The sequence below is a fragment of the Mycobacterium sp. E2479 genome (assembly GCF_001667925.1).
Lineage (GTDB): Bacteria > Actinomycetota > Actinomycetes > Mycobacteriales > Mycobacteriaceae > Mycobacterium.
In genome coordinates, this window is the sequence record NZ_LZJR01000014.1 from 1 (window position 1) to 49,835 (window position 49,835).

Here is a 49,835-nt window from a genome sequence, read left to right on the forward strand (position 1 = left end):
ACTGCACTGTCTCCATCGGAGATCATGTGTCGCATCAGCTCTGCATCATCGGCCATTAGTCGGTTTCGAGTGCGGTGTTCGAGGAGGATCTTTGCGTTCGTTTCGGCCATAGCGCCGAGTTTTTCAGCGAGCGTGGTCTTCTTTTCCATCGCCGCGGCGACCTCACGGTAAAAGCGTTGAGCTCCATGCTCGATCGCCGCCTCGATAAGCACGTCGCGATCGACGAAGTACCGATAGATGGTGCCCCGGGAGACCTTGGCCATCCGCGCTACGTCCTGCACGCTGGTGCGCTGGATGCCCAATTGTGTAAAACACTCATTGGCGGCGTCGAGAATCTGTTCGCGTCGATCGAGCTCGTCGGCGACCTCTGTTTCGGCAGTTGCTCGGTCAGTCGACATGTCGTTCCTCCGCGTGCGGTACCTATATTCCGAGCTCTTAATGCTACGTGACACGCGATGTCGGGCTGCTGAAGCGCGCCAATCGCGTTACGACACGCAGAGCAGGCAGACCGCATTGGACTCGCATTGGTCGCGGTCCACCTTGACTTCTATTCGCGTCCCTCCGCCTGCGGGTCTTCATACGCACTGACTACACAGCCGCTTGGACCAGCCCCACTAGGCACGGCGGCGAGGATCTGCAATTATTGAATAATAGAACGTCTGATGTTCCATTGTTACATGGCACAAGGAGTGGTGTTGTCTCGTTTGGAGGACAGATACGCGCTGGTCACCGGCGGAGCTCAGGGGCTGGGAGGAGCGGTTGCCGAGGAGTTGGCCGGTCTGGGCGCCCATGTCACTATCGTCGATTTGAATGCCGAGAAGGGCCAGGAGCGCGTAGAGCGGATTCGTTCAAACCACGGCCGGGCCTCCTTCATCAAGGCCAATGTGGCCCACCGGGAAGCGATTGAAGGCGCCGTGCATCAGGTGGCCGATACCGGGAACGGCCGGATCGATGTCTTGGTCAATGCGGCCCAGTTCTTCGCCATGCCCAAGGCGCTGGAACTTGTCACCGAAAAGGATTGGGAACTCTCAGAGGTCACTGGACCGAAAGCGACCTTCCGGTTCATGCAGCTCTGCTTTCCGTTCCTCCGTGAGTCCGGACGGGCGTCGGTGATCAACTTTGTGTCAGGGTCCGCTCTGGCCGGCATCGCCTACACCGCTCCCTACTCGGCGGCCAAAGGCGCGATAGCCGCGCTGACCAAGGTCGCCGCCAACGAGTGGGCTCGCCACCGCATCCGAGTCAATGCGGTGTGCCCGTTTGCCCTGACCGAGGCCCAGCAAAAGATGATCGGCACCGAATGGGACAACTACACGCGGACCGCAGCCGCCTCGCCGATGAAACGCGGCGCTGATCCAGTTGAGATTGCGCCGGCAGTGGCTTTTTTAGCGGGAGACGATGCGGCATTCGTGACGGGCACGATACTGCAAGTCGATGGTGGCATGACCGAGCTATCGACGGTGGACTACTCGCAATCGCCGGGAGTCTTTGGTTAACAGGCCAATTCACCGACGACGCATGATGCAGATGCCAGAATCTCACCGGCCCGCCCCTGCGCTCACCGCGCTGAATCGGCCCTTCTGGACCTCGGGTGCGGACGGAGTGCTGCGCATGCAACGCTGCACCTCCTGCGGGCGGCTCTGTCAGCCGCCCTCGCTGTTGTGCCCTCATGACCATGCGGCGACCGAATACGTCGAACTCAGCGGCAAGGGGTTTGTCGAATCCTGGACGGTGAATCGTCACGGATGGTTTCCTGGGTTCCCACCGCCATACCTGATCGCGTTCGTAAATCCGGTCGAGGACGAACGGGTGCGCCTACTGACCAACCTGGTAAACGTCGAACCTGACGACGTCACCCAGAACATGCCGGTGCGCGTCATCTTCGATCGATGTGTAGATGGCGACGACGAGGTATTCATTCCGTTGTTCGAACCGGAGCGCTGATGACTAAGGCGTTGACGGATCGGACCATCATCAGCGGCATCGGTCAGTCGGCAATCGGTCGTCGACTGGGGCGGGATCCGCTAGAGCTCACCGCCGAAGCATGTCTGGCCGCAGTTGCCGACGCCGGTCTGACGGTGGCCGACATAGATGGCCTCACAACGTATCCCGGTAGTTCCCAACCGGGCCTCGGGTTCTCTGGGGCGTCACTGCGTGACATTCATGACGCTTTGGGAATCGAGCCGAATTGGGTCGCAGGGGGAGTGGAGTCCCCGGGTCAGCTCGGGGCGGTGGTCGACGCCATGCTCGCTGTGGCCGGCGGGCTGGCCAACCACGTGCTGTGCTGGCGCAGCATCTGGGAGGGCACCGCGCAAGGCGCCGGCCGACGCAAAGGATACGGTTCCGGGGGTGGCCGTCCAGGCGGAATGCTGGCCTGGCAGATCCCTTTTGGTGCCACGGCGGCTAACTTGGCGGCTCTTCAGATTCGCGCACGGATGTTGCGATACGGGCTTACTCGCGAGCAGCTCGCGTCGATCGCCATCGCGCAACGGAGCCACGCCGCTCGCAACCCCTCGGCGATCTACCGCGATCCGCTCGACCTCGACACTTATCTCAGCGCGCGCATGGTCTCCGACCCGCTGTGCATGTTCGACTGCGACATCGCCTGCGACGGCGCCACCGCATTCGTTGTCTCCCGCGCCGAGCACGCCGCGGGGCTGGACCACCCGGCAGTGACCGTCGAGGCGGTCGACTGTGCTCACCACGACCGCTTCACTTGGGAAGGCGGTCAAGACATCACCCGGATCAGCTCACGATGGTCCACAATCTGGGAGCGGACCGACTTCACCGCCGCCGATGTCGACGTCGCCTCGTTGTATGACGGCTTCAGTGTCTTCGTGCTCTGCTGGCTCGAAGACTTTGGTTTTTGTCCGGTTGGAGAATCCGGGGAATGGGTTTCGGACCCTCATCGCATTTCGCTCGGCGGAGAATTGCCCCTTAACACTGCCGGAGGGCAGCTATCGGGAGGACGTTTGCACGGCTTTGGACATCTGCACGAAGCGTGTTTGCAAATTCGTGGCCAGGGTAAAGAGCGACAGGTCCACGATGCAAAGCTGGCTGCGGTAGGCGTAGGAGCAGCTAACAGCGGCACCACGGCGATGTTGCTGCGGCAGGTGTGAGAATGCAGATAACCAGACGGTCACCACGTCCAAGGAGGAATGTCGATGGCTGAGACTCAAGCACCCAAGTTGGGGTTCATCGGTCTGGGAAATTTGGGTGCGCCGATGGCCAAGCGACTCGTCGAGTGGCCCGGCGGCCTGATTGTTTTCGACGTAAGAACTAGCGCCACAATGCCGTTCGCCGAAGCCGGGGCCGAAGTGGCGCGGACCGCGAGCGACGTGGCGGTCGCCGACATCATCAGTGTCATGGTGCTCAACGACGAGCAAGTCCGCGGTGTGGTGGCCGATCTCACCGCTCACGCCGAACCGGGTACCGTCATCGCAATACATTCCACGATCGACCACAACACTGCGTCCGAATTGGCAACGGAGCTTCAAGCCAAGGGCATTCAGCTCATCGACGCGCCGGTCAGCGGTGGTGTGGAGGCGGTCAAGACGGGTGAACTCGCTGTCATGGTGGGCGCAGGCCGGGAAACCTACGAACGGGTCAAGCCGGCGTTCAAACAGTGGGCGTCGATGGTCGTCCATGCCGGCGAGCCGGGCGCCGGCACACGAATGAAACTGGCGCGCAACATGCTGACCTTCACTTCCTTCGCGGCCGCTTGTGAGGCGATGCAGCTGGCAGAACGTGCGGGCCTCGATGTCCAAGCGTTGGGCCGTATTGTGCGTCATACAGACGTGCAAAGCGGTGGCGCCGGCGCCATGATGTATCGCGATGACATGAGCCGACCACTCGACCCGGATCATTTCCTGTACCAGCCGTTCACCCACACGTGCGCGCTGGGAGAGAAGGATCTCAGCCTGGCGCTACGTCTTGGCAGGGAACTGGACGTCGATCTTCCCCTGGCCAAAATCGCCTTACAGAATCTGGCGGAAGGACTCGGAGTTCCACACTCGACTGTCGCGGATTCTGCCTGAACCGATGACGCGCTCAATACATTTGTCGCAGATAAGAATAACGAGCGGTGGCGCCTCGACTTCACTCCCGCGAAGCGACACCGTCGTCGGGAGAGCGGGCCGGCGCGGAACTGACGTAGCCTGCACTCTGCTCCGTCCGGATCACTTAAGGCCATCGGGTCAGCTCGTCGAGAGGCCACCCATCAACGTGTCTATTAGCCCGTCGTAACGTCCCATCGCCTCGCCTACGGTCGATGTGACGCTGAGCATGCGATATAGCGTGGCTCCAATCAATGCGTCAGCGGCAGCTTCGATGTCGGCGTCGGCGCGAATTTGACCCAACGAGATGCCGGTGTGCAACCGCTGCGTCACCGCAGCGTGGAAGCGGCTAGTGAGTTGCTGGTATAAGGTGTCGCGGTCTCGAAGGTCCTCAGCGGCGGCAGCGGCAAGAGCGCGGACGAGTGCGATGTTCTCGGGGGCGGCACTCAGCGCGGCGGACTCGTGCATCCAGGTCCTCAGATCTTCGACCGTGTCTCCCGTATCTGGAAGCGTGAAGTCGGCTTGCGCATAGGCCTGCATTACCGCCTCGGCCACCAAAGGAGCTTTCGACGGCCACCGTCTATAAACCGTTTGCGTTCCCACTCCGGCATTGGCGGCGACCTTGTCCATTGACACTCCGCTGTACCCGACTTCGATCAGAAGGGTGCGGGTGGCGTCGAGTATGGCCTCATGTACGGCCGCGCTACGCGGTCGCCCTCGGCGAGGTTGGCTCACGTCACGACCCTAAAGCAAATCTTGGGCGTCCTGTCTTCTATACGTCTGGGCGAGGCAGCCATATACATCGGAGCCACATTGTGCCACTATTTACGAGAAAATATGTCTCGTAAATAGTGGCGGACCCGATCAGCTAGGTGTCAGACCGCGATTGAGGGGGATAGGTTCGCCTCGAAATGAGACTTCCCGCCGAGCGGAAAGGTCGCGAATGCGCGGAACTGTGCATCATCACCGGAGGCGCGGGCCGGCATGCTCTGGCCCCGAGCTGGTCGACAATCAGTGGCATTCGGAACGGTTGGGCAACTTCAATGACCGACACAACTGCTCGTAGTTCGGAAAGAGGCCGCGAACAGCGCGTCGCGGTCATCGTCACCGTGATCGGTGTCGCGCACTTCCTTGTTCCACGGTTCTTCGACCCCATCAACCGCCTCGGCTTCCCCGAACACGCGCGCATGTTCACCTACATCAACGGTGCCGTCGAAACGACCATCGGGGTCATGATGGCGAATCCTCGAATGAGTCGGCAGTTGACCATCGTATCTGCTTGTTACGTCATTCATTTGACGGGCAACATCGTGCGCAATCAAGTCCGAATTCGGCACGGATGCGGTCAGTGAAGCCGGTGGCTCGGGTAAGGGGAGCGAAATGTCGATCAGTCAGACCGCCCAAGGGGTTGCCGAAGCCATTCGGCCTTTCAGTAATGCCGTCCGGATGAACCTGGCTGCCGCCGTGCGCACCCGCCGGCGCGGCTACGACGCTTGGACCGGCGCGGTGAACACGGACTACGACCCACAGAATCCGATCACTGCTGAACACCCATTCGACGCCTACCGCGCACTACACAGAAGTGGCCGCGTGCACTACAACCCCAGGCGAGCCACCTGGATCGTCAGCCGACTCGACGACGTGCGAGCTGCACTGCGCGACACCGATCAGGTCACCAGTACTCAAGGGGTCACCCGATTGAGAATGTCGGCACCGCTCGCGGTGCTGACCGACGGCGAAGAACACGCCCGACTCCGTAAGCAGATCCAGCCGGGATTCAGCAAGGGCGCCATGAGCGCCTGGCAGGGAATCGTCGAGAAGCTAGCCGCGGAACTCGTCTCTGACCTGTTGAACAACCCCGGCTGCGATGTCGTGCAGCACTTGGCGATACCAATGCCGATCCGCCTGATCGCTCAGATCCTCGGGGTACCGGAAGACGACGTCAACGACTTCCGTCGGTGGTCAGAAAACGCCGTGAAGGTCATGGATTTGACCCCGACACGCGCAGGTCTCGCAGAGGCAACCAGATCCATATCCGCAATGGTGGCGTTGCAGCGCTACTTCGTGAAGCAAATCGCACACGGCGCGCTTAAAGGATCGGGCACTGTGCTGGGGCGCCTCCTCGAACACAACACCGATGGCAGCCTCACCGATCGTCAGCTTTGGATCATCGCAATTCACCTGTTGATCGCCGGGAACGAAACAACCACGAACCTTCTCGGCGGAATGTTCGACACTCTCGCCCATTACCCCGATCAGTACGACTTGATACGCACCAACCCCGACCTCATCCCGATCGCAGTCGAGGAGCACCTCCGCATCACGACGCCGATACAGAACCTCTACCGCTACACCCGCGCCGACTATCAAATCGGAGGCATCACCATTCCCGCCGGGTCACGCGTCCTGCTCTCCTTCGGGGCGGCGAATCGCGACCCCGCAGCCTTCGACGAACCCGACGAGTACCGCGCCGACCGCAACCCGCGAAACCACGTCGCTTTCGGCTACGGCCCACACATGTGCATCGGCGCACCACTCGCTCGAATGGAAGCCCAAGCCGTACTTCGACACCTCGTGACCCACGTCAGTCGCCTAAACCCCAATGGCTCGACCATCTGGTCGACGCACAGTTCATTACGTGGCCCGACCCACCTACCGATCCACCTGACGCCAGCCTGACCAATCCGTCGGGGCGGAGTGGTGGCAGGAATGCAGGTCGGCTAAAACATTCCATCCACACTGAAGTGTTTCGGCCGATGCTTACATGGGTCTCGGTCGTGTTGACGCGCAAGTAAACCCAGTTAGGCGTCGACCATCGCGAAGAGGGTGTTGAGGCCTTCGGCCAAAAGCGGATGCGTGAAGATCGCATCCGCCAACGCGGTGTAAGTGAGCTTGCCCAACATGGCGACCTGGATCACGGTCATGATCTCGCCGCCCTCACTGCCCAGGACCGCGCAGCCCAGGATCTGTCCGCTGCCCGCGTCGACAACGGCCTTCATGAAACCGCGCGTTTCCCCGGTCTCGATCGCCCGGATGACAGCGCTCATCGGCAGCTTCGCCACCCGGATGTCGCGTCCTTGCGCCCTGGCCTCGCGCTCGGTCATGCCCACGCGGCCAAGCTGCGGGTCGATGAACACCGCATAGGGGACGATGCGATCGTGCGCGCTCTTCTTTTCGTGCGCTATCAGGTTGGCGTGCAGGATGCGGTAGTCGTCGTAGGAACTGTGGGTGAAGGCCGGCCCGCCCTTGACATCGCCCATCGCGTAGACGCCCGGGGCGCTGGTTTGCAGGTATTCGTCGACGTCGATGAACCCGCGGTCGTTGAGACGGATGCCGGCGGCCTCGAGGGTGAGGGCCTGCGTGTTAGGGACGCGGCCGGTGGCGGCCAGTAGGTGGGAGCCTTTGACCTGTCGCTCGCCGTCCTTGGTGCGCACGGTCAACCGGAGGCGGTTCCCGCCGGCCTGCTCAACCCGGACCGGCGTCGACGACGTCAGGACCGTGATTCCCTCGTCGCGCAAAATTGCGGCGACCTCGTCGGAGACATCTTCGTCCTCGATGGTCAGCAGGCGGGCGGCTCTCTGGATGATGGTGACCTGGCTGCCGAATCGTCGGAACATCTGCCCGAACTCGAGCCCGATGTAGCCCCCGCCAAGGACGACTAGGTGCTCCGGGAGGTCATTCAATTCCATGATCGATGTCGAATCGAGCACGGGAACATCGGCGACGCCAGGGATCTCCAGCGGCTTGGATCGGGTGCCGGTGTCGATCACGACCACCGCGGCGCTGATCTGCCGCGTCCCGCCATTTGTCAAGGCGATGTCGACGGTCCTCGGCCCCACGAAGTGGGCCTCGCCGTCGATCAGGTCAAGTCCGTCCTGCGCCAACCGGCTCGCGTAGTTTTGCCGCGCACCGGCGACCATGGCACGTTTGCGCTCGCGCACGTCGGCCAGGTCCACCGTTACGGGGCCAGTATCAACGCCGTACTCTGCGGCGCGGCGCGCCTGGTAGGCAAGGCGCGCACTGGCGACCATCGTCTTGGTCGGGGTGCACCCAGTGTTGACGCAGACGCCGCCGAGTTGGTCGCGCTCGATGAGCGCGACCTTCTGGCCCGCTTTCGCCAGCTCGACAGGAAGAAAGCGACCGCCCTGACTGGTCCCTATCACGATCGCGTCGTACTGCTCCTCGCTCATTGCGTCCTACCCTCTAGATCCAGATCGACAGTCATCAAGATTCTCCCAAGTTTGTGCGAACGGTCGACTCGCGGCGGCACGAACACCCTCCACCGAAAGACCACCCCAAAGCCCGATGTCGCCGGTGCGCGGGAAAGCGGAAGGTACGCGATGTCAGTTTGATAGCCCCGGCTATGACGATCACCGTTGTCCACGAAGGAGTTTGGCATCGGAAATTGGCTGGTCGGCCAATCAACACTTCTTGGCGATGGCTATCGGGACAGCCAATCGCGGTTATCGAAATTCGCACTGGCGACGCCGACATACCGACCGGCATCACGATGTTTCGAAGGTCAGCAGCATCGCGCGGCGATCCTACGAAGGAACCAAGCCCTGCAATCCGTTCTAGCCAGTCAATCGATCAGATTGGAACGAAAAGATGACAACCAAAGTCAGCGTATTTCTCAGGACGTCGGCCATCGAGACCGTCGCCGGCGCCCTTGGTCGATACGGTCTCGTGATCGTCATCGGCTGGATAGGCGCCCTCAAGTTCGCCAACTACGAGGCACACCAGATTCAGCCGCTGGTGGCCAACAGTCCCTGGCTGGGTTTGGTCTATCAAATTTTCCCGGTCTACACCTTCTCGGCGCTGTTAGGTGTCTTCGAGGTCGCTGCCGCGTTCCTCCTGGCGATCAAGCCGGTCGCGCCGCGATTGTCGGTAGTGGGAAGCCTGATGGCCATTGTCCTGTTTGTGTCCACGGTTGGCTTCCTCTTCACAACACCGGGGATCGGCGAGCCGGCTGGCGGCGGCTTCCCGGCCATCTCCCTCCTGGGTGAGTTTCTCCTCAAAGACATCCCGCTGCTCGGTTTATCGTTCTGGACACTTGCCGACTCCATCCGGGCCGTCCAACGGCACTCGACCAACGCTCGTTAACCGCGGCGCGAAGGTCGCCCCGGCGCGGACATTGTCCGGGACGGGGCTTCACCGTTGTGATCGCCGCCCTAGGCTGGACGAATGGAGCTGCGAGAGTTGACGGCATTCGTGGCGGTAGCTGAAGAAGGCGGAATGTCGGCCGCCTCACGCCGACTCAATATCAGCCAACCCGCTTTGTCACAGACCGTGAGCTCTTTGGAGCGCCAGCTCGGCGTCAAACTCTTGGAGCGCAGCAGCACCGGGGTACGGACAACGGCAGCGGGCGCCGCGCTGCTCACGGAGGCACGCGCAATCCTTGCCAGGCACGATCAGGCGCTGCGCCGGATGGCCGAGTTCACCACTGAAGGTGGCGGGGTGCTGCGGCTGGGGGTGCCGATGGAGCTACCGCCGGGCCTCCTGCAGGGCGCGCTCGAGCAGTTCGCAGCGAACTGTCCGGACACGCGGGTAATGCCCCGGCATTTGTCAACTGCTGCACAGATTTCCGGGCTGCGCAGTCGGGAGATCGACGTCGGCCTGCTCCGTGAGCGGCCCGCCCCGGAAGACTTCGACGCGATGCTGGTGGTGCGCGAAAATCTGGGCGTGTTGTTGGCGTCCGAACTCGCCGCCGGGCTCATCGGCTCGCACGGTATCCGGCTCGACGCGCTGACCGGACTGCAATGGCTTTGTTTCCCACGATCGAACAGCCCAGCCTGGCACGACGAAATCACAGCCATCTTGCGCAGTCATGGCGTCGACCTGGGCCCGCCGCCGCCGGAGGACCAGCAGCTCATCGCCGAGGTCAAGCTTGCTGCGGTCACCGCGGGTAGCTCATTCGCCCTGGCGCCCGCGAATTGGCCGCATCAGATTCCCGAATCCGTGACATGGAGTCCGCTCGTCGGTCACCCGTTGGTTCGGCGCACATGGGTGGTTTGGCCGGCAAATTCGCGCCGCCGAGACATCGGCCAGCTCGTAACGGCCTTCGATGTTCCGGTGGATTACTGATCACGGCGCGATCGCGGCCTGACCGCCGCTGGCCTGCAAAATCGCGCCGTTTATGTAGCTGGCCGCGGGTGAGGCAAGGAATGTGACGGCGTTTGCGATCTCGTCAGCGACCGCTGCCCGGCCGAGTGTGGTGACCTCGCCGAGCGCGTCAGTGACGCCGGGAGTAGCTGCGGTGCCAGGTGTTTCGGTCGGACCGGCCTGCACCGTATTGACTCGGACCCCGTCGCGGCCGAACTCGTCCGCCCATACGCGGGTCAGCAGTTCGAGGCCGGCCTTGCTCGCACCGTAGATTCCGGCTCCGCGCGCGGGTGTCCCAGCCGCGACCGTGCTCAGGTTAACGACCACACCTCTGCCGCGCTCGGCCATGCCGGGGGCAAGTTGCTGCATCAAGATATGCGGCGCGCGCAGGTTTACGTTGATGTGCTCGTCGAAAAAGGCATCGTCGCTCTCGGCGGTTGCGGCGAACCGGTAAACGCCCGCGTTGTTGATCAAGATGTCGACGTCGCCCGCGTCGGCGGCCAAGCGACGCACATCGTCGGCGTCCCCGAGATCGGCCGCGACGAAACGCGCTTTGCCGCCGGCATTTTCGATCTCGCGAATCAACTCGGCACCGCGTTCGGCGCTGCGGCCGTGCACCACAACCTCGGCGCCGAGGACAGCCAGCTGAAGAGCGATCGCGCGGCCGATGCCCGCCGTCGCCCCAGTCACCAATGCGGTCGAACCCTCGAGTGTGTTCGTCATGATCTATTCAAACTCCCCTCCGCAGTCCTGCGACAGTGGTTCCGTAGTCCTCATCGGCTTTCGTCTCGCCAGGCCAACATGTCTTTGAACTCCGAGAAGTCGTAACCGTCGTCGGTCGGGTGAACTTCCGTCGTGAACAGCGTGACGCCCTCTCCGAGGAAGGCGTCGGCGTTGTCTCGTCCAGTCCAATGGACCGCGCGCTCTATTTGGCGTTCGTCGCGCCCGGTCTCGGCGACCATGTCCTTGAGGATCGCGTTCTTGCGGCGATACTCCTGCACACTGGCGAACGTGTGCCAAATGTCGGCGTGTCTGGCGACTATCGGCAGCGTTCGCCGAACTCCGATTCCGCCGATCAGTATGGGGATCTCGTGCATCGGTTGCGGCACCAGGTGCTCGAGGCGGTTCTGGATGCGGGCAAGGCGCTGCTCGAACAAATCCATCCGAGAGGTGACGGTTCCGTACTCGTATCCGTAAACGCTGTAATCCTTTTCGTACCAACCTGCCCCGAGGCCCAGGATCAGCCGGCCGCCGCTGATGTGGTCGACCGTGCGGGCCATGTCGGCGAGTAGATCGGGATTGCGGTAACCGACGCCGGTCACCAGCAATCCAATCTCGGCGCGCCGAGTTATCTCGCCCCATGACGCCAAAGCTGTCCAGCCCTCGAAGTTGTTGACGTCAAGCTGGTCTGGTAACAGCTGGGGCATGCCATCCTGCGACGGAATGCTAAACACCTTGTGAAAGTGGTCGTAGCCAAAGATGGCATCGGCGCCCAGTTGCTCGGCTTGGATCACCGAGTCTCGCCAGGTCCGATAGTCGGGTGTTCCTCCCGGCCAGAGCTGGACGCCGACCCGAATGGATTTCGCCATAGTTTCCTTCCTTGCAGCACACTCTGTACTCGACACCCATAACGCACTTGAGCGAGCCGGCGATTTCTGCAGATCCATTCCTGCCACTAATGGCGGCCATAAGCTGGCCGCCGAGTACCAAATTTTCATCTCAGAGCGCTTACAGGAGTTAAGGCTCAGTCAGGCTCCACGGTGGCCTCGTACTCACGGTCGGTACCTATCGCCGCGACGCGGCCAGCCCATGCCGTCGTCATCACTGGACCGGCAGCTTGAGAATGCGGAAATGCAACCCATCGTCGACGTACACGTTGCCCGTGCTGTCGACTGTCACGCTGGAAGGGTCCTTGAGGTCGTTGAACGGCAACACGATTGGAACGCTCGCGCCACGATCCCACTCCAACACGCGGTTCGTATGCAGGTCGACGACGTACACACGGCCGCTGGTGTCCACCGACACTCGGGTGGGCAGTTTGAGGCCGGTGAAGGGCAGGACGGTCGGGGTGGTTGCGCCGGGCGCTAGCTCCAGCACTTGCTTGCCGCCCGAGTCGACGATGTATAGACCGTCGTTGAAGTCCACCGCCACACCGTTGGGGTCAATAGCGTTGAACGGCAACGCTGTCGGGCTTGCCGAGCCTCGCGCGAGCCGCAGCACTCGCTTCATCGTGGCGGTAAGGGCGATCAGGCGGGCGGTTTTTGACACTGCAACCATCCGCTCACTACCGCTGGCCCGGGTAGGGCACTGCGCTGACGACGCCTCCGCCGTTGACGGTCTGGCCGAGCAGCACCGACGAGGTTCCGGCCGAGGGGTTGTAGTCGATGAGTGACTGGCCGCTTCCACACCCGGCCCTGGCTTGCAGATCGAGGTTGCCCCCGTTGACGCCGACCACCACGACGCTGCGGCCTTTCACGCCGGGGACCGAGACCTGTGACGTTGTGCCGTCGTCGTTGAGCTTGGCGACGAACACGACGCCACATGCGCCGGTTGCCTGCAGGAAGGTCCCCGCCGGGAGCCGCCAGGCATTCAGGTCGCCGTAGTCAGGCCCCTTCCCGTCGTTGGGCGCTGTAAGAGCCGTCGGTGTCCTGCCGTCGATAGGCACCAACCACAGCTGCGACCCAGCGGAGATACCGCAGTGGGCGAGGGCAACGCCGGTGTCCCACCAGCGCACAGGTCTGCAGTCTTTTTGCCCCGCGATCGGCAGAGTAGCCCCGGCCACCCCGTCGTTGCCCATCAACGCCATGCCGGAGTGGGTGCCCAGCACCAGCTGGGCGCCGTCCGGTGTCGAGAGGTACCCCTCGACACCTTGGCCCAGCGGGTACGTCAGCTGGTGGTTACCCGCAACGTCGACGCGTTCGAGCGATCCGGTCCTCGATAGATCCGATCTGTCGAGCAGGATCGCTTTGCCGTCCGGCCGCGTGTAGCGAGGGGACGCGTGGCTGCCGTCGATGGTGAAGGATGTTTTCTCGCCCGTGTGCAGGTCGACCTGGATGATGGCGTTGTGGTCCTTCTGCTCGGTGACGAAGAGGGCGCGGGTCGCGTCGCCCGACCAATCGGCCAATCTCGGACTCGAACCCCGGCCCGGCGGCGGGAAGGTGGTGATCGGGTAGCGACCACCCGCAGGATCGACGAGGTAGAGCGTCGTGGTGGCCGTCTCCCAGGTTGGTGACCCGGGGGGTGGCACTTCACCGGGGTGCAACCCCGGAACCGGGCTCCACATCGCGAGCATCCAGCCCGGACCGACGTACGACCAGGGAACGCTCTCGAGAGGAGCCTCGACACCGTGGGCCGCCACCGCCGGCGCATTGTCGGGCTCGGCGTGTGCGGTCGGCGACGAGGCCATGCCCGCCGCGAGCATGGAGATTGCCAGCGCGAGCGTCGCCATCTCCATCCGTCGCCGGAACCGGGTGCGCGAATGTGTGTTACGACGGTTCCTGTCTCGCGGCGTGGGGGGTGCGTGATGCGTTGTCTTGAGCATCTTCGTGTCCTTGAAAATCTTGGCCGAATCTGGGCTCCGGCCTGGCTGGCTGTGAGCTGGCACGTAGAGGCTGCGCCGCTTGCCTTGCGTGTTTCTTGCGTCGGGCTTGTGCCGGCTCGGCGAGCCGCAGCCAAAGGCTTCCTCGGCAAATCGGTGCGTGAGCGGGCCGCGAGCGAGATACTTCGTCGGTACCCGAAGGAATCAAGGGGATGGCGGTGGACTCGCGCGTCGGTGAGGCGTTCGGCAAATACAACCTCACGCGCCTGCTCGGAAAGGGCGGGGGCGGGGCGGTATACGAGGCCTTCGATACCAGCAAACAGCGGACTGTCGCGGTGAAGATCCTGGCCGACGAGCTCTCAACTGATCCGACGTTCCGCACACGATTTCAGCGGGAGTCGCAGGCCGCCGCCATTCTGCAGGAGCCGCACGTCATTCCGATCCACGATTGGGGCGAGATCGACGGCAGTCTGTACATCGAAATGCGACTGGTGCAAGGGCAGACGCTTCTGGAATTGATCGCGGACGGCCCCCTGACGCCCGCACGCGCGGTGGCGATCATCAGTCAGATCGCCGCCGCGCTGGATGCCGCACACGTCGAGGGATTAGTCCATCGAGACGTCAAGCCGCAGAACATCATCGTCACCGGGGCCGACTTCGTGTATCTCGTCGACTTCGGAATAGCCGAGGGCCGAGGAGATCCGCGCCTGACTACGGTGGGAACTCAGATCGGGACCCTGAATTACATGGCGCCGGAACGATTTCGCAACGAAGCGGCCACTCCCGCGGTCGACGTCTACTCACTGGCGTGCGTGTTGTACGAGACTCTCACCGGAGACGCCCCGTTCGCCGGTGACAGCCTTGAGCATGTGGTGGCGGCCCACCTAGCCCTGCCACCGCCGCGACCCAGTCAGGTGAATCCGAGGATTCCGGTCGCGCTCGACAACGTCGTCGCCCGCGGCATGGCCAAACATCCCGACGACCGGTACGGATCGGCGGGCGCCCTGGCCCGCGCGGCCCAGCGCGCGTTGGGAAGCGGAGGCGACATCACCGACCCCATCGTCGACGGCACTCGATCGCTCGCCGCAGCAGTCCGACCGGGCTCCTTGGTCGCGGAGCCTCGCAGCCGAGGCAAGCGACGATGGGTGCTGCCAAGCGTGACCGCGATAACGGCGGTCTTGGTTCTGGCGGGCATCGGTTTGGACATCGGCCTTTTCGCCAATGGGCCGAGCGCGCAGCAGGAGACGCCGGCGCGTGCTGCGCTGCCCCCATTGGTGACCGGTCCCGACCTGAGCAGCCTGCACCAGTCCTGCGATCAGGGCTTTTCCTTGCCGAACGCCACCGGGTTCGGCAGCCACGCCGGCCGCGGGACCCCCGAAACGTCATGTCTTTTTGCCAACAGCGTCTTGAGCACCTACTGGGCGGAATACGGCAACGCCAGCCCGCTACCCCGGGCGGTCTCGGCGCCGGGCGCTGTCGACTGCAAGACCGTGCCCGGCGCGCTGTGCAACGGCTCCAATTTTCTCATGCGCTGCCAGCAGCAAGCGGGGGACAGCTGGATCACCTGTTCAGGTGGAAGCAGCGCGCGTGTGTACCTGTGGTGAGGGAAAGGCGAAGGATTTGCTGTCGCGATGACCCATAGCGCGTTGCGATTTGGGCTCTTGGGACCGCTGCAGATCAGTGCCGACGGTAACGACCTACCGTTGGGCGCGGCGAAACAACGAGCTGTGCTGGCCGTGCTGCTGATCAACCGCAACCGCACCGTTGCGGTGGATGCATTGATCGACGCTGCGTGGCAACGAAATCCGCCGCCGGAAGCTCGCGCGAGCCTGCACGCACACGTCTCCAGAATCCGCCGATTGATCAGCGGCGCTGGCGCCGATTCCGCCGCGATGCTAGTCAGCATCCAGCCGGGGTATCGGCTCCTACTTCACGAAAAGGATTGCGACGTAGGCCGTTTCTCGATCGAACACAAAGCAGGAATCGACGCGTCGGCCGTCGGCCGGTTCGAACAGGCCAGCGGTCACCTGTCGGCCGCACTGGCCGAGTGGCGTGGACCGGTGCTCGAGGATTTGCGTGACTTTCCATTCGTGGATGCCTTCGCCGCGGCGCTGACCGAGGACAAGCTAATGGCGCTCACCGCACGAGCGGAAGCCGAAATGGCGTGCGGTCGAACCCGTTCGATCATTGGTGAGCTCGAAGCCCTGGCGGCCGAGCATCCGTACCGAGAACCGCTGTGGGCACAACTGATCAGCGCCTACTATCTGACGGAACGCCAATACGACGCGCTCGACACCTACGCCCGACTCAAAACCACGCTCGCGGACGATTTGGGCATTGATCCCGGTCCCACATTGCAGCGCCTTCATCAGCGGATCCTTCGCCAAGAGTCACTGGACGTCGAGCACGTCGCGCGCGCGACAGCCAAACGTGCTGCGGCGACTCGTCGGCGGCCCGCCGAGCCTGCGCAAGAATCCGTCGTTGCCCACCTGCGCGATGCGCACGGAAGACGTTATCCGCTGCGAGGAACCGTCACCAGGATCGGCCGCCTCGCCGAGAATGACATCGTTCTCGAGGATGACACCGTCAGTCGCTCCCACGCGGTGATCGTTGATACCGGTAATGCTTTTGTCATCACCGATCTCCGGTCAGCCAACGGCGTCGATGTCGGGGAGCAGCGGATCCGGGCTAGCGCGACGCTGACCGACGGCGACCGCATTTGCATCTGCGGCCACGAATTCACTTTCGAGATCACGCGATAGACAACTATCCGGGCAACCCTGGCGACTCGCACAGCAGCGCTATTACAGTGGAACCAATGACCGATGCAGCGGGCGCAACGCCGAATGACGGCTTCGAGTTTGTCATCGCAGAACCGGGCGTCGAGCTCTCGGTGCAAAGGTCCGGCGAAGGCCCGACCGTGCTATTGATCGGCGGCCTCGGCATGCCGAGCATTACGTGGAACATCTGCGGACTACCCCAGTCGCTCGTCGATGCGGGATTTCAGGTCATCGCCTACAACGCGCGCGGAATGTCGCCATCCTGCGCACCGGCCGCGCCGTACTCGGTGGCAGAGCTAGCCGACGACGCCGCCGCCATCCTCGACCATTTCAAAGTCGACCAGGCCACCGTCGTCGGCTACTCGATGGGCTGCTACACCGCCCAGACGCTGCTGCGTAGCCGACCGGAGCTGGTTCGTGCGATGGTCTTGTTCGCCGGGCTGCAGCCCTCGCCGGTGGGTGCGATGGTGGGGGAGATGGAACTGGGCCTGATCGAGCGCTACGGCGAATTGCCGCGCGAAGTATTGGTTTTCGAGCAGTTGCTTACCACCCTTCACCTGCCGATGCTGCAAGATCCGGCGACCGTACGGGGCTGGCAGCAGGCGCTGTCGGCCGGCTACGAGAGCGGTTGGGCCGGACAGGAAGGCTTCAAAGGACAGCTGATGGCGTCGCAGCAGTGGATCACGTCCGGCGAGCCGACCCCGGAACATCTCGGCGCGATCGACGTGCCCACGCTGGTCCTGGCATTCGAACACGATCTGTTCTTTCCGCCGGCCCTCTGCGAGGCGACGGCACGATTGATCCCCGGCGCGGAGTTCGTACGGATCGACGGCGCAGGCCACGGCGGAATCTTCACCGCCCCCGGCAACAGCGTCGCCCGGATCACCAATTTCTGCCGCGCGCACCGCGATTCACAGCGGTAGGTCACCGCCGTCCCAGTCGTGGTCGTGCATGAACGCGTCCGGGATGTTCACCCGATAACGAGCGGCCTCGGCAAAAATGGTTGCTGCGACGAGTGGTAGCGCCAGCGTCGGCCTGAGATCGGCGAGGGTGAACACGGCGTCGTCGGTGCGGCGGAAATCGCGCAGAAATCCACGAAACGTGTTGCCCTGAAGCGACGATTTGCGCCACCCATACATCAACATCCCCGGGCCCAGCATCTTGCACGCACCGGGCTGGGGCGTGATGACCTCGTCGTTCACGCCGAAAAATGCACGGTCGACCCGCGTTTCCGGATCGAACAACAGGATTCCGCTGGTGGCCCGTGGATTGCATTCCACGGTGAAGAGACCTCGGCCGGGCACCTCGATGAAGTCCAACCCCATTTGTCCGGTGAAATTGAACGCCTTGACGCATTCGCGCGTCCATTCGGCGATGCCCTCGTGCTGGACGGACTCGAACATCAGGCACGACGTGCCGTCGATCGCATAACGCACCGGGTAAAGCGCGTGCGCTTTCACCTGACCCTCGTGGCACACGGAATACGAGCAATAGTTCGCGCCCTCGGCCCACTCCTGGGCGATCCACGGATTGTCTTCTTCGAAGCTCAGGCCGCGCGGCAGTTCACCCGGACGCACCTTGTGGACGTCCTGCGACCCGCGCGAGTAGACGCGCTTGAGGGCGAAGGGTTGGTCGAAGTCCAACGCTTCGAGCTCTTCCTGGCTGCGGACGAGTGCGAAGTCGAGGGTGGGTATGCCCAGCGTCTTGAGCGCGGCCTGGAACTCGTACTTGTTTTCCAGCCGGGCCTCGAGATCGAAACTGGACAAGAACAACTTCTGGGTGTCCGGGAACAGGTCGGGGTATCGCTTGATGGTGTTTGCCAGGATTTCGGTCCCCTCGTGGACCGTCACGACCATGTCTACGCCCTCCTCGCGGACTATGTGCGCGAGCGCTCGCGTCCACTCGACCGGTTCATACCTCGGCCGGGGCGCACGGAACGTCTTTCTGACCGCCGAGGAGAACCTGGTCACGGGAAACCGCACCGAGTCCGTGATCAGCACGTCGTGTCCCGCGGCGCCCATCAGGCGGGCCAGGTGAAGTGACAGGTATGACCGACCGAAGGTGATCAGCACGGTCTTTCGACCAAATCCGGACATCGGACCTCCCGTCGTGAACACCGCTGCCCGCTCGGCTGCCGTCGACCCGCGGTCGAAGAGTCGAGCCTTGGGCTCCAGGTCTGACGTCGGCCGGTCAGGTCTACGCCGCGTCCCGCATCGCACACTGTGGCGCGACGCCGAACCGTCCTTTCCGACGCTACCCGCGCGCGGGTAGGCGCGGCCTCACTCACTGCCGAAGGTGTACATCCGGTAAGACAAGTCTCCGTTGTGCAGTCCCTTGCGGCAGGCCTTCGCCCACACCGCGTCGACGAGGAAGGCCGGACTGTAGCCGTTCAGCTCCTTCAAGCGCGGCAAACTCTTTTCGAGTCCCAGCGCAACCTGTTCACTGATGACACTTTCCGATATGAGCCGCATGGGACAATCGCTCAGCTCCTTCTCCCACTGGGCGATACGGTCGCTGCGGCGGATATCGGCGTATAGGAAATGCCCCCCCGGTCGCAGCACGCGCGCCACTTCAGCGAGAAAACGGGGTAACGATGGATAGCAAAACCCGGCTTCAATATTCACGACTGCGTCAAAGGATTGCTCGGGAAACGGTAGGTCCTGAGCGTCGCCTTGCACAAAGTCCAGGCCGGGCAGGTCGTGGTTTTTGCGGCAGAAGTCGACGCCAACCGGGTTCAAGTCCAGTCCCGTGTAGGAGGCCGGAAACAGGGTGCGCATGAGGTAGGAGGCCCCGCCCCCATGTCCGCAACTGACCTCCAGCACACGCTGGCCGATGAGATCGACTTGGGTCGCCACGCAGTGATAGAGCTGGATGAAGAACCGATTGGGCTCGTCAGACGCCTCCAACGGCAAGTCCATCGGCGGATCTTCCTCGTAACCCGATCCAATGAAGACGAAATCATCGTTGCTGAAGTGGCTAAGGCAGCGAAACCAGTAATTCGCCAAGAAGCCAAAAGAGTTCCGGGATCGGGCGAATCCCGGACGTTCTTTGAGGCGCACGGGCAAAGTATGCCACCATGCGCCGGGCAATTCGGCAAGTCAGCCAAAGCACGTGCCAATCGGATCAAGCGGCCGCCAAGCCGGTCCGATTCAAGGCCACGGGACGACGATTAGGGCCCCTGTGCTCGGCGTAGTGATCGTGATATGTCGACCCGCTTTCTCATCGCCGCTTTCTCATCGCTTGTCACCTCGTTGAGGAAAACGGCGTGAGAGTTGCCAGCAAACCCGTAAACTCCGCGCATGCGCCTCGCCGCATCGTGGATCCTATGGCCGTTGCTCGTCGCCATCAGCTGTGCGATCACCGCCGCAGGCCTGCGCCACGGCGTCAACGGCTCCCTCATCCTCGCCGGCGTCTACTTCACCCTCGCGCTCGCATTGGGGAGCCTGGAGCGCGTGCTGCCGTTCGAGCGCCAATGGGTCCGCTCCGACGGCCAAGTCACCCACGACGTGGTCTTCACCCTGGTCGGCACCAGCCTGCCCGGCACGCTGGCCGACAGCTTCGTGCTGGCTTGCACGGTCGGCGTGGCGCAGTGGCTCGCTCGCCACGTCGGAGGCTCATTGTGGCCGCATGTCTGGCCAGCTGCGGCGCAGATCGCATTGGTGGTGCTGGTCGGCGACTTCGGCGCGTACTGGGGCCATCGCTCATTTCACAACGTTTCCTGGATGTGGCCGTATCACGCTGTGCACCACAGCGTGTCACGCCTGTGGTATCTCAATACCGGGCGCATCCATCCCGTCGACTCGGCGCTCATGATGGCGTTCTCGATGGCCCCGTTGTACTTACTCGGCGCTCCCGACGACATGGTGGTATGGCTGTTCTCGTTCACCACGTTCATCGGCATGCTGTCGCACTGCAATGTCAATATGCGTTGCGGCCCACTCGACTGGTTGTTTTGCACCCCCGGCGTTCACCGTTGGCATCATTCCCGCGTGCTCACCGAGAGCAACAACAACTACGGTGAGATCACGATGGTTTGGGATGTGCTGTTTCGTACCCACTATCGCCAGCAAAGGCGGCCGCCGTGTGACATCGGTACCAGCACACCGATACCGTCGGACATCCTCGGGCAGTTCGTGGCGCCGCTGCGGCTGAGTTGGCAAGCAGCAACGGACAGCCCGGCGCCATCCGCACGTGCACGAAAGATGCTGCGCTATGCGAATCTTCGTGATAATCCGTTGGTGCCGTTGCTGCCATCGCGGCAACAGCCGGTTAGCTGCGAAACCAGCTGTGGCCCATGGATTTCGGCTTTGCCATCGAATGCATTGTTCGCGAGTCGCGGACACCGGCCCCTGCTGACCATCAGCGGCGTTCCGGCTGAATCCGGGTCTTCTGCCGAATCATCGATCGCGCCTCATGCAGATGCTTGACGGCCCACCTGCGATACATTCGTTGGGCCCACGACATCCGCTCGTGCGAACGCTCCGTTTGCCGCACGAGTTCGAGTTCGACGTGGTCGAGCTCCTCCGCCCCGATCTCAACCCGGTCGCGACCGTGGATGAACTCCAAAAGCAGCGCATCGGGGTCCAGCAATTCGCGCTCCCAGGCCTCGTGGTCATCGACGTCTGCGATGCCCATGGCGTCGGCAGCGTCGCGCAGCACCTCGCCTAGTTCGCCGTCTAGCAGTTGACGAAACGCGTCGGCGCCCTGCCGCGGATTGGCGATCATCCACGAGTGGTACGCGTCGGGCACCCTGTACAGCGTGGCGTCGGACTCGTTGGCGATGTCCCATGCGTGCGGGAACGGCACGATCATGTCCTTCTCGGCGTGCACCACCATGGTGGGCATGCCCTCGTCGCGCATGGTGTGCAACAGCGAGGTGTAGTCACCGGACTCGACGATGGCCCTAATCGTCCGGACGGCTCCAATCGGATAACGCAGGTTTGGCACCGCCACCGCCGCCAGCACGCGAAAGTATCCGAGCTGCTCGGCGGCTGACAGCTGCGTCGGGTCACCCAGGGTGTCGCGGACCGCGGTGTAGGCGGCGCCCAGCGCCTTGGTGGGCGACTTCACCAGTTTGGGGATGGTCGTGTCGAACCGGGCTCCGGCCGCCGGGTCGAACAGCACGGCGGCGAGTACCCGCTCGGGCGCGCGTGCCGCCAGCTGGATCGTCATTCGCCCGCCCATCGAATGGCCGACGAACAACGCTTGCCCGATGCCGAGGGCGTCCAGCGTGCGCAACACCGAATCGGCGCGGTCTGTGAAGCCGCATGCGTCGCCGGGCAGTCGCCCGGTATCGCCATGACCGGCGGCATCGACGGCGACGACGAGAAATCCCATACCTGCGATCCGGCTGAGCATTCGCAGATAGGCCTTACGACTCAGCAGCAGCCCGTGCATGAACAACAACGGCACTCCCCGGCCGCCGACTGAAAGCCCGATCCGGCGCCCGTCATCGAGTTCCACTGCATGATGACTCAGGCGGATGCGACTTGGTGATGTCTGCGTCATGGCCACGGCGGAATTCCCGGCTGGTCAGCCGTTAAAACGGGGTTGCAGACCAAATCCCGCTCGTCGCTGCTAGGACAGACGATATCGATGGAGTTCGACAGCGTAGACGACAACGACCTGGGCGCCGGTCCCGATGTCGAGCAGCAAGCATCGCGCTTGCGCGGCCTGCGACGGGGGTACTCGGCCGAGCAAGATGAGGAAAATGTCCGATCCAACTACGGACGACATCGACCCTTGTGTGCGCGTTTACGGGGCGCGGGTCCACAATCTGCGGGGTGTCGATGTCGCGGCGCCGCGCGATGCGCTGGTTGCGTTCACCGGAATCTCCGGATCTGGAAAATCGTCATTGGCCTTCGGCACAATTTATGCGGAGGCCCAGCGCCGCTACTTCGAATCGGTTGCTCCATACGCCCGTCGCCTGCTATTGCCAACCGGCGCGCCAAAGGTGGATGACATCACCGGGCTACCGCCCGCCGTCGCACTGCAGCAACGCCGTGGTTCGGCGACGTCGCGGTCGACGGTGGGCACCGTGACCACCCTGTCGAACCTGCTGAGGATGCTGTTCTCCCGTGCCGGGACCTACCCGCGGGGGGCCACGGAACGACTGGATTCCGATGCGTTCTCACCGAACACCGCGGTTGGGGCGTGTCCGGAGTGCCACGGGCTGGGGCGAATCCACCGGGTGACCGAAGAGACCCTGGTACCAGACCCGACGCTGACCATCCGCGAAGGCGCCGTTGCCGCATGGCCGGGCGCGTGGCAGGGCCAAAATCTGCGCGACATCCTCGTTACGCTCGGGTACGACATCGACAAGCCATGGCGGAAACTGCCTAAGCGTCAACGTAATTGGATTCTTTTCACCGATGAGCAGCCGACAGTCGAAATTGATCCGAGTCAGCATCCCGTGCAGGCCGAGTATTACTACAACGGCACGTTCTCCAGCGCCGAACGCCACGTCCGCCACACATTGGCCAACTCGCATAGCGCGATGATGCGCCGCCGCGTGCTGCAATTCGTCGACAGCGTCGAGTGCCCAGTATGCGACGGTTCCGGGCTGCGCCCGGAGGCGCTGAAGGTGACCTTTGCCGGGCGCACCATCGCCGACTACACGGCGATGCCGTTGGCCGAGCTTGCTGATACGTTGCGCCCGACGGCTTCTCGGACCGATGCCGCCGCCGCGTACGAGTCAACGCAATCCGGTGAGCTTACGGAAGTGGCGACCAGGATCGCCGCCGACCTCGTCGCACGCCTGCAGGTACTCATGGATCTCGGGCTCGGTTATCTCACCCTCAGCCGCCGCACCCCGACGGTGTCACCCGGCGAACTGCAGCGGTTGCGGCTGGCCACGCAACTGCGCGCCGGCCTGTTCGGCGTGCTTTATGTGCTCGACGAGCCGTCGGCTGGACTGCACCCCGCCGACGCCGAGCCGCTTCTCGAGGTGCTCGATCGCTTGCGGCGCGCGGGGAATTCGCTATTCGTGGTCGAGCACGACATGGACGTGGTACGCCGTGCCGACTGGGTCGTCGACGTTGGGCCAGGGGCGGGGGAGCTTGGTGGGGACGTGCTCTACAGCGGGCCGGTGCCGGGTCTCGCCGACATCGAGGGGTCGGTCACTCGTAAGTACCTGTTCGAGGAGGCCGGGGGGCCGTCGCGTCAAGCCCGCACACAGTCCGGGTGGCTGCGGCTGCGCGGGATCCGCTTCCACAACTTGAGAGACCTCAAGGTGGACTTCCCACTTGGCGTGTACACCGCAGTCACGGGTGTATCCGGTTCGGGTAAGTCGACGCTCGTCGTCAAGGTTCTCGGCGATGTCGTGAACAGCCATCTCGGCACGGGACGAGCAGTCGAGCAAGCCGAACCCGACGACGACGAAGCCGACGGCGGGGTCATCGATCTCGATCACGACGCGAGTGTCGGCGTGACGGCACAGGGCGCCGAGAAGATCAACCGGCTGGTATCAGTCGACCAACGCCCCATCGGACGCACACCGCGCTCGACGCTGGCGACCTACACCGGCCTGTTCGACGCCGTCCGCCGCGAATTCGCCGCGACCCCCAAGGCGCGTCGCCGCGGTTGGACAGCGGGCAGGTTTTCCTTCAATGTGGCCGAAGGTCGCTGCCCCACCTGTCAGGGAGAGGGATTCGTCTCAGTCGAATTGTTGTTCCTGCCAGGCACATACGCGACATGTCCGGCATGTCAAGGAGCGCGTTACTCCGACGAGACGCTTGAGGTGCGTTATCGCGACCGTACGATCGCCGACGTGCTCGCGATGACCGTCGATGAGGCTGCGAAATTCTTTGCCGACGTCGCCAGCGCAGCGCGGAGCCTGACCACGCTGCAAGAGGTTGGACTGGGATACCTCCGGCTCGGACAGCCCGCGACCGAGCTGTCGGGCGGGGAAGCACAGCGGATCAAGCTCGCCTCCGAACTACAGAGACCCCGGCGAGGGCATACTGTCTACGTCCTCGACGAGCCGACCACTGGGCTGCACCCCGCCGATGTCGATCTGCTCGATCGTCAACTACACCAACTGGTCGACGCGGGCAACACCGTGGTGGTAGCCGAACACGACATGCGGATGGTCGCGGGCGCGGACTGGGTGATCGATTTGGGACCGGGAGCCGGCAGCGACGGCGGTCGGGTCGTGGCGGCCGGCCCGCCGCAGAAGGTGGCACGGGCGAAACACAGTCGCACGGGGCCGTATCTGGCGAAGCGATTGGCGCTGTCTGGTACGGGGTGAAGATTGCCCTACTAATTGTCAAGAAGCTCTGAGTCCGAGTCACATCCGCGAATACCGGGTCAGGGCGAAGCTGTACAGGCCGTAGGCGGCAAATCCACTTCCCGCCAGCAGGATCAGCCCTGTGCCGAACGGGGCTTCCCGCAACGTTTTCACCGCGCCGTCGAGACCCGTCGCCTTCGACGGGTCGGCGCGAATGGAGGCGACGACGACCAGCAGGCCGGCACCGGCCAAGACCGCACCTTCGGCGACGTACCCACAAAAACCCAACGCAGTGATCGCCCGCCCGGGTGACACGGTGAGATCATTGCAGAACTTCCGCGATGCTCCCTTGTAGGCGAAGTAGCTGCCGATTGCAACGATCACAAGGCCGACCGTGATGAGGACCAATTTGCCCTGCGTGGATTGCATCAACCGCGCGCTAAGCCCGGCGTTTTGCGCGGCGCTCGATTTGCGCCGGCCCAGCGCGAATTGCATCGCGGTGACGGCGACCGCTGCATACACGATGGCGAGGCCGAAAGCCTTGAGCCGGTTGACCGTTCGAAAATCTTGAGGATCACGCCGACGTTCTGCCGGGTGGAGCCCGACAACGGTTTCCGCAAGCCGCCAAAGCATCAGGGGAACCAGCGCCACCGCTACTGCCCAGAGAGCGAGGAAACCGCCGGTGGTGTCGGCGATAGTTCTCAACGCGCCGGTCTGATCAGCATCACCGTTGCCTCCGAAGGCTATGCGGATGACCAGGTAGGCGACCAACAGGTGCATCAGCCCACTGATGAGATACCCCACGCGCGCCGCGATCTGCGCGCCGCGCTCGGATGTAGCGCGCCGCACGGCATCCGTGGGACTGCTCGCCCCGGCCATTTGGCTGGCGCTCCCCGGCTATATCTGTCGATGTCGCCGGGGCCGGAAGGCGTCTTTGACTTTTTCGCCCGCGTCCCTCAGGTGGGTTGTCCGTTCATCTGCCCTGCCCTCGCCCTCTAGCGTCGGATCGTTGAACGCGCGGCCGATCGCCGCCTTGAACTTGCCCCCAACCCGGTTCAGCTTGTTCCGGGCTTTATCCGCGCCGCTCATCAGCGTGTCCTTCTTTTCGGTTGCAAGTAATGCGTCGAGTGGCGACTACCCGTTTTCCGGCTGAGCCATGCGCCGCGGAGACCTGCCGCAGCCGGTGTGGCCGGACAACCAACAATTTGACTCGCATCGTCCACTCCGGCCGGCACCTCTACGAGAACAGTCGATGTGGGTCGATCACGTCGACCGGCCGGTGCCATGACATGCTGAGCCGGGCCCGACTATCCCACCGCGCAAACCGTCCGTCGAAGCTCTGTGCAACCCATGTCCTGTCGTCACAGCTTGGTCAGTTCCGTGATGGTCTGAATCTCAGAGTTTTGGTACGGCCGCCCGTCGGGCTGGATCAGGTCTTGAAACCAGAGCCTCGGAGCCGTCGTATACGGATGCTCCCAGGAGTCCCACGGCAAGTAGGTTTGGGTCTTACCGGCGACCAGCCCCCAATTGATCGCACCGACGTTGTGCCGCTTGGCAACTGGTAGGACTCCGTCAACGGTGCTGCCCATCGTCCGCGCCAGGTATTCGGTGCAGATGATCGGACGCCCCAATGGGGAAAGTTCCGCGATCCGGGCCTCGAAACCCGCTGGTTTGTCGTAGCAGTGAAAAGTGACCACGTCGGACTTGTTCAGTTGCATGTCAGCGATGTCGCTACGCCTCGCGGAATCTCCCCATGCGCCGTCCCACACGCCACTGGTCAACGGTTGACTCGGATCAGCCGAACGTGCCCACCCGAACGCCAGCGAGAGCAGGTCGGCGACGCGGTCGAGCTTGTCTTTCCTTTCAACCTTGCGATATTCGCGCGAGGGATTGTCGGGCTCATTCCACAAGTCCCATCCCAAAACGCGATCGTCCGTGCGGAATTGCCTCAACACGCCCGTGACGTAGTCGCGCAGGGTGCGGCGGTAGTCGAGGTCATCGAGGTGTTCTGCGCCCGGGCCTTGCACCCAGCCGGAGTTGTGGACGCCAGGCTTCGGCGCCGGTTGCCGCCCCGGGTTGGGGAACGGATCCCAACACGAGTCGAAGAAGACAAACATTGGTTTGATGCGATGGCGGGCCGCAATGCTGACGAATGAGGCCAGACGTTTTTGGAAGCCTCCCGAGTCTTGCGCCCAGAGCCGATCGTGGAGGAAGACCCGCACCGTGTTGAGCCCGTGTAGCTGGGCCCAGCCGAGCTCGGTATCGATGCGCCGGGGGTCGAAGGTGTCGGCCTGAAACATCTCAAGCTGGTTGATCGCGTTCGAGGTGATGTAGTTGGCACCGACGAGCCATCCCTGCGCTTGATACCAGCGGGTGGCTCGGTCGGGCGACCAGGGGCTTTGCTCAGCTGCCGCGCGCGGCATGGGGGCCAGCGTGGTGCCGGCCGCGACTAGCAGCGGCAGCTTCAGCACCGTTCGACGCCTCATGCACTGACGATAGGTCCTCGCGAAGCACGATGGATGGCAGTTACTCCAGCTGATCCATTCGGCTGAGTTCGTTGAACCGGGCCAGCGCCATGTCGCGCTGGTCGGGATCGAAGAACTCGACCCGGGTGACGCGGTCACGGTCGAGAAGGCCGAGCTGGATGAGGGGGATTTCGATTGCGACGCCCTCGGTCGAGGTGCCCCTCACGACCACATCGGCCAGTACCCCCAAGCCCGAATGGGCAAGGATCTGGGCATACTCGGCCCGGTAATCGGGTACCAGCGACGCCAACGTCCGGATCGAGGACATGTAGTCATCGATCGTCTCAGCGCGTGCGTGGGCGAGCTGCCGGTGGCTGACGTACGCAGCGCCATCGAGGCTGGCGGCGATCGCATCCCAGTCATGGCGGTTGGAGATTTCGTTGAGCCGCTGCACCGCCTCGATCACCTCCGGGTGGGCGACCTCGCCAGATGCGATCCACCGAGCGGTGAGCTCATCGAACGCGTCGTTGATGTTGTCCGGATCGAATGTCACCTGCTCGCGCATCAGATCGTCTTCGCCGACCTCCATCACGGACAAGACCTCCCAGGTGATCGGCTGGTCGGCAGCACCGATGTCGCGGATGCAATGGCGAGTCAGTGAAAGATGAGACCCTCTGATTGCGATGGCTTGCATGCTCAGTCGCCAACTGGTTGGCGCCTGGAACAGTTCTTGGACGTTTTTCCACACTGCTAGCCCGGTTAGTCTGGCGCGCAGACCCTTTCGTCGGTCGTCCAATTGAATGTCCTCAGTCATCATGGCGAGGAAAGCACTCATATCCCGGCGGTTGTAAGCATCGACCAGGCGCGACCAGGTCCGGGTCGAAGCATTCTCAAGGCGGGGGACCGGCCGGTCGAGCTCGTCGAATCTGGCGAGGGCGGCATCGAGGTCTGTCTCGTCGAAGAGCTCGCAGTACTGGATCAGATCGCCTTCGACGATTGGAACTTGGATCATTCGCCACTCGGCTTCGAAGCCTTCTTGGGAGGTCCCACGCCCCTTCCACGTGACGACAGCGCCGAGGTTGCTTAGCCGATGCGCGGCCTCGATGTAGATGTTGAGGTCTGGCGTCAGGTCCCAAATCGCGCCGATGGACGCATAGACGTTGGTGTCGCTCCCGCGTCTGAGCGCGAACGGTGTGCCTCGCCGGTGGTCAATGACAACCCAGTCCGCAGAGGGCAATTCGTGCCGGTTGAGCGCCGTGGTGACGCCCGCGATTACCGACCACGTGTGCGCGTGGGCGGCCGCCTCACCGGCGACATATCGGGCATCGAGCTCCTCGAAGGCGGCGTCGAGGTCGTCGGAGTCGAAAATCACCGAGTTGCGGACTAGTCCATCGGCATCGAGTTCGGTGAGCATCAAGTGCTCGTTAGTGATTGGCCGGTCGAATTCGTTGATGTCGCGGTACGTGTCGCGAGTCAACGCGAGGCGGGATCCCCTGACCGCGAGCGGCGCGACTTCCAACCGCCATCCCTTCGGTGCCTCGAAAATCCCGCGCACAAGTTCGGGCCGGGCCGCCAAGCCCTCATCACGCAGGCCCCGTCGCCGGTCGTCATATCGCGCGTCGGCAGTGTTCAGCGCTAGAAGGCCTTCCACGTCACGAAGATTGAAAGCATCGGCGACGCATACACGGGCGCGTGTCGCGACGTTCTCAAGCAGCGGTGCCGAGCGATGGACCTCGTCGAATCTGGCGAGGGCGGCATCGAGATCTGCCTCGTCGAACATCTCGAACCGGCTCACCATGTCGCCGTCGAATGTGAAAATGGCGATCTCGCGCAACTCGAAATCGAAGCCCTCGTGTGACGTCCCGGTAACTACCTCTGTGATGACCGCGCCAAGGCTGCTCAGCCGGTGCACGGATTCTATGTGACCCTTGACGTTTGGGGCCATGTCATAGGTGGCACGTATGTAAGGGATCATGTCGCCGGGCGCGAACGCTCGACCTCGCCGGTGATCGATGTTGATCCAGTCCTGCGTCGTCGGCATTACTTCGTGTCGGTTGTAGGCGGCCTGGGCCTCCGTCACGTTCGTCCACGTTTGCGCGTGGTCGGCGGCTTCGCCGGCGAGGTAGCGGGCGTCGAGTTCAGCGAAGGCGGCGTCGATGTCGTCCGGATCGAACGTGACGATTGCAGCGATCCGCTCGGCGGCGTCGAGCTCGACGATGCCGAGCGCTTCAGTGTGGAACCCCCCAGCCGACTCGTCGTTGGCGGACCATCGGACACGACTGAGGAGGAGGTGCTCCCCGCGGGTCGCGATGTCCTGTGACGTTATGACCTCGACGCCGAGGTCGACGGTCGTCTGCATTTCCGCGATATTGGATTCGCGACCGCGCCGGAGCCCAGCTCCCACCGCACGACGGCGGTCATCGTTGTAGTAGCCATCGTTCAGGACCTCGGTTATCGCGTCCCAGTCGCGGGCGGCGAAGTGTGCCAGGAACCGCTCGACGACTTGACTTGCTCTGTTTCGTGGCCGTCGCGTCTGTGCGTGCAGTTCATCGAAGCGGGCGAGTGCGGTATCGAGATCCGCGTCGTCGAAGATTTCGACACGGCTGAAAAGGCCGCCCTCGATTGTGAATATGCCGATCGTCCGCACCTCTGTGTCGAGGCCTTCTTGCGAGGTCCCGTTTACGACCTGGGTGACGACGGTTCCGAGTGCGTCTAACCGATGCACTGCCTCGGCGTACACGCTGAAGGCCGAAGTGATGTCCCACAGTGCACGAAGAGACGCGGCCAGATCGACGCCTTCGATCGATACGATCGGTCGACGATCGATGTAAATCGCATCCGGAGTCGTCGCTGGAAGTTCGCGCCGGTTGACCGCGGCGTAGGTACGTGCAACAAGCGACCACGCCTGCGCCTGTGTGGCGGCCTCGCCCGCGAGGTAGCGGGCATCAAGCTCGGCGAACGCGGCGTCGATGTCGTCGGGGTCGAACTGGACCGCCGCCGCGATCCGATTGTCGGCGTTGGTCTCGACGATGTTGAGCATTTCGACGCTGAACGCCTCAGGCCCCTGGGCACCACCCGATACGCGGGTACGAGTGAGCGCGAGGCGCTCCCCGCGGGTCGCGATGACAACCGCCTCGATGTTGTTGACCCCTAGGTCAACAACGGCCTGCATATTTGCGATCTGCGCATTTCGGCCGCGTTGGACGCCGCCGCCCACCACCCGGCGACGGTCGTCCGTGGAAACATTGTCGGCGAGCAGCTCCGCGATCGCGTCCCAATCGCGAGCCGCGAGGTAGGCGTTGGAGCGGGCGTACAGTCGGCTTGCCGCATTCTCCAGCCCCGGCGCCTGCGGCTGCAATTCGTCGAATCGTGCAAGGGCCACATCGAGATCGGCCTCGTCGAAAACTTCGGCACGGCTCAGCAGGCCACCTTCGACTGTCTGAACTTCGATCATCCGCAACTCGGCGTCAACACCGTCGTGCGAGGTTCCTGTGTGCACCTGGGTGTAGACGGCGCCGAGTTCTTCCAGCCGATGCACCTCCTCGACGTAGACGTCGTAAGTGGAAAAGATGTCGAACACTGCGCGAATAGATGAGGCCAGATCAGGCCCTTCGATGGATACCAGCGGGCGATGATCGATGTAACCCGGATTGGTCGTCATCGCGGGAAGCTCGCGCCGATTGACCGCGGCCTGGACACCCGCGATCACCGACCACGTATCCGCGTAGGTGGCGGCTTCGCCGGCAACGTAGCGATCGTCAAGCTCAGCGATGGCCGCATCGAAGTCCTCGAGGTCCAATGCGATGCGTGTCACGATCCGTTCGTCGGCGTCGATCTCAACGATGCCGAGGACCTCGGCAACAACCGCCTCGGACTGCTCGTCTCGGACCGAGATGCGATCGCGGCTCAGAGCAAGGAGCTCCCCACGCGTCGCGATAACCGTTGAGGCCCAGGACGTAAGCCCGAGGTCGGCTGAGGCCCGCATGCTCGCGATCGTGGCGTCTCGACCGCGGCGGACGCCTGCGCTCACCACTCGGCGGCGATCGTCGTTGAAAATGTCTTCTGCCAGCATCTCCGAAACCACGTCCCAGTCGCGGGCAACGTAGTGCGTCAGAAAGCGTTCGAATACTTGGCTTGCCGCATTTTCGAGCCGCCTCGCCTGAAAGTGCAGTTCGTTGAACCGGGCGAGCGCGGTGTCGAGGTCTGCCTCGTCGAAGCATTCGACGCGGCTAATGAGGTCGCCTTCGAATGTGACCATCTCGATGTACCGCAGTTCGGCGTCGCCCTCACGCATGGTCGCGTTCACCACCTGGGTGACGACGGTTCCGAGTTCATCCAGCCGATGCACCGCATCGACGTAGGCGCTGAAAGCCGAAGTGATGTCCCACAATGCATGTAGGGACGCGGCGAGATCAACGCCCTCGATCGACACCAGCGGTCGATGATCGATGTAGACCGAATCCGGTGTGGTTGCGGGCACTTCCTGCCGATTTACCTCGGCGGTGATCCGCGCAACAAGCGACCAGATTTCCGCGTGGGTGCTTGCTTCACCGGCTGCATAGCGAGCGTCGAGCTCAGCGATGGCTGCTTCGAAGTCGTCGGGATCGAATATCACGCGCGACACGACCTGGTTTTGCGCGTTGATCTCAACGACGGCTAGTGCCTTCGACGTCCCGGGCCCAGACCAGTGGTCCCAGACGCAGTGACGGCTGAGGACGAGGCGCTGCCCACGGGTCGCAATCGTCATTGCGGTCATATTTGTGACACCGACACCGGCGAGTGCTCGCAGGCTTGCGATCTCCGCATCTCGACCGAGATAAGCACCAGCGTTCACGACGCGACGACGATCATCGACGCGGATGTCGTCGGCGATCAGACCCGCCATGGCGTCCCAATCGCGGACCACGAAGGAGGCCAAGATGCTTTGCTCGACTCGGCTTGCCGCGTTCTCGACTTGCCGCGGCTCCGTTTGGAGTTCCTCGAAGCGGGCGAGGGCAGCATCGAGGTCGACTTCGTCGAAAAGCTCGCAGCCGCCGATGTGGTCACCTTGGAGGGTCAAGACCTGGATCATTCGCCATTCGGCGTCGAAACCGTCTGGTGAGGTCCCATGCGCAATGTGCGTGACGACCGCTCCTACAGCGCTGATCCGATGCACCGCCTCGATGCGGATGCTGAGGTCTGGCGTCTGTTCCCAAGAGGCGCGGACCGAGGCAACCATGTTGCTGGAAGCGAACAGTGCAACCCGACGATGGTCGACGACGGCCCAGTCGGCCTTGGTGAGATCGTGCCGGTTGAAAGCGGCATAGGTATCAGTGATGACTGACCACGTGCGCGCGTGGGCGGCAGCCTCGTCGGCAACGTACCGCGCGTCAAGCTCAGCGAAAGCCGCGTCGATGTCGTCGAGGTCGAATATGACGGCCGCTGCGACCCGTTCGTCTGTGTCGAACTCAAGGACCTGCAGCACATCGAATTGAACCGCGTCGGGGTCGGGTCCTGAGGCGCGCCAATGCGTGAGAATACGGCGCTCGCCCCGGCTCGCAATAATGTCCACGATGGCGGTTGTCGTCAATCCGATGTCGGTAGCCACCCGCAGGTCTTTGATTGCGGCATCTCGACCGCGATAGATTCCGGCGTTGATGACCCGGCGGCGATCGTCGAAGTGATAGTTCTCGGCAAAGTCCTGCGCCATGGCGTCCCAGTCGCGAGTCGCGAAGTGCGTCAGGAAGCGGTCCGCCACAGCGCTTTTCAGTCGGGGGGAGCGCGGCTGAAGTTCTTCGAAGCGGGTGAGCGCCGCGTCGAGGTCCGTTGCGTCGAAGATTTCGCAGCGGCTGATCAGACCACGGTCGACAGCCATGACTTCTATTCCCCGCCACTCGGCTTCAAAGCCGTCTTGTGAAATCCCCTGTGCCACATGACTGCAGACTGCCCCGAGGTTATTCAATCGATGCACTGCTTCTACCCGGAAGCTGACGTCCGGTGCGAGTTTCCACAGCGATTCCAGGAACTCGTTGAGGCGGCCCTCCACGATAATCGTTGGTCGTCGGTGGTCGATGTTCACCCAATCCGGCGTCGTCGGGAAAAGCTCATGCCGGTTCATCGCGGCGTAGGCGCTCGAGATGACCGACCACGTTCGCGCGTACGGTGCCGCTTCGCCGGCCAGGAAGCGGGCGTCAAGCTCCTCGATGGCGGCGTCGATGTCGTCGAGGCCAAATAGCAGGCGGGCAGCGACGCGGTGGTCGGCGTTGACTTCGACCAGGCAGAGCGCTTCGGTGCGGAACGACTCGGACCCTTGATCTTCAACCGCCAAAAGGACATGACAAAGGGCCAGGTGCGCAGCGCGGGTTGCCATCGCGGTAATCGTGGCGTACTTGGCCCCGACGTCCGCGATGGCTCGCATGTCCGCGACTTCGGCATCTCGACCGTGACGAATGCCGGCGTTCACCACTGGACGGCGATCCTCGGAGCAAATGTCTTCGGCCACTAATTCCGCCAGCGCGTTCCAGTCGCGCGCAGCGAAGTAGGTGAAGACCCGTTCAAGGACTTGACTTGCCGCGTTTTCCAGCTGGGGAACATTCGGATGCAGTTCCTCAAAGCGGGCCAGCGCGGCGTCGAGGTCAGTTTCGTCGAAGATTTCGCAACGGTCGATTCGGTCGTCGTCGACCCTTAAGAATTGGATCTGTCGCCACTCGACGTCAAAGCCTTCTGATGACGTTCCTCGCTGCACATGGGTGATCACTGCTCCGAGCTTGCTGAGCTGATGCACCGCCTCGACGTGGATGTTGAGGTCCGGGGTGAGATCCCAGATGGCACGGATGGACGCGAGGATCGTGCCGGGCGCGAAGGGCGTGGCTCGCCGGTGGTCGATGGTGACCCAGTCGGTCGCAGGCAGTTCGTGCCGGTTGAACGCCGCGTAGATACCTGTGATGACCGACCACGTGTGGGCATAAGGGGCCGCTTCGCCGGCGAGATAGCGGGCGTCGAGTTCGGCAATAGCGGCGTCGAAGTTGTCGAGGTCAAACGATATCGACGCGACGATCCGTTCTTCGGCGTCGATCTCGACGATATTTAGGGCATCGTTTTGAATCGTCCCGGGGTCAGGGCCCGCTGCGCGAACACGCACAAGGGCGAGGCGTCCGCCGCGGATCGCCACGATCCCTAACAGCGTTAGTGTGAAGCCGACGTCGGCAATCGCCCGCACATCTTCGATCCCGGCGTCTCGACCACGTCGGATCCCGGCATTCACCACTCGCCGGCGATCTTCGCTAGAAAAGTTATGCGCCACATTTGCGGCCATGGCGTCCCAGTCGCGGGCTGCGAACCACGCGTAGATGCGCTCGTAGGCTCGGCTTGCCGCGTTTTCTAGCCTCGGCGCTGGTGGGCCGAGTTGTTCGAATCTCGCGAGTGCGCCTTCGAGGTCGGACTCGTCGAACACCTCGCAGCGGCTGATCCGGCTACCCTCGACTGTGAGAATGTCGATCATCCGCCATTCGGCGTTGAAGCCCTCGGGCGAGGTCCCCCTCACCGCATGGGTGACGACGGCTCCGTCATTGGACAGCCGATGCACGGCCTCGGTGTAGATCCTTGCGTCAGGCGTTTGATCCCACACCCCGCGAAGGTATGCGGGCAGATCAACCGCTTCGACGGTTAAGACCGGTCGATGGTCGACGTACACCGAATCCGGCGTCGTCGTTGGAAGTTCGTGCTGATTGAACAGGGCACAGGTTTTTGCCAGCACCGACCATGTCTGCGCGTGGGCGGCAGCTTCGCCGGCGAGGTAGCGACGATCGAGTTCCTCTATGGCGTCGTCGAAGTCATCAAGTTCGAACACTACAAGCGCCACAATCCGCTCTTCAGTGTCGATCTCGATGAGATGAAAAACTTCGATTCGAATCGCCTCTGGGTCATAGCCAGTGGCTTGAGTGCGCGAAAGGATGAGCCGCTCGCCCCGAGTCGCAATGATGATCGGCGCCAACTTCGTGAAACCTACATTCGCGGCCGCCTTCGAGTCTTCGATCTCGGCATCTCGTCCAAATCGGGTCCCGGCGTTCGCCATGCGGCGACGATCGTCAATGCAGACTTCGTCGTCCAAGATCTCGGCCATGGTCTCCCAATCGCGGCTCGCGAAGCAGCTCAAGAAGCACTCGTACACTTGGCTTGCTGCGTTTTCCAGCCGCGGTGTCGGGCGGCTTAGCTCATCGAACTTCGCGAGCGCGGCGGCCAGGTCTGCCTCGTCGAATACCTCAGCCCGGCTCAGCATTTCGCCATCGACCATCATGATTTCGACGCCCCGCCACTCGGCGGCGAAGCCCTCGTCCGAGCTTCCATACGCCGCCCACGTGAAAACGGCGCCGAAGTCGTTCACCCGATGAGGTGTCTCGACGAAGATGTCGAGGCTTATGTCGAGGTCCCATCCGGCACGGATGTATTCGATACCCTCACCGGGTGCAAACGATGCCACCCGGCGATGGTCGATACTCACCACATCCGGTGTAGCGGCAGCAACTTCGCGCCGATTGTGCGCAACCAAGGCGCCGGTGATCACCGACCATGTGGCCGCATGGGCCGCGGCTTCACCGGCGAGGTATCGGGCTTCGAGTTCGGCGAAGGCGGCTTCGAGGTCATCGAGCTCGAACACCAAGAGGGCTGCGATCCGTTCGTTGGCGTCGATTTCGATGACTTGAAGGATTTCGACTCGAATCGCCTCGGGGTCGTGGCCGGTGGCTTGAGTGCGCGAAAGGATGAGACGCTCGCCCCGGGTTGCGATGACGGTCGGCGCCAAGTCGGCGAAGCCCACGCTGGCCGCCGCCTGCAGGTCTTCGATCTCGGCGGCTCTTCCGCGTCGGATGCCGGCATTCGCGGCCCGGCGACGATCCTCAACGGAAACGTCCTCGGCGAGGACCTCCCCTATCGCGTCCCAATCGCGGATCGCGAAGCGGCCAAAGAAGCGGTCGGCCACTTTGCTTGCCTTATTTTGCAGCTGCGCTCCTGGCCGGCTGAGCTGTTCGAATCTCGCGAGCGCAGCATCGAGGTCTCCTTCGTCGAATAGTTCGCAGCGGTTGATCATGTCGCCCTGGACAGTCACAACATTGGCTCCGCGCCATTCGCCGTCGAAGCCTTCGTGTGAAATACTCTGCGCCGCATAGCTGTAAACCGCGCCGAGGTCGCTCAGCCGGTGCGCGGCCTCGATGTATACGTTCAGCTCCGCGGCGAGGTCCCACGAAGCCCGGATGTACGCGGTCAGCTCGCCGGGCTCAAATGCGGTGACGCTGCGATGGTCGAGGGTGACACAGTCGTGTGTCGTCGCGGGGAGCTCGTGCTGATTGACCGAGGTGAAGGTTTTCGCGACCACCGACCAGGTGCGCGCATAGGTCGCTGCTTCCCCGGCGAGGTAGCGCGCATCGAGTTCCGCAATGGCCGCCTCGAAGTCATCGAGATCGAACGTAATCACTTCCGCGATCCGTTCGTCGGAATCGATCTGGACGACTTGCAGTACATCGTTTTGGATCGCAGCGGGATCGCGCCCCGCCGCCCTAACGCGCGCCAGAGCGAGACGCTCGCCTCGAGCCGCTCTGACGTCCACCATCGTTATGGTGAAGCCGATGTCGGCCGCCGCCCGCAATTCCTCGATTCCGGCATCGCGACCGTGTCGGAGTCCGCCGTTCACCACTCGCCGGCGATCGTCGATCAACTCGGCCTCGGCGACTACGCCGCTGAGGGCCACCCAATCGCGGGCTTCGAAAAAGGCCAACATGCGCTCGTATGCTTGTGTTGCCGCGTTCTCCAGTCGCCGTGCCGGCCGGTCGAGTTGTTCGAATCCCGCGATCGCGACGTCGAGGTCGGACTCATCGAATATCTCGCAGCGGTTGATCCTTTCGCCCTCGAATGTGAGAAGGATGACGTCTCGCCATTCGGCGTCGAAGCCCTCGGGCGACGTCGCATGCACCGCATGGGTGGTGACCGTTCCGACGCTGCTTAGCCGATGCACCGTCTCGACATAGTTGGTGGCTCGCGGGACGAGATCCCACACGGCACGAATGGATTCGCCCAGGACACCTGCCTCAACCGGTACGACCGCTCGATGGTCGATGTTGACCCAGTCCTGCGTCGTCGCGGGGAGTTCGTGCCGATTCAGTGAAGCGTAGCCCGCTGTGGTCATTGCCCACGTGTCCGCGTACGGCGCCGCTTCCACCGCGAGGTAGCGTGCATCGAGTTCAGCTATGGCGGCGTCGAAGTCGTCGACGTCGAACGCAAGGTGGGCTGCCAACCGGTCGTCAGTGTCGCTCTCAATGACGCTAAGAAACTCGATGCGGTTGTCCTGCATGAAGATGCATGAGCGACATAGCGCGAGGCGGTTGCCGCGGGTCGCGGTGACGTTCGACGTAATCTTCTCGCTGCCTAACTCGGCGACTGCTCGACTGTTGGCGATTTCGGCATCACGGCCGCGTCGGATTTCTGCGTTCACCCCGTGCCGACGATCATGGTCGATCATGTCCTGCGCCATGAGGTTTGCCATCGCATCCCAGTCGCGGGCCGCGAAGCACGCTTGGATGCGCTCGTACACTTGGCTTGCGGCGTTTTGAAGCCGCCGTGCCGACGTGTGTTGCTCCTCCTCGAATCGGGCGTGTGTGGCGTCGAGTTCGGCGACCGCGGCGTCCATGTCATCGACGTCGAAGAACACGTGCAGCGCGATTCGGCCCTCTATGTCGATCCCGTAAAGCTGGAGCAATTCATCGCGCGGCGCTCCCGGGCTCATGTCGGCGGTGCCCAACTCTAATCGGGTGAGAGCCAGCCGGTCGCCGCGCACGGCGATAACGACTTGGCTTGGTCGTACGCGGTCGGTCTCATGAATGCGCCTGTTCTCATGTGCCCACTCGCTCGATTCGACGTCGATTTGCGTGAAGCCGACGACCTTCCGGCGACTCTCAACGTGAACGTGGGGTGCAAACACCTGCTCGAACTCGTCCCAGGCCCCGCGAGCAGCAGCATCCATTGCCCGTTTACCGACGCGCACGCACGGGGTATCGGGTTCGACGGTCGGAGCTTCAGGCGGCGCCGGGGCAGTCGGCACCTTGCGCACATCAAGAAGGACACGCGCCTTCTCGACCAGCGCCGCAGCACCTTTCCTCTCCCACAGGCTTACAGCTCGCTCAGCGGCGGCTCGTACCCCCGCGACGTCGCCTGCAGTGGCCAAAACGTTAGCCAGTGCCAGACATGCGTCGCCGTGGTCAACCAACAAGTCGGTGCGCTCGGCCAGGCTGACGGCGGCCTCGGCGAACCGACGCGCCGCGTCGTGATCATTGCTGCGCGAGAGCAGCTGCGACCGAAGCGTGCGCCAGGCGATCGAGGGCTTCAGCGCGTGACCAGCGAGATGCTCACTTTCCGTGCATAATTCGTCCGCGTCGGTATCCCGGTCGAGTAAAAGGCACGCGCGGCCGAGCAGCGCAGCGGTCTCGGCCGTGTCGGCGTCCAGGCCCATACGGCGAAAGCCGTGGTAGGCCTTACGTAGCGGCGCCTCAGCGGCGGCGGGATCATCGATGACAAGTTCGACAATGCCGGCGAATTGCTCGACTTCTAAAAGCGCATGGCGCAGGCCCAGGTCGGTCACCGTGCGCCGGGCCGAGTCGATCATCCGTCGTGCCGCGGCGCCGCGGCCGCGGAAGGCCTCCAGCACGGCCTGGCATCGCGTCGACGTCGCCTCGACCGCGGGGGAGTCGGTCGTGATCCGGAGCAGCCGCACCACGTCAAGACACCGGCCACCGGCGCGCGGAACAGGATTCGGACCCCACAACGCGGCGAGTGGCGCGCCTGCGAGCACGGCGTTGACTCGGCGGTGTTCACGCGCGCGCCGCGCCGCGGTAAGAGCCTCATCCAGGGCGATTTCGCAATCAGCGATTCGCCCCAGGCGCGCCAGGCATGTGGCGCGCACGGTGTGCGCTTTGGCTTCCCCTGCGGCATCGTCCAATCGGGCCAGCTTTTCCGCGGCCGTGCCTAGCGCGGTTTCGACCTCGTCCAGTCGGTCGGGGTGGATCAGCATCGACAGCTCGCCGTCGAAACACGTCGCCCAAGCTGCCAGTCGCACGGAATCGACTGTCGCTGCTTGTAATTGCGAGACCGCGCCCGCCGCCGACGACACATCACCCGCGGCCAGCAGGGCCTCGCAGCGCGCGATCAGTAGCTCGGCGGCCTGGTCGTCGCGGTCGGGGAGCTCGTCGTCGAGCTCCTCCAGTGCGTGCAGTGCTCTGTCGTACAGCTCGGCGGCGCCTTCATAGCCGAGTCGTGCCATCGCCTGGTCTGCGGCACGCCGGCAATATTCGACGGCCTTGGCGGCGTTTCCGGCCCAGGCGCATTCGAAGTAGTGGTGCGCCAGGTCAGCCAACAGCTCGTCGTCGGCGCCGGGCTCGGTCTCCAGCGTCGCGGCGATACGCTGGTGCAACCGCATGCGGCGCACCGATGCCAGCTCGGCAAGGAGCGACCTTCGCACAATGGCGTGGTTGAACCGGTATAGACCGCCGGGCTCCTCAATGACGATGCCCGCCTTGCACGCCTCGTCGAAAGCGTCAACGAGATCTTGCTCGACCACCCGCTCGACGAGGTCCACGGCGAACCGACTGCCAACCACGGCGGCTGCGGCAAGGGCCTTGTTCGTCTCTGGCGAAAGCCGCGACAGCCGGCGGCTCACGGTTTCCCGGACTCCTTGCGGCAGGGTAGTCGGATCCCAAACGCCGCCACTTTCATCGACATGGCGCAGTGCCTCGATGAGGAAGAACGGGTTGCCACCGGTCACCGAGGCCAACGCCCGCGCGAGCTCTTCGTCGTCGTAGCCGGCCTCGCTGACGTATGCGGTCACGTCCCCCTCGTCGAGGCCGCTGAGTTGGAGGCGGTTTGCAGTGCCGGAATCAGTGCTGCGATGAAGGTCGGCGAGCATGGCCGCCAACGGATGTGAGCGGTCGAGGTCTGTGCTGCGGTACGTCCCGACGATCTGTACGCGGGCCTGGTCGCCGAAGCGCAGCAGATGACGCAGCAAGAGCAGCGTGGGTTTGGCTGCCCAGTGCAGATCGTCGAGTACCACGACGACGGGTGCGCTCGCGGACGCGACTTCCAGCAGCGCTACGACCGCGTCGAAAAGTGCGTAGCGTTCGGTGTCCGGGTCTGCCCGGCTTGGCGCGGTCAGATCGGGTAGGACATCGGTCAGCCCGGGAACCAATGCGAGTAGTGCTTCGACACCGCGCAGTCCGCGTAGCCGGGTGGCGCCGATGCACGGCATCAGCGAACGTAGCGCCTCTGCGAAAGGCTGGTACGGCGCACCGAGATCCTCATCGCAGCGGCCGTAAAGCACGACGGCTCCTTGCTGATAGGCCCGCTGAGACCACTCGCCGGCAAGACGCGTCTTTCCTACACCAGGTTCGCCGGCAATCAGAACCGCGTGGATGCCGCCCGTGCGCGCCGTCTCCCAAACCGACACGAGCCCTTCGAGTTCGTGGGTGCGCCCGACGAATGGACCCGGACCGATCAGTACCGTGGGAAGGCTGGGCCGCTCGAGGGGTGCATCGGTCGTCTCTTCCGTAGGACTGTCCTCGGTAGCCTGCAAGCGAAGCTCGAACACGTGCTCGGGGCGTGCCAAGTTTTTGAGCTGACGCATCCCCAAGTCGTCGAACACGACATCGTCGGGCAGCGAGTCGATAGCGAGTTCGGCTGTCGCACCGGAGCAAAGGATCTGCCCGCCCGACGCCAGGGACCGCAGGCGTGCAGCACGGTTGACCGCCCGACCGAAGTAGTCGCCGTCGCGAAGTTCCGCCTCGCCGGTATGCAGCGCGATGCGAATGCGGATGGGCTCGGTCAGCGCCCATGGTTCTTTGGCGATCGCATCTTGAAGCTCCAGAGCTGCGGCGGCCGCCGCCGACGGCCGATCGAAGACCGAGAAGGTGGCGTCACCCTCACCGCGGGTCTTGAGCAGCCGTCCTCCGCGGGAGGTGACGACTTGTTCGGCGAGCTCGTCGTGACGCGCGAGCGCGATCGCCATGGCGTCGGCGTCGGCCTCCCAAGCGGCGGTTGACCCCTCGATGTCGGTGAGTAAGAAGGTCACGGCGCGTGTCACCGTCGTAAGCTGTTGTCCTACGGGGACTTCCAGCGATGCGTCCTGGGAAACGATCGCGGCTTCCAGCCGCCGAAGTTCTGGCCCGGGGTCGACCCCCAGCTCATCGGCCAGCAGTGACCGCGCCCGCTGGTAAGCGGCCAACGCTTCGCCTTGCCTACCTGCGCGGTAGAGCGCCAGCATCAGCTGGCCCCATCGCCTTTCGCGCAGGGGTGCGTCGGACACCGCGGCCTCGAGCTCGCCGATGATCTCGGCGGCCCGGCCGGTCGCCAATAGAGCATCGGCGCGATCCTCGACCAGCGCGGCGTGGCCCTCTATCCAGCGTGTCTTCTCGGATACTCCTCGGCGGGTATCGGGCAGCTCCGGGATTCCGCGCCAGAGGGTCAGCGCCTCGTCGAAGTAGGCCACCGCTTGGATGCTGTCGCCGGCCGCTGCGGCATCACGGCCAATCTTGGTGGCCACCTTGTAGCGCGACGCATCGGTGTCGGATTTAGTGAGGACCCAGCCCGTTCCCTCGGTCAGGACGAAGCCGTCGTCCAGCGTGCGCCGTAGCGCGGAAATATGAGTCTGGAGCGCTTTGGCGGCGGTGCGCGGGGGATCGTCGCCCCACAGGAGCTCGAGCAGGGTTTCGGCGGACACGATCGAAGAACCGTGCAGCCCGAGCATGGTCAGGATCGCGCGCGGTTTGGCGCCCGGGATTGCGACGGGCGCGCCGTCCCGCCGCACCTGCAGAGGTCCCAAAACCCCCAGTTCCACCGCATGAAGCGTACTCACGTTGCGATAGTCAGGGAGCTGAATCAACGCACGGTCAAGGTCGAGTAAAGGTGTTTGCCGGCTGCGGAGGGGGGTCCCGTCAGACGCGCTCGATCCCGCTAGATGGGCGCGGGCGCGACTCAGACCTCGAGGCGTCGACCGCCGTTCCTGACCGCTCTGCCGGGTCTCAGATTATCTGAGCGACCGCCTGTTCAAAGTACTGGTTGTATGCGAGGTAGACAGCCTCTTTCCCGCTCCAATCCAGGAACTCCTGAAATGCTTTGAATTCATGTTCTGTGGCTTCGGGGTAATTATAGAATTCGTCAAAGACTATCACAGTGCCCGAAACGATGTTATCGGCCAGCTGGTCGAAGGTCTCCTTTGCGGAAGCGTATAAATCGCAATCCATATGTACGAAGGCGATGGGCGTAGTTTTCAGAATCTGAGATTTGAACTGCGGAAGGGTTTCGTGAAACATGCCTTTCACCAGGCTTACATTGTGCAGAACCGGTGGCATCCACCCTTCAGTGTTGACCCGAAAGGTACCTTGGGGGACGGTAAGGTCGGTGCGAGCCCATTCTTCCGGAAGCCCGTCAAAGGAATCGAATCCCCAAATGCGTTGCTCCGGATTGAGCGCGGCGATGAAATTGATGGTCCTTCCCGTACACACGCCCATCTCCAGGTACGCGCCGCGCAACCTAACGGCATCGGAGCCGAACTTGAGCACGGCCGCATCGGTATTCAGAGGCTTTGCATCGGCAAAGTATTCCGTCACCATTGCGCGAGCCGCCGGTGAATCTCGATAATCCTTGTCCATCGGATAAAAGTTGAGAACCTGGTGCCCTTTATGCCACTCTTCGCTCGCGGAGGGCATCTTCACCAATCGGTCCCAGTCGAACCCGTTGCTACGCGCAAGTTCTGGGGTCATCTACGGTATCTCTTTACGTCGAACGGTTATGCGCACACCACGCCGTCCGCCACCACACCGATCGACATGAGCGACGCCATGGGGGGTGGAAATTCATGCGCTCAGCCTCCTCGCCGGATGACACGTCATGATTAATCGGCAGCGTAGAGGCTTGACGCGTAATCCACGGTGGAATTGAGGATTCCGGCGCTCGGCGCAGGAGGCCCGGTGCCCGCTCAACTCCTGCGTGTCATGTGCGACCCGCGTGGCGGATGAGCCGCATGTGGCGCTCGGCGGCGTTGCGGAAGCCGCCATTTGCCGCGGGCTTGCTTCACCTCGCCGCCGGTTTGCTTGGCGTGACGCCCGTACTGCGGTGAAATTGCTACGGAAACACTAAGAATTAAGATTCCGCCGCGACCGTGCGCACAGTACTGTTTATGTGCCAGCGTCTCCACTGTAGGTGTGCCAGCGTCTCCGTGAGGGTGAGGGATCGTGGGATCGCAGAAAGTCGTCGGTAGTCGGCCGGATCGACTTCCGTTGGTCGCGCGGTCGTCCGCGTTGCCCGCGAATATTTTGCAACTAGGCACTAGGTATCCCGGGGCCGCCGTGTTATTGGCGGTTCCAGTGGCGGTCGCCGGCTTCTGGGGCATGGTCACATGCCCGACCTTGGCCCTACCGCTGGTGTTGCTGGCTGGCGTGGCCCTGGTTTTGTTTGATTACCTGGCCGGCCCGTACAGGGCGGTGGAACAAAAGTCGCGGGTCGCCACCGGCACCCAGAAGCGGAACCTTCAGCCGCGCGCCAGCCAACCCACGACCCAGGTCGAGCAAAAGCCGTCGCGACGGGAATTGAAAGCCGAGGCGCGGGCGCAGAAAGAGGTGGCGAGGGCACAGAAAGAAGCCGAGGCAGCCGAAGCGTTCGCCGCCGAAGCCGAGGCAGAGGCGCAGGCACAAGCCGCGGCCGTCGAAGCGTTGGCCGCCAAAGCCGAGGCGGACGCGCAGGCACAAGCCGCGGCGGCCGAAGCGCGGGCCGCCGAAGCCGAGGCAGTGGCGCATGCAGAAGCTGCCGCCGCCCAAGCGCTGGCCGCCGACGCCGAGGCGGTGGCTGCCGAGCGGCGGGCACGGGCAGACGCGGCCGCAGCCGAAGCCTTGGCGGCGGAAGCTGAAGCGCTGGCCGCGGAAGCCGAAGCGCTGGCCGCCGAAGCGCGGGCGCAGGAAGAAGCCGCCGCCGCCGAAGCGCTGGCCGCCGAACCCGAAGCGGTGGCCGCCGAGGCCCGGGCACTGGCAGAGGCAGCCGAAGCGCAAGCGCTGGCGGCCGAGGCACGGGCACGGGAGCGGGCGCATGCAGAAGCCGCAGCGGCCGAAGCGCTGGCCGCCGAGGCGCGGAAGCGGGCAGAGGCCGCCGAAGCCGAAGCGCTGGCCGCCGAAGCTCGCAAGCAGGCCAAAGCCGCCGAAGCCCTGGCCCTGGCCGCTGAAGCCCGTAAGCAGGCCAAAGCCGCCGAACCCGAAGCGCTGGCCGCCGAGGCGCGGGCGGAGGCAGAAGCCGCCGAAATTGAAGCGCTGGCGGCCGAGGCGCGGGTGCGAGAACGGGCCCGCGCTGAAGCCGCCGAAGCCGAAGCCCGGGCCATCGAGGCGCGGAAGCGGGCAGAGGCCGCCGAAGCCGAAGCGCTGGCCGCCGCAGCGCGGAAGCGGGCAGAAGCTGCCGAAACTCAGGCCCTGGCCGCCGAAGCGCGGGAACGGGCAAAATCCGCCGAAGCGGAAGCGCTGGCCGCCGAGGCGCGGGCGCGCGCGGAAGCCGCCGAAACCCAAGCCATGGCCGCCGAGGCGCGGGCACGCGAGCAGGCGCGCGCAGAAGCCGCCGAGGCCGAAGCGCTGGCTGCCGAGGGGCGGGCGCGCGCGGAAGCCGCCGAAACCCGCGCTCGGGCTGCCGAGGTTTGGGCAGGAGCGCAAGCCGCCGAAGCCCAAGCGGTGGCGGCCGAGGCGCGGGCGCGCGCAATCCGGCTGCGGCTGGAGGCTGAAGCCAAAGCCAAGCGGCAAGGGAACAAACCGTAGTAAGCGGGCAGCTTGGCGTGTCGTTCTCCGGCACCTGGGTATCCCAGCGGACGTATGTCTACAGCACAAACACAATCGGATCAGCGTGAAATCGATAGCGTCCGGGGGACCGTCGACGCCATCTCCCAGGCTTTCGCAGCCAAGATTGTCGGGCAGCGCGACCTACGCGAGTCGCTCCTGATCGGCCTGCTCGCCGGCGGCCACGTCCTGCTCGAAAGCGTGCCGGGCCTGGCCAAAACCACGGCCGCGAAAGTGCTGGCCGAGTCGATTCACGGGCGCTTTCAGCGCATTCAGTGCACGCCCGACCTGCTGCCGAGCGACATCATCGGCACCCAGATCTACGATTCGGCGACCAATTCGTTCGTCACTCAACTGGGTCCGGTGCACGCCAACATCGTGCTACTCGACGAAATCAACCGATCCAGTGCCAAGACGCAGAGCGCAATGCTCGAGGCGATGGAGGAGCGGCAGACCACCATCGCCGGGCAGGTGCACCCCCTCGAGGATCCGTTTCTAGTCATAGCCACCCAGAACCCCGTCGACCAGGAAGGCACCTATCCGCTTTCCGAGGCGCAGACCGATCGCTTCCTGCTCAAGGAGATCGTGCGCTACCCCTCTCCGCAGGAGGAGGTAGAAGTCATGTCGCGGATCGACGCCGGCATCTACGACAAGGGACGGCCGACTGCGCCGGTAGTGAGCCTCGATGATGTTCTGCGCGTGCAGGAGGTGGTGCGCCATGTCCATATGGACCGTGCGCTGATGCTGTACGCCAGCCAACTGGTCGACGTCACCCGCCACCCCGCGCAAGCGTTGCCCAAGCAGATCGCGCGCCTGGTCGAGTATGGCGCCAGCCCACGCGCCACCATCGCGTTCTGCAAGGCGGCCCGGGCGCAGGCGGTGCTGGCCGGGCGCGCGCACGTGCTGCCCGAGGACATCGCGAACCTCGCGCACCGGGTGCTGCGGCACCGGCTCATCCTCGGCTTCGAGGCGGCCAGCGCTGACATCACCTCCGAGGTCGTGGTCGACGCGGCGCTGCGTGCTGTGCGCGTGCCCTGAGGTCATCTTGGGTAAGCATCTCAACCGCGCCAAGGCGCATTTCGGCACCGACACCCGCGGGTTACTCGAAGGCGGGCGCTACGCGCTATTGCATACGCGCAGCATGGAATTCGACGACCTACGCCCGTACGTTCCCGGCGACGACGTGCGAGACATCGACTGGAAGGCTTCCGCACGTTCGGGCGGCGTGCTCATCAAACGGTTCGTATCCGAAAAGCATCACAAGATCCTGCTGGTCGCCGACGCCGGCCGCAACATGTCGGCGCTCGCCCCCAGCGGGGAGTGCAAGCGCGACGTCGCCGCGCACGTCATGGGCGCGGTGGGATTGATCGGATTACGGCGATCCGATCAGATCGGCATGGTCTATGGTGACCGCCGCGGCTGCGTGAACATTCCGCAGCGCCGCGGCGAGTCGCACATCGAGGGCTTGCTGCACCGCTGGTACCAGCACACCACGACCCGTCCCGGCCGCAGCGACGTCACCGCCCAACTCGAGTACGTCGCAACGCATTACCGACATACCATGCTCATCGTCGTGGTATCCGATGAGCCCGATGTCGACGGCGGGCTCGACGATGTGCTCACCAGATTGACCGCGCGCCACGACATCATCTGGGCGATGGTGTCGGACATGCCCGCGGTGGGCCCCGACAACACCGACGGGTACGACGTCGCCACCGGTCGCTTCGTCCTGAACGGAGCCGACCTGGGCCCGCGGGTCGTCACCGCGTACCGCCGTGCCGAGCGGGCGCGCCGCGATCGCCTCGATGCGTTCCTGACCGCTCACGCCATTGCGCACGCGACGATCGCCGGCAGCAGGGATATCCGGCGCGAACTCGTTCGCCTGACCGAGGTGGCCGCGCGTGCCGGATGACCTGCTGCGCCACATCTTCGGTCCGCAGCCGTACTCGTTGTGCTGGCTGTGGCTGGCGGCCGTGCTGACTATAGCCGTAATGGCCTGGTATGCAGGCATTGTCATGTGGACATTGCCGTCACACCGATTACGGCGCATCCCGATCGTACGGCGAATGCACGGTTGGCTGATTCGCAACCGATTCGCACGCTGCGTACAGCGCATCGCACGCGAGCACGACGCCGAGCGGATGTCGGCTCCGACGGCATGCGCGGCAATCAGCCGGACGGTGCGCAGCTTTCTGCATCAAGCGACCGGTGCGCGCGCCCAGTACCTGCAGATCAACGCGATTGCCGACGGGGAACTAGCCCCGGCGGCACCGCTGCTCACCCAGCTCGGTGATGCACAATTCAATGCCGAATCGCGCATCAATGTCGCCGATATGAGTGCCCAGGCGCAGGAGTTGATCCGCGCGTGGACCTGACGTGGTGGCCGGTAGCTGCGGTCGGAGCGGCCGCTTTCATCGCAGTTGTCGCGCTGGCGGCGTTGCTTCCGATGACCGCAGCCCGGAGGCGACTGCGGCCATTGGCCAATGTCGCGCGGCTTACCCGGTTGCCCGAGTACGCGAAAGTGGCGCGGCTGCGCTCGCTCTCAACGATTGTGACGTTGGTGGTGCTGACGGTTATGTTCAGCGCCGCGACCTGGGCCGCCGCCCGTCCCGCCGTGCCGAGCAAGGATTTCGACGCCGCCCACCCCGAGGACATCATGCTGTGCGTCGGGCAGTCGGTGAGCGACGCGGCGACGACGGAGCTGCTCGACTACTTCGCGCGGCAGGCCGCGGCGTCCCCTCAGGGGCAACGCATCGGCCTGACATCGGCCAACCGGCGTCTGGTGCCGTTGACGCGCGACCATCAGTACGCCGCCGCGCGCTTCGGCGACTATATCGGTGCCCGCCAGGCGCTGTCGGCGTCGTTCACAGCGCCGGTTTCCTACACCGACTACGCCGCAAGCGTGAACGACGTTCTCGCGCTGTGCCTCTCTGGGTTCCCGTCCGCCGAGCAGCGCGGCCCTGACCGGCGCTCGGTCATCTACCTCGGTCCTGCGGATCTCCGCGCCGCCGGGGAGCAGCGTGCCGAACTGTTCACCGATGGCAGTGTCCGGGCCCTGGCCGAACACGCCCGGGCCCAAGTCAATGTGATCGACACGGCCCCCTCACCCACAAGCGGTGCGTTGGCCGCGCTTACCGAGCAGACCGGTGGCCGGTACGGTGCACCGGATCCACGATCAGTGGCCCTGGCACTCAACGAGATTCGCGCGCACAAGCCGCCGGCGCGCCGCGCCGACGGCACCGCTGTGACAGCGGACTTCCGGGATGCGCCGGTGGTGCCGCTGGTGATCGCCTTATTGTCGTCGGCAGTGCTGTCGGTGGCCCTACTGGTGTTGCGCCGATGACCTTTCAGCCCGTATTGCCCTGGCCGATCCTCGCCGTCGTCGCGGGCGCGCTATTGCTGGCGCGCTTGGTGGCGCTGCGGCAGGCGCTGCTCTCGGCCGGACGCCGAAGGCGGGCCGCGTTGCGATGGGCTGCCGTAACGCTTGCGGTGCTGATGCTCATCGCTGCGACCACCCGCCCGGCACTTCTCGATGACGGAAACCAACGGGGCGCAACGCCCGCCGGCGCGAATCTCAACGTGTTTCTCGTCGTCGATCGCTCGGCTTACTCGGGGGTCGAGAACGACGGTTACGGTCAACCACGGATCGTGGGCATGCGCGAGGACATCGAGGCGTTGATCAAACGGTACCCCGCGGCACGGTATGCGCTCGTCGGCTTCGCCTCGAAGGCTTCGCTGGATTGGCCGCTTTCCGAAGATGTTTGGAGTCTGCGCCCAACCATCACGGCGCTCACCGCCCAGAGCCCGAGTCCCGATGCCGACGCGGGAGCGGCGGACAATGTCTTGCGATATCAGCTGATTCAGGCGACACAGCAGTACCCGGGTTCGCGCAACGTGGTGCTCTACTTCGGCTCCGGTGCGCCCGGATCGCGCGTGACACAAGGCGAGTTCAACCTCATACGGGGGTCGGTCGCCGGCGGAGCAGTGCTGGGTTACGGTCGCGCGGAAACGATCGATGAAGCCGAATTGCGAAGATTGGCAGCACAACTCGATGTCAACTACTTGCACCGCGACCTCGGAGCGCCCCTTCAGCCGCTCCTTCCCGATTCACCGCCCAGCCGCGTAGACGCCTCCGAACGCGCCGAGCTGTACTGGCTGCCTGCGCTGCTCGCGGCTGGGCTGCTGCTCGCGGAAATCTACCTGTCGGTCCGCGAGTTTCGTCGCGGTCGCATCGCGCGGCGGGACTTGGCGTCATGACACGCAGACCGGTGCGATTGCGGCTGCGGCGGCGGCTCTTCATTTATTCGGCGCCGGTCGTCGCCGCCGCGCTGCTGGTCGCAATCAAGCTGTTTGTGGTTGTGTTGGCCGGCAATTCGGCAACCCACGCCTTTGCGAGTGGCGACGCAACCGCGGTGCGGCGGGACGCGGCGATCCTCGGAGTCGTCAATGTGGTGGAACCGGCGAGGGCGCCGTTCGTCGCGGGCACGGCCGCCGTGCTCGGCGGTCGGTTAGAGGACGCCGACGCTCGCTTCACCGACGCGATGGCCCGCAGCGACAGCGTCGGTTCCTGCCCGGTGCGGGTCAATCTCGAGTTGGTTCGCGAGACTCAGGGCGACCGGGCCGCGGCCGCGGGGGACCGCGCACGGGCCGACGAACGCTACACGAGTGCGTTGGCCATCGTCGAAGCCGCGCCGCAGGGTTGCTTCGCCGGCAACACCGACCCGGACCCGCAGCGACACGCCATCCGCGACGAAGCCGCAAACCGATTGGCGGCCAAGAGGTCTGCACTCAGCGCCGCGCCGCCGACAGCGCCACCGCCGCCGCCACCATCGCCACCGGCGGCGCCACCCCC

At 63.9% G+C, this 49,835-nt stretch carries 35 protein-coding genes; 20 read left to right on the top strand and 15 right to left on the bottom strand.

Annotated features, from left to right (window positions below; genetic code table 11):
- The coding region (locus A5686_RS02100) for a TetR/AcrR family transcriptional regulator (protein WP_067930381.1) at positions 1 to 398 on the bottom strand (398 nt) is incomplete at its 3' end.
- Between the two features lie 279 nt (positions 399 to 677).
- Between A5686_RS02100 and A5686_RS02105 the strand changes: the two genes are divergently transcribed.
- From A5686_RS02105 to A5686_RS02120, 4 genes are read left to right on the top strand one after another with little or no spacing between them, the layout of a single operon-like run.
- Positions 678 to 1,493, top strand: coding sequence for an SDR family NAD(P)-dependent oxidoreductase (locus A5686_RS02105; protein WP_067930384.1), 816 nt, complete (start codon positions 678 to 680; stop codon positions 1,491 to 1,493).
- Positions 1,494 to 1,524: 31 nt separating this feature from the next.
- The gene (locus A5686_RS02110) at positions 1,525 to 1,941 is read left to right on the top strand and encodes a Zn-ribbon domain-containing OB-fold protein (RefSeq protein ID WP_067930457.1); all 417 of its coding nucleotides are present in this window, start codon (positions 1,525 to 1,527) and stop codon (positions 1,939 to 1,941) included.
- Entirely contained in the window at positions 1,941 to 3,116 is a 1,176-nt protein-coding gene (locus tag A5686_RS02115; RefSeq protein WP_067930385.1) for a thiolase family protein, read from the top strand. Before A5686_RS02110 ends, A5686_RS02115 begins: the two co-directional genes overlap by 1 nt.
- Before the next feature lie 45 nt (positions 3,117 to 3,161).
- On the top strand, positions 3,162 to 4,034 hold the full coding sequence (locus A5686_RS02120; RefSeq protein WP_067930461.1) for an NAD(P)-dependent oxidoreductase: 873 nt from the start codon (positions 3,162 to 3,164) through the stop codon (positions 4,032 to 4,034).
- A gap of 159 nt (positions 4,035 to 4,193) precedes the next feature.
- On the opposite strand, the gene A5686_RS02125 is transcribed toward A5686_RS02120, so the two are convergent.
- On the bottom strand, positions 4,194 to 4,787 hold the full coding sequence (locus tag A5686_RS02125; RefSeq protein ID WP_067930388.1) for a TetR/AcrR family transcriptional regulator: 594 nt from the start codon (positions 4,785 to 4,787) through the stop codon (positions 4,194 to 4,196).
- A gap of 308 nt (positions 4,788 to 5,095) precedes the next feature.
- Between A5686_RS02125 and A5686_RS02130 the strand changes: the two genes are divergently transcribed.
- Both A5686_RS02130 and A5686_RS02135 read left to right on the top strand, forming a co-directional pair.
- Entirely contained in the window at positions 5,096 to 5,404 is a 309-nt protein-coding gene (locus A5686_RS02130) for a hypothetical protein (RefSeq protein WP_067930390.1), read from the top strand.
- A 28-nt stretch (positions 5,405 to 5,432) separates the two neighbouring features.
- Positions 5,433 to 6,731, top strand: coding sequence for a cytochrome P450 (locus A5686_RS02135; RefSeq protein ID WP_067930393.1), 1,299 nt, complete (start codon positions 5,433 to 5,435; stop codon positions 6,729 to 6,731).
- A 122-nt stretch (positions 6,732 to 6,853) separates the two neighbouring features.
- Here the strand turns inward: A5686_RS02135 and A5686_RS02140 are convergent, their stop codons facing one another.
- The gene (locus A5686_RS02140; RefSeq protein WP_067930396.1) at positions 6,854 to 8,242 is read right to left on the bottom strand and encodes a mercuric reductase; all 1,389 of its coding nucleotides are present in this window, start codon (positions 8,240 to 8,242) and stop codon (positions 6,854 to 6,856) included.
- A gap of 418 nt (positions 8,243 to 8,660) precedes the next feature.
- Between A5686_RS02140 and A5686_RS02145 the strand changes: the two genes are divergently transcribed.
- Together A5686_RS02145 and A5686_RS02150 are read left to right on the top strand one after the other, a co-directional pair.
- Positions 8,661 to 9,155, top strand: coding sequence for a YkgB family protein (locus A5686_RS02145; RefSeq protein ID WP_067930399.1), 495 nt, complete (start codon positions 8,661 to 8,663; stop codon positions 9,153 to 9,155).
- An 81-nt stretch (positions 9,156 to 9,236) separates the two neighbouring features.
- Positions 9,237 to 10,136 carry a LysR family transcriptional regulator gene (locus A5686_RS02150; RefSeq protein WP_067930402.1) on the top strand — a complete coding sequence of 300 codons (900 nt, stop codon included), beginning with the start codon at positions 9,237 to 9,239 and terminating at the stop codon, positions 10,134 to 10,136.
- Here A5686_RS02150 and A5686_RS02155 read toward each other — a convergent pair whose 3' ends face one another.
- The 4 genes from A5686_RS02155 to A5686_RS02170 form a co-directional block, all read right to left on the bottom strand.
- On the bottom strand, positions 10,137 to 10,877 hold the full coding sequence (locus A5686_RS02155) for an SDR family NAD(P)-dependent oxidoreductase (RefSeq protein ID WP_067930405.1): 741 nt from the start codon (positions 10,875 to 10,877) through the stop codon (positions 10,137 to 10,139).
- Between the two features lie 50 nt (positions 10,878 to 10,927).
- Positions 10,928 to 11,743 (bottom strand): LLM class F420-dependent oxidoreductase, encoded by an 816-nt coding sequence (locus A5686_RS02160; RefSeq protein WP_067930407.1) that lies wholly within the window; start codon positions 11,741 to 11,743, stop codon positions 10,928 to 10,930.
- Between the two features lie 232 nt (positions 11,744 to 11,975).
- Entirely contained in the window at positions 11,976 to 12,422 is a 447-nt protein-coding gene (locus A5686_RS02165) for a hypothetical protein (RefSeq protein ID WP_156749902.1), read from the bottom strand.
- Positions 12,423 to 12,438: 16 nt separating this feature from the next.
- Positions 12,439 to 13,602: a hypothetical protein gene (locus A5686_RS02170; protein WP_231986255.1), complete on the bottom strand. Its 1,164-nt coding sequence runs from the start codon at positions 13,600 to 13,602 to the stop codon at positions 12,439 to 12,441.
- A 302-nt stretch (positions 13,603 to 13,904) separates the two neighbouring features.
- Between A5686_RS02170 and A5686_RS02175 the strand changes: the two genes are divergently transcribed.
- Genes A5686_RS02175 through A5686_RS02185 form a run of 3 tightly spaced genes read left to right on the top strand, consistent with a single transcriptional unit; the run spans position 13,905 to position 17,395 of the window.
- Complete coding sequence (locus tag A5686_RS02175; RefSeq protein WP_067930412.1) at positions 13,905 to 15,296, top strand: serine/threonine-protein kinase; 1,392 nt, start codon at positions 13,905 to 13,907, stop codon at positions 15,294 to 15,296.
- 27 nt (positions 15,297 to 15,323) lie between these two features.
- Positions 15,324 to 16,454 carry a BTAD domain-containing putative transcriptional regulator gene (locus A5686_RS02180; protein ID WP_067930414.1) on the top strand — a complete coding sequence of 377 codons (1,131 nt, stop codon included), beginning with the start codon at positions 15,324 to 15,326 and terminating at the stop codon, positions 16,452 to 16,454.
- Between the two features lie 56 nt (positions 16,455 to 16,510).
- Positions 16,511 to 17,395 carry an alpha/beta fold hydrolase gene (locus A5686_RS02185; RefSeq protein ID WP_067930417.1) on the top strand — a complete coding sequence of 295 codons (885 nt, stop codon included), beginning with the start codon at positions 16,511 to 16,513 and terminating at the stop codon, positions 17,393 to 17,395.
- Here A5686_RS02185 and A5686_RS02190 read toward each other — a convergent pair.
- Both A5686_RS02190 and A5686_RS02195 read right to left on the bottom strand, forming a co-directional pair.
- Positions 17,384 to 18,568 carry an ATP-grasp domain-containing protein gene (locus A5686_RS02190; RefSeq protein WP_067930467.1) on the bottom strand — a complete coding sequence of 395 codons (1,185 nt, stop codon included), beginning with the start codon at positions 18,566 to 18,568 and terminating at the stop codon, positions 17,384 to 17,386. The genes A5686_RS02185 and A5686_RS02190 overlap by 12 nt on opposite strands.
- A 183-nt stretch (positions 18,569 to 18,751) precedes the next feature.
- Positions 18,752 to 19,531, bottom strand: a complete 780-nt coding sequence (locus tag A5686_RS02195; protein WP_369829663.1) for a phthiotriol/phenolphthiotriol dimycocerosates methyltransferase — start codon at positions 19,529 to 19,531, stop codon at positions 18,752 to 18,754.
- Between the two features lie 240 nt (positions 19,532 to 19,771).
- On the opposite strand from A5686_RS02195, the gene A5686_RS02200 reads away from it, so the two are divergent.
- Complete coding sequence (locus A5686_RS02200) at positions 19,772 to 20,899, top strand: sterol desaturase family protein (protein WP_067930421.1); 1,128 nt, start codon at positions 19,772 to 19,774, stop codon at positions 20,897 to 20,899.
- On the opposite strand, the gene A5686_RS02205 is transcribed toward A5686_RS02200, so the two are convergent.
- Positions 20,832 to 21,980 (bottom strand): alpha/beta fold hydrolase, encoded by a 1,149-nt coding sequence (locus tag A5686_RS02205; protein ID WP_197520451.1) that lies wholly within the window; start codon positions 21,978 to 21,980, stop codon positions 20,832 to 20,834. The two genes, A5686_RS02200 and A5686_RS02205, sit on opposite strands and share 68 nt — an antisense overlap.
- A gap of 193 nt (positions 21,981 to 22,173) precedes the next feature.
- Here A5686_RS02205 and A5686_RS02210 point away from each other — a divergent pair, with 193 nt between their 5' ends.
- The gene (locus tag A5686_RS02210) at positions 22,174 to 24,720 is read left to right on the top strand and encodes an excinuclease ABC subunit UvrA (protein ID WP_067930426.1); all 2,547 of its coding nucleotides are present in this window, start codon (positions 22,174 to 22,176) and stop codon (positions 24,718 to 24,720) included.
- 39 nt (positions 24,721 to 24,759) lie between these two features.
- Here A5686_RS02210 and A5686_RS02215 read toward each other — a convergent pair whose 3' ends face one another.
- The 5 genes from A5686_RS02215 to A5686_RS02235 all read right to left on the bottom strand — a co-directional run bounded on the left by A5686_RS02215 (position 24,760) and on the right by A5686_RS02235 (position 42,937).
- Positions 24,760 to 25,578: a DUF1206 domain-containing protein gene (locus A5686_RS02215; protein ID WP_067930429.1), complete on the bottom strand. Its 819-nt coding sequence runs from the start codon at positions 25,576 to 25,578 to the stop codon at positions 24,760 to 24,762.
- Positions 25,579 to 25,596: 18 nt separating this feature from the next.
- Positions 25,597 to 25,788 (bottom strand): CsbD family protein, encoded by a 192-nt coding sequence (locus tag A5686_RS02220; protein ID WP_067930431.1) that lies wholly within the window; start codon positions 25,786 to 25,788, stop codon positions 25,597 to 25,599.
- Positions 25,789 to 26,060: 272 nt separating this feature from the next.
- A complete protein-coding gene (locus tag A5686_RS02225) occupies positions 26,061 to 27,185 on the bottom strand; it encodes a 1,4-beta-xylanase (protein ID WP_067930434.1) in 1,125 nt (374 codons plus the stop codon).
- A 40-nt stretch (positions 27,186 to 27,225) separates the two neighbouring features.
- Positions 27,226 to 41,922: a nuclear transport factor 2 family protein gene (locus tag A5686_RS02230; protein WP_231986256.1), complete on the bottom strand. Its 14,697-nt coding sequence runs from the start codon at positions 41,920 to 41,922 to the stop codon at positions 27,226 to 27,228.
- A gap of 274 nt (positions 41,923 to 42,196) precedes the next feature.
- Positions 42,197 to 42,937 carry a TylF/MycF/NovP-related O-methyltransferase gene (locus tag A5686_RS02235; protein ID WP_067930440.1) on the bottom strand — a complete coding sequence of 247 codons (741 nt, stop codon included), beginning with the start codon at positions 42,935 to 42,937 and terminating at the stop codon, positions 42,197 to 42,199.
- A gap of 603 nt (positions 42,938 to 43,540) precedes the next feature.
- On the opposite strand from A5686_RS02235, the gene A5686_RS27005 reads away from it, so the two are divergent.
- The 7 genes from A5686_RS27005 to A5686_RS02270 all read left to right on the top strand — a co-directional run.
- Complete coding sequence (locus A5686_RS27005) at positions 43,541 to 44,965, top strand: hypothetical protein (RefSeq protein ID WP_067930443.1); 1,425 nt, start codon at positions 43,541 to 43,543, stop codon at positions 44,963 to 44,965.
- A 54-nt stretch (positions 44,966 to 45,019) separates the two neighbouring features.
- Positions 45,020 to 46,021, top strand: a complete 1,002-nt coding sequence (locus tag A5686_RS02245; RefSeq protein WP_067930446.1) for a MoxR family ATPase — start codon at positions 45,020 to 45,022, stop codon at positions 46,019 to 46,021.
- A 7-nt stretch (positions 46,022 to 46,028) separates the two neighbouring features.
- On the top strand, positions 46,029 to 46,895 hold the full coding sequence (locus A5686_RS02250) for a DUF58 domain-containing protein (protein WP_067930470.1): 867 nt from the start codon (positions 46,029 to 46,031) through the stop codon (positions 46,893 to 46,895).
- The gene (locus A5686_RS02255) at positions 46,885 to 47,358 is read left to right on the top strand and encodes a hypothetical protein (protein ID WP_067930449.1); all 474 of its coding nucleotides are present in this window, start codon (positions 46,885 to 46,887) and stop codon (positions 47,356 to 47,358) included. Before A5686_RS02250 ends, A5686_RS02255 begins: the two co-directional genes overlap by 11 nt.
- Positions 47,349 to 48,326 (top strand): hypothetical protein, encoded by a 978-nt coding sequence (locus tag A5686_RS02260; RefSeq protein WP_067930451.1) that lies wholly within the window; start codon positions 47,349 to 47,351, stop codon positions 48,324 to 48,326. Before A5686_RS02255 ends, A5686_RS02260 begins: the two co-directional genes overlap by 10 nt.
- Complete coding sequence (locus tag A5686_RS02265; protein WP_067930454.1) at positions 48,323 to 49,240, top strand: VWA domain-containing protein; 918 nt, start codon at positions 48,323 to 48,325, stop codon at positions 49,238 to 49,240. Before A5686_RS02260 ends, A5686_RS02265 begins: the two co-directional genes overlap by 4 nt.
- Positions 49,237 to 49,835, top strand: a 599-nt coding sequence (locus A5686_RS02270; protein WP_197520449.1) for a hypothetical protein, incomplete at its 3' end; no start/stop codon positions are given. The genes A5686_RS02265 and A5686_RS02270, both read left to right, overlap by 4 nt.

What these genes read in the sequence shown, in the direction of transcription:
- A5686_RS02230 (WP_231986256.1), bottom strand. Translation starts at nt 41,922, where the DNA reads ATGCTCGGGCTGCACGGTTCTTCGATCGTGTCCGCCGAAACCCTGCTC.
- A5686_RS02145 (WP_067930399.1), top strand. Translation starts at nt 8,661, where the DNA reads ATGACAACCAAAGTCAGCGTATTTCTCAGGACGTCGGCCATCGAGACC.
- A5686_RS02140 (WP_067930396.1), bottom strand. Translation starts at nt 8,242, where the DNA reads ATGAGCGAGGAGCAGTACGACGCGATCGTGATAGGGACCAGTCAGGGC.
- A5686_RS02185 (WP_067930417.1), top strand. Translation starts at nt 16,511, where the DNA reads ATGACCGATGCAGCGGGCGCAACGCCGAATGACGGCTTCGAGTTTGTC.
- A5686_RS02105 (WP_067930384.1), top strand. Translation starts at nt 678, where the DNA reads ATGGCACAAGGAGTGGTGTTGTCTCGTTTGGAGGACAGATACGCGCTG.
- A5686_RS02215 (WP_067930429.1), bottom strand. Translation starts at nt 25,578, where the DNA reads ATGGCCGGGGCGAGCAGTCCCACGGATGCCGTGCGGCGCGCTACATCC.
- A5686_RS02130 (WP_067930390.1), top strand. Translation starts at nt 5,096, where the DNA reads ATGACCGACACAACTGCTCGTAGTTCGGAAAGAGGCCGCGAACAGCGC.
- A5686_RS02210 (WP_067930426.1), top strand. Translation starts at nt 22,174, where the DNA reads ATGAGGAAAATGTCCGATCCAACTACGGACGACATCGACCCTTGTGTG.
- A5686_RS02200 (WP_067930421.1), top strand. Translation starts at nt 19,772, where the DNA reads ATGCGCCTCGCCGCATCGTGGATCCTATGGCCGTTGCTCGTCGCCATC.
- A5686_RS02205 (WP_197520451.1), bottom strand. Translation starts at nt 21,980, where the DNA reads ATGACGCAGACATCACCAAGTCGCATCCGCCTGAGTCATCATGCAGTG.
- A5686_RS02245 (WP_067930446.1), top strand. Translation starts at nt 45,020, where the DNA reads ATGTCTACAGCACAAACACAATCGGATCAGCGTGAAATCGATAGCGTC.
- A5686_RS02220 (WP_067930431.1), bottom strand. Translation starts at nt 25,788, where the DNA reads ATGAGCGGCGCGGATAAAGCCCGGAACAAGCTGAACCGGGTTGGGGGC.
- A5686_RS02155 (WP_067930405.1), bottom strand. Translation starts at nt 10,877, where the DNA reads ATGACGAACACACTCGAGGGTTCGACCGCATTGGTGACTGGGGCGACG.
- A5686_RS02110 (WP_067930457.1), top strand. Translation starts at nt 1,525, where the DNA reads ATGCCAGAATCTCACCGGCCCGCCCCTGCGCTCACCGCGCTGAATCGG.
- A5686_RS02115 (WP_067930385.1), top strand. Translation starts at nt 1,941, where the DNA reads ATGACTAAGGCGTTGACGGATCGGACCATCATCAGCGGCATCGGTCAG.
- A5686_RS02150 (WP_067930402.1), top strand. Translation starts at nt 9,237, where the DNA reads ATGGAGCTGCGAGAGTTGACGGCATTCGTGGCGGTAGCTGAAGAAGGC.
- A5686_RS02180 (WP_067930414.1), top strand. Translation starts at nt 15,324, where the DNA reads ATGACCCATAGCGCGTTGCGATTTGGGCTCTTGGGACCGCTGCAGATC.
- A5686_RS02235 (WP_067930440.1), bottom strand. Translation starts at nt 42,937, where the DNA reads ATGACCCCAGAACTTGCGCGTAGCAACGGGTTCGACTGGGACCGATTG.
- A5686_RS02225 (WP_067930434.1), bottom strand. Translation starts at nt 27,185, where the DNA reads ATGAGGCGTCGAACGGTGCTGAAGCTGCCGCTGCTAGTCGCGGCCGGC.
- A5686_RS02190 (WP_067930467.1), bottom strand. Translation starts at nt 18,568, where the DNA reads ATGTCCGGATTTGGTCGAAAGACCGTGCTGATCACCTTCGGTCGGTCA.
- A5686_RS02170 (WP_231986255.1), bottom strand. Translation starts at nt 13,602, where the DNA reads ATGGCGACGCTCGCGCTGGCAATCTCCATGCTCGCGGCGGGCATGGCC.
- A5686_RS02120 (WP_067930461.1), top strand. Translation starts at nt 3,162, where the DNA reads ATGGCTGAGACTCAAGCACCCAAGTTGGGGTTCATCGGTCTGGGAAAT.
- A5686_RS02265 (WP_067930454.1), top strand. Translation starts at nt 48,323, where the DNA reads ATGACCTTTCAGCCCGTATTGCCCTGGCCGATCCTCGCCGTCGTCGCG.
- A5686_RS02135 (WP_067930393.1), top strand. Translation starts at nt 5,433, where the DNA reads ATGTCGATCAGTCAGACCGCCCAAGGGGTTGCCGAAGCCATTCGGCCT.
- A5686_RS02160 (WP_067930407.1), bottom strand. Translation starts at nt 11,743, where the DNA reads ATGGCGAAATCCATTCGGGTCGGCGTCCAGCTCTGGCCGGGAGGAACA.
- A5686_RS02175 (WP_067930412.1), top strand. Translation starts at nt 13,905, where the DNA reads ATGGCGGTGGACTCGCGCGTCGGTGAGGCGTTCGGCAAATACAACCTC.